The sequence below is a fragment of the Streptomyces sp. NPDC031340 genome (assembly GCF_055569945.1).
Map to the genome: position 1 here is coordinate 7,387 of NZ_JBVIIE010000032.1, position 56,409 is coordinate 63,795.

Here is a 56,409-nt window from a genome sequence, read left to right on the forward strand (position 1 = left end):
ACGGCGGGCGCCGCGGCTCCGCCCGCCGCAGCGCCCGCACCCGACCGGGCGGACTTCGGTCCACACCCGACCGGGCGAGCCTCCGCCCGCACCCGACACCGCACTCCGGCCCGGCACCCGACTCGGGTGCCGGCCGGAGGTCTGCGCCCCGCCGGATCACGGCGGGCGCCGCGGCTCCGCCCGCCGCAGCGCCCGCACCCGACCGGGCGGACTTCGGTCCACACCCGACCGGGCGAGCCTCCGCCCGCACCCGACGGGGCGCCCCCTTGCGCCGTCCGGGGGGCACCCCGTCGGGTGGTTTTCGGCGGTCCGCTGACCCGGGCTCCACGCTCCGGACCGGCCGCCGGGCAACGGTGGAGCGGAAACGCACCGCCGAGCCAGCCTGGAGCCGCCGCCGTGTCCACGACCGCATTCCGGCCGACACCCCGAGCGACCGCCTCCCCGGGCTCCCCGCCCCCACCGTCGGCGCCGCCGTCCGCTCCGCGCGCCGCGCTGCACCGGGCGGCCCCGGCCCTGCTCGGGTACCTCGCCGTGCGGCTGACCGGGCTGGCCGTGCTGGCCGTGTGGGCCCACCGCCGACACCACGGCGTCTGGCCGGTCCTGGCGCTGCACTGGGACGCCGACTGGTACCTCGGCATCGCCGATCACGGCTACGCCCATCAGCTCGGCACCGCGTACAACGCCAACAACCTGGCGTTCTTCCCGCTGTACCCGTACCTGGTGAAGGCGGTCGCGGTGCTCACCCCCGGCAGCCGCGCCTCCACCGGCCTGGGCATCGCCGTCCTCGCGTCACTGGCCGCCGCCTGGGGCGTGTTCGCGGTCGGCGACCGGCTGCACGGCCACCGGACCGGCGTACTGCTCACCTTCCTGTGGGCGGCCCTCCCGGTCGGCCTGGTGCAGTGGATGGGCTACACCGAGTCCCTGTTCACGGCGTTCGCCGCATGGGCGCTGTACGCGGTGCTCACCGGGCGTCCGCTCACCGCGGCCTGCCTGGCGAGCCTGGCGGGCCTGACCCGGCCGACCGGTGTCGCGGTGGCGGCCGCGGTCGCCGTCTGGGCGCTGCTCGCCGTGCGCCGCCGCCGCCCGTTCGACGTCCGCCTGCTCGCGGCCGCCGCCCTGGCGCCGCTGGGCTGGTGCGGGTACGTCGGCTGGGTGGGCCTGCGGGTGGGCCGCTGGGACGGCTACTTCGCCGTACAGCGGCTGTGGCGCAACGAGCTGGACGGCGGCCGGGAGACGGTGCGCCGGATGCGGGAGATGCTGGCCTCGGACCCGCGGCCGCACCTGTTCCTGGTGCTGGTGACGGGCACGCTGATCGCGTCGACGGTGCTGTTCGCCCTGTCGGTGGGGGACCGCCAGCCGCTGCCCCTGCTGGTGTTCACGGGCGTGCTGCTGGTGATCGTGCTGGGCAGCGGCGGGGTCTACTTCCCGCGCGCCCGCTTCCTGCTGCCGGGCTTCCCGCTGCTGCTGCCGCTGGCCCTGCACCTGGCCCGCGCCTCCCGCAGGTACCGCGCGCTGTTCCTGACGGCGGCGCTGCTGGGCTCGGCGTACTGGGGAGCCCACATGGCCCTGCTGTGGCCGGGCGCCCCCTGAGCGACCCTGCGGCAGCAGCCCGTCAGCCGGGTCAGCCGACGACCGGACCGCCCGCCGGACCTGGTCAGCCCGCCAGAGCTGGTCAGCCCGCCGGCCCTGGTCAGCCGGTCGCCAGCAGCACCGCCAGCAGCACCGCCCCGGCCAGCGTCGGTCCCGCGATCTCGTACGCCCAGCGCACGGTCACCTCGCCCTGGGCCGTCTCCGCCCGGCCCCGGGCCTCCAGCAGCTCGCGCAGGTCGTCCATGACCTTGTCGGTCTCGGCGCGCACGGACCCCTGCGGAACCGCCGCGCGCCCGGGCCCGCCGAACCCCTGCCCGGCTCCGAACACCCCGCCGCGGCCGGCGCGGCCGCCGCGGCCCGTCCTCTCCCCGGCCTGCTCCGCCGCCGCGCGGTCCGCCCGGCGGGCCGCCCTCTTGCGCGCCCGCAGCGAGACCGGGACGGCCCACAGCTGGTACTTGGCGCCGGACTCGGCGACGACCTCGTTGGAGTAGCCGGAGCGCAGCGAGGCGACCTGGCCCCAGGGCAGCACGACGACGCGGAACGGGTTGCGGATGCGCAGCCGGTCCTCGTCGGCGTGGACGGCGGGACGCAGGGTGAAGGCGACGACCGGCGGCACGATCAGGATCAGCGAGGCCAGCGCCAGCCACGGGGTGCGCCCGTGACCGGCGACGATCGCGTCGATGCCGAGCCAGACGACGATGGCGAGCAGCACGACACCGCCCGCGATGCCCGAGGGTGACCGGTAGACGCGGTCCCTGGACCGGGCTGCCGGGGGCTGCGGTGCTGGTGACTGGGGCTCGGGGGTCGTCATGCTGCCGATTGTGCCGCACGCCGGTACGGTCCGACCGGCCGCCCGCCCATTGGCCTGTTCCCCCGGGGTGTACAGCCGCTACGCGCGTAGATATGCTCGTCTGGTGACCATGCCCATCAACGCACCCTCAGCCACTGCCGAACGCGTGGGAGGCACCCCCGGAACCCCCGGCGTCCCCGGCGCCCACGCCCTCGCGGACGTCACCGCGTCCGACGGCGCGCTGCGCCGCTTCCTGCACGGGCTGCCCGGCGTCGACGCGGTCGGCCTCGAGGCGCGAGCCGCCTCGCTCGGCACCCGTTCCATCAAGACGACCGCGAAGGCCTACGCCATCGAACTCGCCATCTCGATGGTCGACCTGACGACCCTGGAAGGCGCGGACACCCCGGGCAAGGTCCGGGCGCTCGGCGCCAAGGCGGTCCACCCCGACCCGACGGACCCCGCCACGCCCGCGACGGCGGCGGTGTGCGTCTACCCCGACATGGTGGCCGTCGCCAAGGAGGCCGTCGCCGGCTCCTCGGTGAAGGTCGCGTCGGTCGCCACCGCCTTCCCGGCGGGCCGCGCCGCGCTGTCCGTGAAGCTGGCGGACGTGCGCGAGGCCGTGACCGCGGGCGCCGACGAGATCGACATGGTCATCGACCGGGGCGCGTTCCTCGCGGGGCACTATTTGAAGGTGTACGACGAGATCGTCGCGGTGAAGGAAGCCTGTGGTACGAGCGCCCGCCTGAAGGTCATCTTCGAGACCGGCGAGCTGTCGACGTACGACAACATCCGCCGCGCCTCCTGGCTCGGCATGCTGGCGGGCGCGGACTTCATCAAGACGTCCACCGGCAAGGTGGCGGTGAACGCCACGCCCGCGAACACGCTCCTGATGCTGGAGGCGGTCCGCGACTTCCGCGCGCAGACCGGCGTCCAGGTCGGGGTGAAGCCGGCCGGCGGCATCCGTACCAGCAAGGACGCGATCAAGTTCCTGGTGCTGGTCAACGAGACCGCCGGCGGGGACTGGCTGGACAACCACTGGTTCCGCTTCGGCGCCTCCTCGCTGCTGAACGATCTGCTGATGCAGCGTCAGAAGCTGGCCACCGGACGCTACTCCGGCCCCGACTACGTGACGGTGGACTGAGACACCATGGACATGGAATTGCAGACGTCGGCATTCGCATACGCACCGGCTCCCGAGTCCCGCGCGATCGTGGACATCGCGCCCTCCTACGGCCTGTTCATCGACGGCGAGTTCGCCGAGGCGGCGGACGGCAGGGTCTTCAAGACCGTCTCCCCCAGCACGGAGGAAGTGCTGTCGGAGGTCGCGCAGGCCGGTGAGGCGGACGTCGACCGCGCGGTGAAGGCCGCCCGCAGGGCGTTCGAGAAGTGGTCGGCGCTGCCCGGCTCGGAGCGCGCCAAGTACCTGTTCCGCATCGCCCGGATCATCCAGGAGCGCAGCCGCGAGCTGGCGGTGCTGGAGACGCTGGACAACGGCAAGCCGATCAGGGAGACCCGCGACGCCGATCTGCCCCTGGTCGCGGCGCACTTCTTCTACCACGCGGGCTGGGCCGACAAGCTGGAGCACGCCGGTTTCGGTCCGTCCCCGAAGCCGCTGGGCGTGGCCGGCCAGGTCATCCCCTGGAACTTCCCGCTGCTGATGCTGGCGTGGAAGGTCGCCCCGGCGCTGGCGACCGGCAACACGGTCGTGCTGAAGCCCGCGGAGACCACGCCGCTGAGCGCCCTGTTCTTCGCGGACGTCTGCCGCCAGGCGGGCCTGCCGAAGGGCGTCGTCAACATCCTTCCCGGGTACGGCGACACGGGCGCCGCGCTGGTCGCCCACCCGGACGTGGACAAGGTCGCCTTCACCGGCTCCACGCCGGTCGGCAAGGAGATCGCGCGGGCCGTCGCCGGCACCCGCAAGAAGCTCACCCTGGAACTGGGCGGCAAGGGCGCCAACATCGTCTTCGACGACGCCCCGATCGACCAGGCCGTCGAGGGCATCGTCACCGGCATCTTCTTCAACCAGGGCCAGGTGTGCTGCGCGGGCTCGCGGCTGCTGGTCCAGGAGTCGGTCCGGGACGAGCTGCTGGACTCCCTCAAGCGCCGTCTGTCGACGTTGCGCCTGGGCGACCCGCTCGACAAGAACACGGACATCGGCGCGATCAACTCGGCCGAGCAGCTGGCGCGGATCACCTCGCTCGTCGAGCGGGGCGAGGCGGAGGGCGCCGAGCGCTGGTCGCCCGCCTGCGAACTGCCGTCGTCCGGTTACTGGTTCGCCCCGACGCTGTTCACCGACGTCACCCAGGCGCACACCGTCGCCCGTGAGGAGATCTTCGGCCCGGTGCTCTCGGTGCTGACCTTCCGCACGCCCGACGAGGCCGTCGCCAAGGCCAACAACACCCAGTACGGCCTGTCGGCGGGCATCTGGTCGGAGAAGGGCTCGCGGGTGCTCGCGGTGGCGCGAAAGCTGCGCGCGGGCGTGATCTGGTCCAACACGTTCAACAAGTTCGACCCGGCCGCGCCGTTCGGCGGCTACAAGGAGTCGGGCTTCGGCCGCGAGGGCGGCCGCCACGGCCTGGAGGCGTACCTCGATGTCTGACAAGTCCGAGACGGCCGGGCGGCTGTCCGTCTTCAAGACCTACAAGCTGTACGTGGGCGGCAAGTTCCCGCGTTCCGAGAGCGGCCGGGTGTACGAGGTGACCGACGCAAAGGGCAACTGGCTGGCCAACGCGCCGCAGTCCTCCCGCAAGGACGCCCGGGACGCGGTGGTCGCCGCGCGCAAGGCGTTCGGCGGCTGGTCCGGCGCGACGGCGTACAACCGCGGCCAGGTGCTCTACCGGATCGCGGAGATGCTGGAGGGGCGCCGGGACCAGTTCGCGCGCGAGGTCGCCGACGCCGAGGGCCTGTCGAAGTCCAAGGCGGCCGCCCAGGTGGACGCGGCGATCGACCGCTGGGTCTGGTACGCCGGGTGGACCGACAAGATCGCGCAGGTGACCGGCGCGGCCAACCCGGTCGCGGGCCCGTTCTTCAACATCTCCTCCCCCGAGCCGACCGGCGTGGTCGCCGTCCTGGCGCCGCAGGAGTCATCGTTCCTGGGCCTGGTGTCGGTGGTCGCCCCGGTGATCGCGACCGGCAACACGGCGGTCGTGATCGCCTCCGAGCGGGCGCCGCTCCCGGCGCTCTCCCTGGGTGAGGTGCTGGCCACCTCCGACCTGCCCGGCGGCGTCGTCAACATCCTCTCCGGCCGCACGGCCGAGATCGCGGCGCCGCTCGCGGCCCACATGGACGTCAACGCGATCGACCTCGCGGGCGCGGACGACGTCCTCGCGAAGGAGCTGGAGATCGCGGCGGCGGACAACCTCAAGCGCGCCCTCCGTCCACAACCTGTGGACAACTGGACGGCGACGCCGGGCACCGAGCGCATGACGGCGTTCCTGGAGACCAAGACGGTCTGGCACCCGACCGGTTCCCTGGGCGCCTCGGGCTCGTCGTACTGACCGACCAGCCCCGGCCCCGGCATTGAAGATCGCACGCCGTATCCAGGTTCTTCCGTTTCGTTCTGTCGCAAGTCGAAACGTACCTGCGGTACGGCGTGTTGTTTGCATCACCCCTGGTCAGCGACCCACGGACGCGACAGGGGAGCCGAAATAGAAGCCGCGCCCAAGGGCAGAACATTCAGGGGCGCGGTCGGCATCCCGACAGGCCCCGCAAACCTCACAGGTCAGCGCCGAAGGGCCTCCACCGGCTGGATGCGCGAGGCCCGCCAGGCCGGATAGAGGCCGGCCAGCACGCCGGTGACCAGCCCGACCAGCGGGGCGGCGGCGACGGTTGCGGGGTGCACGACCGGGGTCCAGTCCCGGGCCACAGCGACGGCGACCACCGTCACGGTGCCCAGGCTGGTGCCCACCAGGCCGCCAAGGGCGCCGAGGGCACCGGACTCGGCCAGGAACTGGGCGGTGATGTGCCGGGCGCGGGCGCCCAAGGCGCGGCGCAGCCCGATCTCGCCGGTCCGCTCCAGCACCGCGACCAGAGTGGTGTTGGCGATGCCGACCGCGCCGATGATCAGGCAGATCCCGGCCAGCAGCAGAAAGAGCTGATTCAGGTCGGAGTTCACGGTCGAGCGCAGGGCCTTGGGGTCCGGGGGCGGGATGGCCTTGAAGTACTCGGGGTGGTCGGGGCGCAGCGCGGTGGCCGCTTCGGTGGCGACCTGCTGGGCGGCGCCCAGTTCGGTGGCGATCAGCATGCCGGACTCGGTGGGGTCGGGGGTGCCCCAGATCTGCTCGGCGGTGGTGCGCGGGACGACGACGGAGAGCAGCAGGTCGGCCTTGCGCTTCACATCGTCGACGATACCGACGACGGTGAACGACTCCTCGCCGATGAACAGCGCGGGATGGGTCTCCAGGGTGGTGATGCCCAGTCGGCTCGCGGTTCCCGCGCCGATCACGGCGACCCGGCCGGCCTTGGCCATCCGCTCGTCGTACAGCCGCCCCTCGGCCAGGGTCGGCTCGGCGGCCTTCAGGACGCCGGGCGAGGCTGCGACGACATCGATCCGCTCGCCTCCGGCACTGTCGCCGATGGGCGCGGAGCGGACGCTGCCCGCCCGGTCGTCCCGTACGGTCCAGTAAACCCCCGCGGCCTTGACCCCGTTCACCCTGTGCATCCGGGCGTCGGCGTCCTCGGGGAAGGCGGGCCCGGTGAGCTGGTCGGGGTCGTCCACCGTCTCCTCGATCGTCACCTCGGTGGCGGTCAGGGCGTTGAACCGGGCGTCGATCTGGGACGAGGTGGTCGCGGTCAGTCCGAGGATCGCCACGAACGTGCCGACGCCGAGCACCGTGCCAAGCGCGGTCAGCGCGGAGCGGGCGGGCCGCTGCAGCATCCCGGCCGTGGCCTCGGCGAGCAGGTCGCGCGGGGTGAAGACGGAGGGTATGACGCCGGTGGCGGCGCGTGCACCCCGGATGCGCAGCTTCACGCGGCCACCTGCTGCTCACGAAGGACACCGTCGCGGATGGCTACAGTGCGGGCACCGCGGGCGGCCACCTCCGGATCGTGCGTGATCAGCAAGATGGTCATCCCGTCGGTGTGCAGTTCGTCCAGCAGCTCCAGGACCGCCCCGGCGTTGGCAGTGTCGAGATTGCCGGTGGGCTCATCGCACAGCAGCAGGGAGGGGCCGGCGGCCAGTGCCCGGGCGATGGCGACGCGTTGGCGCTCACCGCCCGAGAGCCGGGTGGGCAGCGAGTCGATGCGGTGGCCGAGGCCCACGCGGACCAGGGCGTCGCGGGCGCGCGGGGCCCGCTCGGCGTGGGGGACGCCGTTGTAGACCATGGCCAGGGTGACGTTCTCCAACGCCGAGCGGTGCGGCAGCAGATGAAAGGCCTGGAAGACGAAGCCGATGCGACGACCGCGCAGCGCGGTTCGATCGGCGTCACACAGCGCGCCGGTGTCGTAGCCGTCGAGGAGGTACGTGCCATGGGTGGGGGCGTCAAGCAGCCCGGCTATGTTGAGGAAGGTGGACTTGCCCGAGCCCGAAGGCCCGACGACGGTAACGAAATCCCCCGGCTCGACGAGCAGTTCACATGGCTTGAGGGCAGGCACGGGCGGCGGCCCCGGGTAGGTGAGGCCGACCTGGCGGAACTCGATGACCGGCGTCACTGCCCGGCCACCCCCTTCTTCACACCCACGATGACCTGCTCGCCCTTGGCCAGCCGGGCAGCCCCCACCGGCTCCACGGCGACGAAGCCGTCGCCCGCGGTGCCCGTGCGCACCTCCACCCGACGCCGCTCGTTGTCCGGCTGGAGCACCGTGACCGTGGTCCGGCCGTCGGCGCCCGCGGTGAGCGCGGTGATCGGCACGACCAGCGCCTTGCCGTCGGTACGGGCCGCTTCGATGGTCAGCCGCACATCCTGCCCGGCCAACCGGGCATCCAACGCCTTGTCCGGATCGACCCGCAGCAGATAGCCGCTCTGTCCCGGCGCCGCCGACGCCCCGCCGTCCGGCTCGCCCTCGCCGCCGCCACCCCCGCTGCCGCTGTCCGGCGCAGTCAGCGAATCGGCCAGCGAACCCACCTTCGCCTGCGCCTTGATGCCGGTCAGCTCCGAGTAGATCTGCACCCGCTGCCCCTTGCGCACCAGGCCCTTCTGGTGCTCCTGCAGATAGGCCTGTACCGCGAGCTTCCCGCCGGACACCGTCAGCATCGTCCCGTCCACGGGCGCACCCACGTGTCCCGGCACCGCGTCCACCCGGGCGGGAAAGCCCTGCAGGAAGACCACTTCGCCGGCCGGCAGCCGAGGACCCGACGCGGCCTGCGCGGCAGCCAGCTCATCCCGGGCCTCATCCAGATCATCCTGCGCGTACTGCACCGCATGCGCCGACCCCTTGCCGTCGGCGTCCTTGGCCTCCTGCAGCGCCCGCTCAGCCGCCGTTACCGCCCTCTCGGCCGACTTCAGCCCTTTCCCGTTGTCGTCCACAGCCGGCAGCGGGTCGTAACCTATCGCGGCGTAGTAGGCGTTGAGGGCGGCCTTGGTACCTGCTCCGAAGGTCCCGGCGGTATCGCCGCCCGTGCTGTGTCCCAGGGCCTGCAGCGCCTCCTGCAGCTGCTTCACGTCGTCGCCTTCCGCGCCGGGCTTGAGATCGCGGTAGACGGGTATCCGCCCGGGCAGGGCGAACACCGGCCGCCCCGAGACCTCGAGCAAGACCTGCCCGGCCTTCAGCCGATCGCCCTGCTTGACCGGCAACTTGGTCACGACGGGTGCGGCACCGTCCTCCCCGCCGGCCACCTGCGGCGCCACATCCACACTCTGTCCGGCGACGACCTGCCCGCGCACGATCACCGACGACGTCAACACCCGGTATTCCACCGTTGACGTCAGCACCGACCGCTCCGGCGGCCTCGCCTCCGCCGCCGCCTGCGAAGGCGACTTGATCAACGTGGAGGCCACCACTCCGGCCCCCGCGAGCAACACCGCCCCACCCGCGACAGCGGCGATCCAACGGCGCCTACGCGCAAGCCCGCCGGCCGGACCTCCGCCTGCGGCGGCGGTCTCCCCGGCCTCCTGCGTCGTCTTTACAACGGGCTCGTCCCCAGCATCCGGTTGTGCGGTCACTTCGTCACATTTCCTCGTCGCAACCTGCAGACCTCCGTCACCGTGTCCTGCCGGGGTCGGTCAGCCGCCGACGACGGCGTCGTCGTCCGGGCCAGGGCTGCACTTCTTCAGGGCCGCTTTGAGGGCGTCGTTGTCGCTGTTCTTGGCCCTGTTGTACGTGGTGAAGCCCTCGGCCTTCATGCACGCGACGAAGGCCGGGTCTGCCTTCGCTGTCTCCCCGTCGTCCTCGGAGGTGTCCGGCGCCGGCAGGAGAGCCGCACACTTGCTCTCGGCCTTGGTCAGCACCGCCCCGTCCCCGCCGGCCTTGACCACACGGAGTTCACCGTCGGGGGTGGTCTCGATCTTGACCCCGTTCTTCTCCAGGCACCCGTAGTAGTCACGCTCCGAGTCGCTCGCCGCCGAGGGCTCCCCACTCGCCGCGGGCCTCGTGCCGGAATCGCTCCCGCTTCCCGCGTTGTCCCCCTCGGCACCGCCACATCCGGCCAGGACAGCGGCTGCGAGCAGTGCTGCGCACAGTGATTGCGTGACGCGGGTGGGGGAGGGCATGAGTAACTCCGTTTTGCTGAAGGGAGGGGGGCGGCGTAGCCGCTCCGCGGCACGTCACGCCCAGTCGTCTTCCCCCGGGATCGTCCGCCGCAGGACGGCTCCAACCGCGTTTGACCCCACCACGTGGCGAGAGCCGCCGTCTACTGGCCCAGGGGACAGTAGACGGCGATTGCCTGTTGATCTGTAATGACTCGGCACGTTTCGAACAACTGCACGGGCAAGAGCACCTCTCTGACAAGGAGTCCGCTTTGACCCACCTCACCCGCCGCGTGGCCACAGTCGCGCTGGCCATCTCCGCCCTCGGCGGCTTCGGTCTGGCTACCGCCGGCACCGCGGCAGCAACTCAGGTCGCCTACGACGGCTATCTGGACGCTGAGGAGATCGGCTTCTTCTACAACTCGGACCAAGCCGGCTGCGTCTTCGACCTGTATGACAAGGACCTCAACTTCAACAACGACTATTTCAAGGCCTACCCGACCTCCGCCTCGTGCAACGGCAAGGGGCAGGTCGTCGGCAACAACACGGCCTCCTACTGGAACCGCAGTGCGGACGAATGGTGGGTCCACACCGGCCCCAACGCCGGAGGTACGTACGAGGGCTCGATTCCCGCCTATTACATAGGTAACGCAAGCGCCAACTTCAAGAACAACATCGAGTCGGCCTGCTGGGTGGTCCCGGACTGCGGAACCTACTGATCGCGCCGGGCGGCACCTGCCCGAGCTCTCTCAGCCCGCTGTCCCACCTGCCGTTATCAGGCGGGACAACGGTTCCCCCACGCTACCCGCACGACGACCGCGAGGATCCCCGCATGGCTCTCCCAAGCCGATTCCTGGCCGCCACCTGTCTGGTGAGCGCTGCCGCCCTGACCCTCAGCGGCTGCGCAGGCAAGGAGACCGCAGCCGGCGCTGCGGGAAAGGAGCCGGCCATCGGCAGTATCGAGAAATTGAGCAGCACCGAAGGCCTGGAATTCCCCATCGCGGCATACGAGGCCACCCCCGATCAGCAGTTGCAGCTGAAAAAGGCCCAGAATCGCCTGATCGAGCAATGCATGAAGCGCTTCGGCTTCGATTACGTCCTTCCCGCCCCGACACCTCCGAGCGAGGATGACTCGAACTCACGGGTCTTCGGGCTGGCCAACGCGGAGGACGCCGCCCAGTTCGGCTACGCGAGCCCTGGCCGGGCAACAGACCCGGCACCCGTCAAGAGACAGTCGCAGGCCGCTCTCAGCAGAACCGGCCAGACGGTGCTCAACGGGGTGGACCCCGTTGCCGAGGCTGCGGCGAAGGCAAAGGGCAAGGCAGCTGCCCCCACCAACCAACCCATGTCGCAGGCCGAGGCGGAGAAGGCGCCGGGCACCGGCATCATCGTCAACGGCAAGGAAGTGCCCGTCGGCGGCTGCGGTCGCGAGTCGGCTCTGAAGCTGTACTCCCCGACTCCGGGATCCCTCGACATCCTCTACGTCTTCAATCTGGGCGGCGAGGCCGAGTCCAGGGCGCTGGAGGACTCCCGGGTGAGGAAGGTCACGACCAAGTGGTCGCAGTGCATGGCTGATTCGGGCTTCAACACCTCCAGTCCCGACAACGTCCAGTCGGACCTGGGCCTGGAGGGGGGCAAGCTCTCCAGCCCCGAGGCCATCACGATCGCCAAAGCGGACGTCGCCTGCAAGACGAAGGTCAACTACATCGGCATCCGCTACGCCGTGCAGACCGCGTACGAGAAGTCTCTGGTGGAAGAGCACGCCGAGACCCTCGCCCTGTTCAAGCAACAGACCCAGGACCGGCTCCGCCTCGCAGCACAACTCAACAGCTGAACGGGTCAGTTACGATCCAGGCACGTCAGGATTGCGCGGGCGCCGGCCGCCCGTGCGGCTATTGGGTCCGGGGGGATTCATGTGTGTTGTTGACCGGGTGGGAGGGGACTGCTTACCGGACGGGGACGGTGATGGCTCGGCAGCCGGGGACTTACTCCGCCGCGCGCTCGCCCTCGATCCACCTCTCACCGGGACCGAGGAGAAGGTCCTTGACCTGCTGCGGGGTGGGCCGACCAATGCGGAGATCGCCACCCACCTGGATATCACGATCCGTACAGTGAAGTTCCATGTGTCAAACCTGCGTATGAAGCACTGCGGGCTCTCCCGCCTCCAGCTCTGCCTGCTGGCCACGTTGCGCCGACTGGACCCTGTGGTGGCCGCGACCGCCGTGGGACCAGCCGATCAGAGTGAAGCTTCCCCTCGATGTTGGACACCTGGAGACTGGGACGTGAGGTGCCAGAGCAAGTAGTGCCAGGTGGGAAGTAAGAGCGACCGCAGCAGGCGGTACTCGGAGGAGTTCAAGCGGGACGCGGTCGCGCTGGTCCGCTCGTCCGGGAGGACCGTCACCGAGGTGGCCCGGGAGATCGGGGTCGGCGCCGAGGGGCTGCGGAACTGCGCTGCGGTCAGCCGCCCAGCAGGCCGGTCGCCTGGCCCAGTACCGGGATCGAGCCGATGGAGTCCGCCTCGGCGACCGGGCGGGTCAGCGCCTGGGAGGACAGCGGGCGGAAGTCGTCGAGCCGGGTGGCGACGCCGTTGTCGAGCGGGTCGACGCCGGTGCCGGCGAGGGGGTTGGGCTTCAGGCCGGCGACCGGGCCGGTGACGTGGCCGACGGTGCCGGTCAGCGCCTGGGTCCCGGCCTGCGGGTCGGTCTCACCGAGGGAGGCGGGCAGCGTGTGCGGCACGTCTACCACCGGCCGGGCGTCCGCCGACGCCGTCGCCGCGCCCGCGCCGAGCGCCGCCCCCGTCGTCGCGAGGGCGAGCAGGGCGCGCCGGACGGCCGGGCGGGAGGGGGACGCGTGTCGTGCCATGTCTGGGGTCACCTTCTGAAGCTCTACGTGATCGGGACGTGATCCGGAACGTGACCGGACAGACACGAAGGGTAGTTGAGGTGTGACGCGCACTCCAAAGACGACCCGCGGGGTCGGCAAGGCGTACGGAATACGTCAAACTGGTGTCCCGTGAGCATCCAACTCCCCTCCTCCGCCCGTGTCGTGCTGCTCTGCGGCCCCTCGGGTTCGGGCAAGTCCCTCGTCGCCGCCCGCTCCGGCCTGCCCGTGCTGCGCCTGGACGACTTCTACAAGGAGGGCGACGACCCGACGCTGCCGCTGGTGGCGGGGAGCTCCGACATCGACTGGGACCACCCGGACTCGTGGGACGCCGACACGGCCGTCGCGGCGATCGCCGAACTGTGCGGCACCGGCCGGACGAACGTCCCCGTCTACGACATCGCGCTCAGCGCCCGCACCGGCGAGGACACCGTCGGCATCGGGCGGACCCCGCTGTTCATAGCGGAGGGCATCTTCGCGGCCGAGATCATCGCCCGCTGCCGGGAGGCCGGACTGCTGGCCGACGCGCTGTGCCTGAGCCGTGGCCCGGTGCGCACCTTCCGCCGGCGCTTCCTGCGGGATCTGCAGGAGGGCCGCAAGTCGGTGCCGTTCCTGCTGCGCCGCGGCTGGCGGCTGATGCGGCGGGAGCGCTCGATCATCGCCCGCCAGACCGCGTTGGGCGCGCACCCCTGCGACAAGGACGAGGCCCTGGGCCGCCTCGCCGCGGCCGCCGTCGCGGACCGCCGGCCGGCGGCGCCCGCTCCGGACGCGCAGGTGCGCTGAGCGCACACGAGAGCGGGACTGGACGGACCCCCCGGCCCTCCAGCCCCGCTTCCCCCGTCACCCCGGCTTCCCCCGTGGGGTGTCCCCGTTGTGCTCCCCCGTGTCCCCCGTGGGCCCCCTCGTGCTGTTCCCCCCGGGTCCCCCTTGTCCCCGCATTGCCCTGTATCCCCGTGTCCCCCGTGGATACAGGGGTGTTGCTCCCCCGTGACACGCATCCCCCGTGGCCCGTGTCCCCCGTGGCCACGGGCCGGTGCGTCCCCCGTTCCCCCCGTTCCCCCCGTTTCCCCCGAATTTCCCCCGTTTCCCCCCCGTCCCTCAGGCGACGAGCTCGCCGAAGGCGTCCTCCTCGTCACGGCCGAGGCTGAGCGCCTCGTCATCGCGCAGCCGGCGCAGCGAGCGCCAGATGCTGGACTTGACCGTGCCGACACTGATGCCGAGGATCTCCGCGATCTCCGGGTCGGTGCGGCCCTCGTAGTAGCGCAGGACCAGCATCGTCCGCTGGAGTTCGGGCAGCCGGGCCAGCGCCTGCCACAGGACCGCGCGCAGTTCGGTGCCGCGCATCGCGTCCGTGTCCCCGGGCGTCTCCGGCAGTTCCTCGGTCGGGTACTCGTTCAGCTTGCGGCGGCGCCACGCGCTGATGTGCAGGTTCGTCATGGTGCGGCGGAGGTATCCGCCGACCGCCGCCTTGTCGCTGATCCGGTCCCACGCCCGGTACGTCGAGAACAGCGCGCTCTGCAGCAGGTCCTCGGCCTCGAACCGGTCACCGGTCAGGTGGTAGGCGGTTGCGTACAGGGAGGCGCGGCGCTCCTGGACGTAGGCGGTGAACTCCGCCTCCGACAGCGAACGACGCTCCCCCGATTCCTCCCCGTACGCGGCTCCCCCGTGCTTCTCCCCCGTGTGTGCGTCACACACCGCCATGTAGGGCTGAAGCCCCTGCTGCGCATGAGCGGTGTGCTGACGCCCGGTGCCGCCGCGAGCGCACCCCCGCCCGCTCACGGCGGCACCGGACTTCTCGGAACCCCGGGTCACGTCGTGCAGGCGCGTGACCACTGCGCTGGTGCTGGTGCTGTGCAGCGTGTTCATCTCGCGCCCCCCGTCGTGGACTTCCGGTGTTTCGTCTTGCTCAGGCGGTGGTTCCTGCCTGTGCCCAAAAGCTTGCCGCCGCACCTTCATCGCCGTGTCCGCCGACTGTCACAGACCTGTCACAGGGCCCGGCATCGGCGGGGACACAGGACGGTCACAGAGAAAAGCGGTAAAGGCCCGTTACCTGTACAGGTGTCGAAACACCGACCGTGCATGGGCCAGAATGAGCCTCGTGCCTTCCCTGTTGCTGATCGAGGACGACGACGCCATCCGGACGGCCCTGGAGCTCTCACTGACGCGCCAGGGACACCGGGTCGCCACTGCTGCCACCGGTGAGGACGGCCTGAAACTGCTGCGCGAGCAGCGGCCGGACCTGATCGTGCTGGACGTGATGCTGCCCGGCATCGACGGCTTCGAGGTGTGCCGGCGCATCCGGCGCACCGACCAGTTGCCGATCATCCTGCTGACCGCGCGCAGCGACGACATCGACGTGGTGGTCGGGCTGGAGTCCGGCGCCGACGACTACGTCGTCAAGCCCGTGCAGGGGCGGGTGCTCGACGCCCGGATCCGGGCCGTGCTGCGGCGCGGGGAGCGGGAGGCGAACGACGCGGCGGCCTTCGGCAGCCTCGTCATCGACCGCGCCGCGATGACGGTGACGAAGAACGGCGAGGACCTGCAGCTCACCCCGACCGAGCTCAGGCTGCTGCTGGAACTGAGCCGGCGGCCCGGGCAGGCGCTGTCGCGGCAGCAGCTGCTGCGGCTGGTGTGGGAGCACGACTACCTCGGCGACTCGCGGCTGGTGGACGCCTGTGTCCAGCGGCTGCGCGCCAAGGTGGAGGACATCCCGTCGTCGCCGACGCTGATCCGTACCGTCCGTGGTGTCGGCTACCGGCTGGACGCACCTCAGTGACGCGACCGAACGGGGGGTTCCGCGGCTGGTCCGCGGCGCGCAAGGGAGTGTGGTCACGGCTGCGCTTCACCAGCCTGCGGCTGCGGCTGGTGGTCGTGTTCGGGCTGGTGGCGCTGACCGCCGCGGTGTCGGCGTCCGGGATCGCGTACTGGCTCAACCGGGAGGCCGTCCTCACCCGCGCCCAGGACGCGGTGCTGCGCGACTTCCAACAGGAGATGCAGAACCACGCGGGCGCGCTTCCCGGGCAGCCCTCGCAGGACCAACTGCAGCGCACCGCAGGCCAGATGGCGGACAGCAGCCAGCGCTTCAGCGTGCTGCTGGTGGCGAAGGACACCGACGGCACGACCGTCTACGGCACCTCGGGCGCCCTCAACGGCTTCTCCCTGCGGGACGTGCCCGAGTCGCTGCGCGCGGCGGTGGACAAGCGGCACACGGCCGGCTCCGGCGACAAGTACGCCTACCACCTGTACTGGCAGCGCGTCGTCGAGCACGGCACGCCGTACCTGGTGGCCGGCGCGAAGGTGATCGACGGCGGCACGACCGGTTACATGCGCAAGTCGCTGGAGCCGGAGGCTAAGGACCTCAACTCGCTGGCCTGGTCGCTCGGCATCGCCACCGGGCTCGCGCTGATCGGCTCCGCGCTGCTCGCGCAGGCCGCCGCGACGACCGTGCTGAAGCCGGTGCACCGGCTCGGCGTGGCCGCCCGGCGCCTCGGCGAGGGCAGGCTGGACACCCGGCTGCGCGTGTCCGGCACCGACGAACTCGCCGACCTGTCGCGGACCTTCAACAACGCGGCGGAGGCGCTGGAGAAACGGGTCGCCGACATGGCCGCGCGCGACGAGGCGTCCCGCCGGTTCGTCGCGGACATGAGCCACGAGCTGCGGACGCCCCTCACCGCCATCACCGCCGTGACGGAGGTGCTGGAGGAGGAACTGGAGTCCGAGGGCGGCGGCATCGACCCGATGGTCGAGCCCGCCGTGCGCCTGGTCGTCAGCGAGACCCGGCGGCTGAACGACCTGGTCGAGAACCTCATGGAGGTCACCCGGTTCGACGCGGGCACCGCCCGGCTGGTCCTGGACGACGTCGACCTCGCCGACCAGATCACCGCCTGCATAGACGCGCGGGCCTGGCTGGACGCCGTGGACCTGGACGCCGCGCGCGGCCTGCACGCCCGGCTCGACCCGCGCCGCCTCGACGTGATCCTCGCCAACCTCATCGGCAACGCCCTCAAGCACGGCGGCTCCCCGGTGCGGGTGTCCGTCCGTGAGGCGGCCGACGAGATCGTCATCGAGGTGCGGGACCACGGCCCCGGCATCCCCGAGGACGTCCTGCCGCACGTCTTCGACCGCTTCTACAAGGCGAGCGCCTCCCGGCCGCGGTCCGAGGGCAGCGGCCTGGGCCTGTCCATCGCCCTGGAGAACGCCCACATCCACGGCGGCGAGATCACCGCCGCCAACTCTCCCGACGGCGGCGCGGTGTTCACGCTGCGGCTGCCGCGGGACGCCTCCTCGCTGACGGAGGAGACCGCCGAGGGCGCGGGCAAGAAGGGGGGATCCTGATGACCGTACGGCGCCTGCTGGCGCTTCCCGTGCTGGCCGTGCTGCTGTCCGGGTGCGGCATACGGGCCACCGAGGTGCCGACGGACTTCGGGGCGGCGCCCTCCCGGGCGCAGTGCTCGTCGGCCGGGCCGGACGTCTCCGCGCAGCCGCCGGGCGGGCTGGACGTCCGGGTGTTCCTGCTGTGCGGCTCGTCGCTGGTCGCCGTCGACCGGTCGGTGCGCGTGCCGGACGGCACGGCGGACTCCCGGCGGCGCGTGCTGGTGGCACAGGGACTGCTCGACGAGCTCGCCGCGACGCCGTCGTCCGCCGAGCAGGCGGCCGGATACCTCACGGACGTGCGCGGCGGCCTGACCGCGGGCGGGCCGCGGGCCGGCGACCCGGAGGACACCCTGCGCCTGAGCGTCGCGCCCGGCGACCTGACCTCGGCCGCCCTCGCCCAGGTCGTGTGCACGTTCTCCGACTCGGCGGCCGCCGAGAGCGACGGCTCGGTGGTTCTCGGCGGCCCGGGCTCCGCCCCGCCGCGCCGCTACGAGTGCACCGACGCGGTCCGCTCCCGCCCGGGCACGGAGCAGCCGCCCTCCAGCGCGGTGACGAAGGGCTGACCAGCGCGGTGACGAGGGGCTGACTGCCGCGCCCACCGGGCGGGCCGACGGCTGTTCCGCCTCGCACGGCCCGCCAGGCGCCCCGCCCGACGGACGGAGGAGTCGGTCGCCCCGGTGAACCGGCGGGTGACGGGCGTGGTGACGAGGGGCTTCGTCAGGGTGTGGCGCACGCCTCGTACAGGTACCTGGGGTAACGCGGAACCGATCCTGCCGGGGGCCGCGTCTTGGGGGGCGTGCAGCGTCAAGGCTCCATCGGCGGCAGCGCCGTGATCCGCATGCGGGCGACAGGGGGTGTCCTCCTCGTCGCACACCTCGCGTTCGTCGCCTGGCTCACGCTGCGTCCGCTGGACGTCCCGTGGGTGATGCCCGCGAACCTTCGTCCGTTCGCCGGCATCCGTGCCGACCTGGCGCTCGGCGGGATGGAGGCCGCCCGGCGCATCGGCGAGGGGCTCGCCCTGCTCGCCCCGCTCGGTGTCCTGCTCCCGGCCGCCCACGGCAGACTGGACGCCTCCCCGCTCGGCTCCCTGCTGCGCACGGTCGCCGCCGGCGCCCTGGTCTCCCTCGGCATCACGCTCCTGCAGACCGGCGTACCCGGCCGCGTCCCGGACGTGGACGCGCTGCTGCTGAACACCGTGGGCGTGGCGGTGGCGCACCTGGCGATCGTCCCCGCGGCACGGGCCCGGCTGCGCCGCAGGTCCGACCGCCGGGACCGGACGACCGTCCGGCAGGAGGAGCCGGCTCAGGGTCGGACCCCGACGATTCCCAGGGTCGGAATGGCCCCTTAGAGTGACGCTTTGTCCGGTTGCGGGCCGTAGCGTTGAGGGCAGATGGGCAGCGAACCGGCCCACACCCACCAGACAAAGGGGAGCGCTTACGATGACCGCCCTTGCCCGCCCCACGAACGACCGGATGATCGGCGGAGTGTGCGCTGCGCTGGCGCGGCGCTTCGGCACCTCCTCGACGACGATGCGGGTGATCTTCCTGCTGTCGTGCCTGCTGCCGGGCCCGCAGTTCCTGCTCTACATAGCGCTGTGGATCCTGCTGCCCTCGGAGGACAAGGCCCGCACCGCCTGGTGAGCCGGAGCCGCGCACGCGCGAACCGCCGGTGGGGCGCATCCCTTGTCCACGGGGTGCGCCCCACCGGCGCGTTCGACGGCGGGCGGTCAGCCGACCGGCAGACCGCTTCAGCCGATCGGCAGGCCGTTCACCGGCAGACCGTTGACCGGCAGACCGTTGACCGGCAGGCCCTGCAGCGGCAGGCCCTGCAGCGGCAGACCGCCGAGGAGCCCGGAGACCGGCGCGGCGGGACCCTGCGCGAGCGCGTTCCCGACGGCCGGCTGAGCGGCGGCCAGGCCGTCGCGGGCCGCGGGCTGGGCCTGGGCCAGCGCCTGGCCGGCCGTCGGCACCGCCTTGCCCACGTTCTCCACGGGGAGCGTGCTGGTGACGCCGCCCAGCGCCTGCCCGGAGTCCGGGAGGGCCGGGGCGGCGTTCGCGGCACCCGCACCGGCGGCGGCGAAAGCGGCACCGAGGGCGGCGACGCCGAGGGTCTTGGCGGCAGACTGCTTCATGGTGAATGCGTCCTTGAATGGGATGACGGGGATGCGAGCGGTCCACGACCGTAAACACGGCCGGCCGCCCACCGCAAACACCGAAATGCGGACGGGCGATGAATACGTGTCCGCATTCCGTGTCGGCGGCGATTCCCCGTTCAGTCCTGCTGCGGGGCGGAACCGCTGGTGGAGGCGGTTTCCCGGAACAGCCATTCGGATTTCAGCGCCGCGTATCCGGGCTTGATGACGTCATTGATCATCGCCAGTCGTTCATCGAAAGGAATGAATGCTGATTTCATCGCATTGACGGTGAACCACTGGATGTCGTCGAGCGTGTATCCGAACGCCTCGACAAGGTGCTCGAATTCCCGGCTCATGCTGGTTCCGGACATCAGCCGGTTGTCGGTGTTCACCGTCGCCCGGAAGTGCAGCCGCCGCAGCAGCCCGATGGGGTGCTCGGCGTAGGAGGACGCCGCCCCGGTCTGCAGGTTGGAGCTGGGGCACAGTTCGAGCGGGATGCGCTTGTCGCGCACGTAGGCGGCGAGCCGGCCGAGCCCGACCGAGCCGTCGTCCCGGACCTCGATGTCGTCGATGATGCGCACGCCGTGCCCGAGCCGGTCCGCGCCGCACCACTGCAGGGCCTGCCAGATGGACGGCAGCCCGAACGCCTCGCCGGCGTGGATGGTGAAGTGGTTGTTCTCGCGCTTGAGGTATTCGAAGGCGTCGAGGTGCCGGGTGGGCGGGTAGCCGGCCTCGGCGCCCGCGATGTCGAAGCCGACGACGCCCAGGTCGCGGTAGCGGTTGGCCAGTTCGGCGATCTCCAGGGCGCGGGCGGCGTGCCGCATCGCGGTGAGCAGGGCGCCGACGCGGATGCGGTGGCCGTTCTCGCGGGCGAGCCGTTCCCCCTCCCGGAAGCCCTCGTTGACGGCCTCGACGACCTCTTCGAGGCTGAGCCCGCCCTCCAGGTGCTGCTCGGGGGCGTAGCGCACCTCGGCGTAGACGACGCCGTCCTCGGCGAGGTCCTCGGCGCACTCGCGGGCCACCCGCACCAGCGCGTCCCGCGTCTGCATCACCCCGACGGTGTGCGAGAAGGTCTCCAGGTACCGCTCCAGCGAACCGGAGTCGGCGGCCTCACGGAACCAGACGCCGAGCTTGTCGGGGTCGGTCTCGGGAAGCTGGGTGTACCCGTGCTCGCGGGCGAGGTCCGCGACGGTGCCGGGGCGGAGGCCGCCGTCGAGGTGGTCGTGCAGCAGAACCTTGGGTGCCCGGCGGATCTGGTCGGAGCTCGGGGTGTTCCCACTCTGGACAGTCTGGCTCGTCATTGACGCACTCTAACTCCTACGCGCGTAGATCACATGGTGTACATCTGCGCCGATACGTAACGGTGACCGCACCGAAGGGTGGCGTACACCAGGCCTTCTGACACTGTTCTGTCATGGCACACCAAGCGACGCCGGTGCGGCGGGCCCGGCTGGGGAGAGCGCTCGGCCCGGAGCCCACGGCCGTGAGCGGGGCGGTACTGCTGCTCCCCAGCGGCGATGAGGCATCCGACCGCAGGCCCTCCCCCATGTGGGCGGCCGCGTCCATGCGGGCGCTCGGCCGCAGGCTGGCGCGGGCCGGCCGGGACGAGGGCCTGGCCACGCATGTCGTGCACTACCGCTACCGCGGCTGGAACGGCAGCGAGGCCCATCTGGCCCAGGACGCGTCCTGGGCCGCCGACGAGATCGTCCGACGCTACGGGGACGTCCCCGTCTGCCTCGTCGGCGTCGGCATGGGCGGCCGGGCCGCGCTGCGGGCGGCCGGGCGCGAGGCCGTCAGCTCCGTCCTGGCGATCGCCCCCTGGCTGCCGGAGGAGGACGTGGCGGCGTCACCGGAGCCGGTGAAGCAGCTCGCGGGACGGCGCGTGCTGATCGTGCACGGCACGAACGACGAGCGGACCGATCCGGAGCTGTCGTTCCGCCTGGCGGCCCGCGCGAAGAAGGCGAACCGGGACGTGTGCCGGTTCGAAGTGCACTCCGACGGGCACGGGTTGCACCAGTACCGCAGTGAAGTGCACGCGCTGGCCGAGGACTTCGTGATGGGGGCGCTGTTCGGGCGGACGTTCTCCCGGCCGGTGGTGGACGCGTTCGCGGCACCGCCGCCACTGGGCCTGCGGATGCCGCTGGCCGCGGGCTTCGGCAAGTCCCTGCGCCGCTGAGACGCTGCCGCCGAGCCGGCCCGGCGGCAGCCTGGACAGGCCCGGGGTCAGCGCGGTCGGGTGATCTCGGTGAAGTCGGACTTGCGGATCTTTCCGTGGATGCCCTTCACGCCGTCGACGACCTGGGAGACGGCGAAGTCGCCCGCGGCGCTGAGGTAGGCCATCGCCAGGTGGCGGTCGATGCCGTAGTCGGTCATGAGCAGGTCCAGCGCGCAGCGGACGCAGTCGCGCATCGCCTCGTCGAGGTCCTCGTGCAGGCCGATCGGCACGAGGTAGTCGTCGGTCTCGGCGAACGGCGCCGTGCGGCCGCGGCCGGGGCGCTGAGCGGCGCCGCCGGGTATGACCTCCAGCTTCACGGTGGCCCGCAACGACGCCTCGAACGCGGTGAGGGCGATCTCGCCGTCGCCCTGGGCGAAGTGCGGGTCCCCGAAGCAGACCAGCGCGTCGTCGACCTGGACGGGGAGGAAGAGGGTGGCGCCCTCGCCGAGGAGGGCGACGTCGATGTTGCCGCCGTGCCGCCCCGGGGGCACCGAGTGGGGACGCTCGTCGCCGGGCACCGCCACGCCCATCACGCCGAGGAACGGCCGCAGCGGGAAGCGCAGGGAGCCGCGGGAGGGGTCCGCCGGGTCCACCGCCATCCGGCCCCGGGCGCCGTCGCGGTCCGCGTGCGCGGTCGCGAAGGTCATCACGGGGCCCGGCAGCGCCGGCATCTCGCCGGGGAGCGCGCCGAAGCCGTGCCGGGCGGAGACCAGGCCGTACGGGACCCGCGGGGTCAGGCCGAGGACGGTCACGGCGAGCAGGTCGCCGGGACGGGCGCCGGCCACCGCGATCGGGCCGGTGACGAGGTGCGGTCCGTCGTCGTCGAAGTCGTGCGGCATGCCGGAGTCCGCGATCTGCTGGACGTCGTCGAGCACATGGGCGCCGCCGACGCCGTAACGGGCGAAGAACTCACGCGGGTTGCGGCCCTGGTCCTCCAGCACTCCCTCGTGGCTGAGCGTGTCGACCGTGACGACGGAGCCCGGCCGCACGACCGCGCACGGTGCGTCCGCCTCGCACGGGAGGCGGCCCCACAGGGTGTTGCCGGGCGTGGCCGGGACGTAGGCGGTCGACGGGATCGCTCCGTGGCCGGGCTGGAGGATCGGGAAGCCGGTCGCGGCAACGTCGAGGAGGGGCGAGTCGGTCGCTGTCATGGCCCACCTTTCGTGGAAGGGATGGGCCGACGCTATGAACGTCCCTTTGCCATGGCGTTTCGGGTGCGGGTCCGCGCCGTAACCGTGTCACGCGATGCGATACGGCGTCTCGCATGAGGTGGGCCGCGGCGGGGTCGGGGTGCGCGTGCGCGCAGGCCGCAGCGCGGTCCGGCGGGGGGGCGTGACGACAGTCCTGGTGCCGGACCGCGCTGCGGCGGGGTGACGGTGGGTCGGGGGGCGGGCGGTGCTCAGAGGTCGAGTACGAGCCGGTCGCCCCGGCAGCGGCCGACGCAGATCATCATCGTGCGCCCGGCGTCGCGTTCCTCGTCGCTGAGCACTGAGTCGCGGTGCTCGGGCGTGCCGGCGAGGACGCGGGTCTCGCAGGCGCCGCAGTATCCCTTCTCGCAGTCGTAGGACAAGCCGCTGACGGCGTCGCGCAGGACCTCGATGAGGCGGCGGTCGGCCGGCACGGTGAGCGTGCCGCCGGTCCGTGCGAGCCGGACCTCGAAGGGGCGGTTCGCCGTGGTGTCGAACGCCGTTTCGAGGTCGTCGCCGGCGGCGAAGCGTTCCAGGTGCAGCCGGTCGGTGAGTCCCAGGCGGGCGGACTCGTGCTCGACCGCCGCGAGCATGGGGGCGGGTCCGCAGGCGTACACCGCGGTGTCCGCGTCCAGTCCGCCCAGCAGCCGGGGGAGGTCCGGCAGCCCGGCCTCGTCCTGCGGGAGGAGGGTCAGCGCGTCACCGGCGACGGCGGCGAGTTCGCCGGCGAACGCCATCGTCGCCCGGGTGCGCCCGCCGTATACGACGGAGTAGGGCGTGCCGCGTCCGGCGGCCTCGCGGACCATGGCCAGGATCGGTGTGACGCCGATACCGCCGGCGAGGAAGAGGTAGGACGGCGCGTCCACGAGCGGGAAGTGGTTGCGCGGCCCGCGCACCGTGAACGTGGCTCCCAGGCGGGCGAGTTCGTGGAGCTCGGCCGACCCGCCCCTCCCCCGGGGCTCGCGCAGGACACCGATCCGCCACGTCGTGGTGTCGGCGGGGTCCCCGCACAGCGAATACTGGCGCAGCCTGCCCGAGGGCAACCGCAGTTCTATGTGCGCGCCGGGCCGCCACGCGGGCAGTTCGCCCCCGTCCGGCAGGCCGAGGCCGACGGCCACGACGCCCTCGGCCGCCGCGCGCACCGACGTCACCCGCAACGGGGTGGGCGTGGTCAGCGCGCGGGCCGCGCCGGTCGTCCCGGTCGCCCGGGCGCCGGGGGTGAAGACCACCGGGATCGCGTCCCAGCCGGACTGGTTGCCGCGGGTCGGGTAGGGCACCAGCCCTTCCTCGATCACCCGGTAGTCGGGCAGCCGGGTCAGGACCTGCGTCATCATCGCGCGGAACATGGCACGGGCCAGGTGGGCGCCCGCGCACCGGTGCGATCCGATGCCGAAGCTGAGGTGCCGGCTGGCGTCGCGGTCCAGCCGTACCCGCTCGGGGTCGGGGAAGACCGCCGGGTCGTGGTTCGCGGCGACCCACGGAATCAGCACCCGGTCGCCCGCACGCATCGGACAGCCGCCGACCTCGGTGTCCCGGGTGACGGTGCGCGCCATCGACTGCGACGGGGCGAACGCGCGGAGGAATTCCTCGGTCGCGGTGTCCAGCAGGTCGGGGGAGTCGGTCAGCCGGCGGCGCTGCTCGGGGTGGCGGGCCAGGTGCACCAGGGTCGACCCGGTCAGGGAGGTGGTGGTGTCGACGCCGCCCGCGATGAGCAGGCCGATCACCGACACCAGCTCGTCCTCGCCGAACTCGGCGCCGTCGGCGGTCCGCCCGGCCACCAGCGCGCTGACCGCGTCGGCCCGGGGCGCCGTGCGGCGGTCGGCGATCAGCTCGCGGATGCGACGGTCCATGTAGGCCAGTCCGGCGGCGCCGCGTGCGGCGCGCTCGCTGTCGGCCGGCGCGGCGAAGATGTCGTGCACCGGGCCGGCCAGCTTCGCCCAGTCGTCCTCGGGGAAACCGAGCCAGTCCAGGGTGACCGCGGCCGGCAGCGGGTTGGTGAGGTCGCGGACGAAGTCGCAGGAGCCGTGCTCGATGAACTCGTCCACGACGCGGGCGGCGTGGCGCTCGATCATGGGCACCAGCCGCTCGACCGCCTCCGGGGTCAGCAGCGGGTTGATCAGCTTCCGGTACTCGGCCGACCGGGGCGGGTCGAGCTCGATCGGGTACTGCTCGAGTCCCGGGCCCTTGGGGATGACGATGCCGACCCCCTGGCCGCCGTGGTCGCTGCGGGCGGAGGAGAAGGTCGCGTCGTCGCGGGCGATGCGGGCCACGTCGGCGTACCGCGTCGTGTAGTGGAAGCCGCCGTGGGCGGCCGAGCGGCCCACCGGGCAGCTCTCCCGGAAACGCGCGTAGTAGGAGACCGGGTCGGCGTTGGCGTCGTCGGAGTGGTGGTCGAAATCGCCGGGCCGGTCGGGTTCCATGCGCTGGTCGAATGCGAGGTCGATGTCGGCGGACATGGTGGGCACGCTCCACGTGCTCGGGCCTGTGCGCGGTGTTGTCCGGCCGCGCCACCGGATGTCTGCTGCCTCATCGGCGGTCCGGTCACCTTAAGATGCCGCCGCCCGTGTGACAACGCCTGGCGGGACACCGTCTCGCGGAAACACCGTCCCGGCGCCTCGACGACGGCGCCCGGCAGGTCGGAGCGACACGTGCCCCGGCGACCAGGGGGTCAGAAGGTCAGCACGGCCTTGCCGACCGATCCGGAACGGACGGCCGCGACGGCCTCGTTGATCTGCTCGAAGGGGAAGTAGGTGATCATCCGCTCGACGGGGAACCGGCCCTTGGCGTTGAGGTCGAGCAGCCGCGGCAGGAACAGCTGCGGCAGGCTGGAGCCCGCGATGATGCCGGTCACGGTGCGGCCGTTGAGGATGCTGCGCCACTCGAAGCTCATCGACTCGCTGGGGCCGATGCCGATGACACCGGCGCGGCCGAGCGGCCCGAGGGCCTCCACCGCGACGCGCAGGACGTCCTCGCGTCCGGTGGTGTCGATCACGAAGTCGAACCCCTCCGGGACGAGCGCGGCCAGCTGCTCGGCGGCGCCCCCCGCCGAGGAGTCGACGGTGTGCGTGGCGCCGAAGCCGCGCGCCGCCTCCAGCTTGGCCGGGTTCACGTCCACAGCGGCGACGACCTCGCAGCCGCTCAGCGAGGCGGCGATGAGGGCGGCCACGCCGACGGCTCCGGCGCCGAACACCGCGATCGACGAGCCGGGGCGCGGCTGCAGCACGTTGAGCACGCCGCCGGCGCCGGTCTGGAAGCCGCAGCCGAAGGGCCCGGCCCGCAGCAGGTCCAGTGACGGGTCGATCCTGACGACCGCCCGCTCCGGGGCGACCACATGGCTGGCGAACGACGACTGGCCGAGGAAGTGGGCGTTGACCTCGCGCCCCTCGTGGGTCACCGCGGTGGAGCCGTCGGGCCGGCGGCCGGAGAAGTTCACCGCGTCGAAGCTCCGGCAGTAGGCGGGCGAGCCGGTGCGGCACAGCGCGCAGGTGCCGCACGACGTGAAGGACATGGCGACGTGGTCACCCGGGCGCACCGAGGTGACGTGCGCCCCGACCTTCTCGACGACGCCCGACCCTTCGTGCCCGAGCAGCGCGGGCGTGGGGAAGAAGGTGGCGAACTCGAGGTCGGTACCGCAGATGCCGACGCCGGCGACGCGGACGAGCACCTCGTCGGGGCGGGGCTCTTCCAGGTCCACCTCGGTCAGGACGAACGGCTGCCCGGGTTGTTCCAGCAGAGCGGCGGTGGCGCGCACAAGGCCTCCTCGGTGACTAGCACTGTCTCGCACTGACTCGCACTGGCCGCGGTGACCGGCGCTGTCTCGCACTGGTCCGCGATGACCGGCGCTGTTCCGCAGCGCCTCACGGTGCCTCGCAATGCGAGATCGCATATTGACATGCGCGATATGACCGGTCAAGGTTCCCCCTATGGCGGCTGTTGACTTCCCTTCTTCCCAGCACTTCATCGACGGCGAGTGGGTCGCGGCCCGCAACGGCGGCACGCTGGACGTCCTCGATCCGGCCACTCAGCAGGTGATCACGCGGACGGCCCGGGCGGGCGGCGCCGACGTCGACGACGCGGTCGCCGCGGCGCGCCGCGCCTTCCCCGCCTGGGCGGCGACCAGCCCGAGCGAACGCGGGGCACTGCTCCGGCGCTGGGCCGACCTGATCATGACCGAGGTCGAGGCGCTCGCGGCCGTGGAGGCGCGGGACGTGGGCAAGCCGTTGTCCGGGGGCCGGACGAACGTCTACATCGCCCACGGCATCATCGACTACTTCGCCGGCGCGGCCGACAAGCTCACCGGAGTGACGCTGCCGACCCGCAGCCCCGACTACCTCGGCTACACCGTTCCCGAGCCGTACGGCGTGTGCGCCGTCGTCATCCCGTGGAACGTGCCCGCCGTGCTGACCGCGGCGAACGTCGCACCGGCGCTCGCCGCGGGCAACACGGTCGTCCTCAAGCCGTCCGAGATCGCGCCGCTGGCCCCGTTCGCCCTCGTCGAACTCGCCCGCCGCGCCGGTTTCCCGCCGGGCGTGATCAACGTCGTCACGGGACTCGGCCCCGAGGCCGGCGTGGCGCTCACCTCGCACCCGGACGTCGGCCACATCAGCTTCGTCGGCTCCACCGCGACCGGGCGGGCGATCATGGCGGCCGCGGCGCGGAATCTCGTCCCGGTGAAACTGGAACTCGGCGGCAAGTCACCGAACGTGCTCTTCGCCGACGCGGACCTGGACACGGCGATCCCGGCGATCGTCGCCTCGATCACCGAGAACGCCGGCCAGAACTGCTACGCCGGCTCCCGGCTGCTCGTGGAGGCCTCGGTGCACGACGAGGTCGTGGAACGGATCGCCGCCGCCATGACCGCGGTCAGGACCGGGCCCTGGGAGGCCGACCTGGACATGGGTCCGCTGGTCAGCGCCGCGCAGTTCGACCGGGTCAGCGGCTTCCTCGCGAACGCCCCCCGGGAGGGGGCGCGGCTGGTCACCGGCGGCGCGCCCACCGGTGACGGGTGGTTCGTCCGGCCTACGGTGTACGACCGGGTGGACGCGGGCATGCGCGTCGCTCGCGAGGAGGTCTTCGGCCCGGTGCTCGCCGTCCAGTCCTTCCGCGGCGCCGCCGAGGCGACCGAGCTGATGAACGCCACCGACTTCGGCCTGCTGGCCTGCATCTGGACCAACGACATCTCCCGGGCCCTGCGGCTGGCGAAGGACGTCCGCTCCGGGCAGGTCGCGGTCAACCAGTTCCACGACGCGGGAGTGATCGGCTTCCCGTTCAACATGCAGAAGGACAGCGGCTTCAGCCGGGGCGGCGGGTACGCCGCGCTGCGCGAGTACACGCAGGAGAAGGGCGTGGCCGTCCGGCTGCTGGACCGCTGAGAGCGAGGGCGCATGGGTATCACCACCGTCGGAGCGTGGTCCGGAGCGGCCCGGGGAGGGCCGGGACCGGACGCCGAACCCGCCGCCCTGGAGCGGGAACTGACCGAGGCCGTGCTCGCCGGCGCCGCGCGCTCGGACGTGCTCCGCGCGCTGTGCGGGGCGACCGGGCGGCACGCGCGCCTGCTGTCCGCGCGGGGCGTGCCGCTGGCGGCCACCGACGGCGGCGCCGGCCTGCCGGCCGCGGTGGCGCACGGCGTGCTCGCCGGCACGGCCGGACCGGCGGTCGAGACACTCGACGGGCTGCGGGCGACGGCGCTGCCGGTGCGGGCCGGGGCGACCGTGGCCGGGGTGCTGCTGAGCCTGGGTCCCGTCGATCCCCGGGTACGGGCGCTGGCGGGCGCCGCCGTCACCGCGCTGCTCATCGACGCCGTGCGCGCGGGCGAGGAGTACGCCGAGTCTCCTCCGCGGCACACACCGGCCGACGTCGTCGCGGCGCTGCGGTCCGGCACGGTGAGCCCGTCGCAGCGGGCGGCGGCCGCGTCGCTGGGGATCGACCCGCAGCGGCCGCCTGCCGGTGCCGTACTGCACTACGGCGGCTCCCGGCTGCGCGCCTGGTCCACCGCGCTCGCCTGGCTGGAGCACCCGGTACAGCAGGAGGGGCGTGCGGCGTGGACGGTGGTGCCGGGTGAGGCCGTGCTCGCCCGGCTGCGCGACCGGCTGCGGCTGATGACCGGCGACGAGTCGGCGGACCGGGTCGTCGCGGCGAGCGGCTCCCGTCCCGACTCGCCCGAGGACCTGGCACGGTCCTTCACCGAAGCCGAACGGCTGCTCGGTCTGGCCCGGGCCCGGCACGTCCCGCTGCTCACCTACGACGACTGCGGGGTCGTCCAGATGCTGCTGCCGCTCCCCCGCGCCCGGCTGGAGGCGTACGCCGAGGCGCACCTCGGGCCGGTCCTGCGGCGCCCCGAGCTGATGGCCACCCTGCGCGCCTGGCTGGCCGAGCGGGGCAGCCGGCAGAGCGTCTCCGAACAGCTCCACCTGCACCGCAACTCGGTGGGCTACCGGGTGCGGCAGATCAAGACCCTCCTCGGCACCGACCCCCTGCTGCCCGCAGCCGCGGCGGAACTCCATCTGGCGCTCGCGGCCCTGGACCTGCTCGCCGCCGACGACCGGCGCCTGCGCGGCGACGACGACGATGCGGCACCGGCCGTCCGCTGACCCCGCGGCCACCGCGCCGCACTGCGGCCCCCGCCAGGCCGCCACCCCCGCGGGTGCCACGCCATCCCCTGTTCGCTGCCCCCGCGCGCGACGCGCGCACGCGTGACCTCCGGCGCCCAGCCGCCGAACTCGCACCCCCGGACCCACGCGTGACCCCCCACGCCCGGCCGCCGACCCGCGCCATCGCCCGACTGCCGCCTCCGCGCACGACACGCCGCCGCCCGCCCCCGGACCCGCGCGTGACCTGCGCGCGCGAGGCGCGCCGTCGGGCGGGTGCCGCCCGCTGCGCGATGCGTGCCGGGCGGCTCGTCGCGGGGTGGGTGCCGGGCACCCGGCGCCGGGGCGCCGGCGGGTCGGCCGCGCCCGTGTTCACGCGGCAGCGTGCCCGTTTCCCACCCGCTCCGGCCTGCGCCGTGAGCGGTGCGGAGCCGAGCGCTCACACGAAAAACCTACGAAACGAAGATGTTCCACAGGAGCGTTGACACGGCCGTTCGGCGGGGGCAGAGTACCTCGCAATACGTTCCACCGACTCGCAATGCGAGACGGATGAGGGAGGAGGGCAGCCGGTGCGAGCCATGGTGCAGACCGATTTCGGAGGGCCCGAGGCCGTGTCCCCGCGGGAAGTCCCGGAACCGGTGTGCGGCCCCCGCGACGTCGTCGTCGAGGTCGAGTACTGCGGGCTGAACCGCCTGGACCTCCTTCAGCTCCGGGGGCCGGGCCTGCTCCCCGGCTTCCGCCTCCCCCATGTACCCGGCATGGACCTCGCCGGAACGGTGGTGGCGACCGGGACCGAGGTCGCCACGGTCGTTCCCGGTGACCGGGTCATCGCCGACCCCACCCAGGGCTGCGGCGGCTGCCCGCGCTGCGCGGTGGGCGACCGGGCCTACTGCGTCAGACCGCGCGTCCTCGGCGGCAACGCCCCGGGCGCGCTGGCCGAGTACGTACGGGCGTCCGCGGAATCGATCGTCCAGGTCCCCGACTCCGTGCCGCTCGCCGCGGCCGTCACCCTGCCCACCGCCTACGCGACGGCGTGGCACGCGGTCCACACCCTCGGCCGGCTCGCCGCCGGTGAGACCCTCGTCGTCCACGCGGGCGCCAGCGCCGTCAGCCTGGCGGCCATCGGGCTCGCCAGACGGGCCGGCGCCGGTGTCGTCGCCTTCGCCGGCAGCGACGCCAAGCGAGCCGCCGCCCGCGCGGCCGGCGCCGACCTGGTGCTGCCCAACGACGACCCCGACGCCATGAAGACGGTGTGGGACTTCGCCGACGGCGCCGGGGCGGACCTGGTCCTGGACCACGTCGGCACCGACACCTGGCGCACCTCGCTGGACTGCCTCGGCGTCCGCGGACGTCTGGTGATGATGGGCAACACCAGCGGCGACGAGGTGTCGTTCTCGCTCCGGGAGGTCTTCCACCGCGGCCTGAGACTGCTGGGCGCCGGCGGCTACACCTCGGCCGACTTCGTCGCCGCCGCCTCGGCCTGCTTCGCCGACGGACTGCACCTGCCCACCGCCGCCCGGTTCCCGCTCGGGGACCTGGCCGAGGCCTGGGACGTGCTCGCCGCCCGCGGCACCATCGGCAAGGTGGTGATCGAGCCGTGACCGATCTGCTGATCACCGGCGGCGACGTCGTCACGATGGACCCCGCCCGGCGCGTCCTCGCGGGTACGACGGTCGCCGTGTCCGGGGACAGCATCGCCGCGCTCGGCACCGCCGGGGAACTGCGGGCCCGCTTCCCGGGGGCGCGGGAGATCGACGCGTCGGGCTGCGTGGTGATCCCGGGCCTGGTCAATGCCCACCAGCACACCACCGTCGACCCGCTGGTGCGCAGCATGATCCCGGACGACATCGGCTCGCAGGAGTCGATCTTCGACTGGATCGTCCCGCTGCACGCCGCCGCCGACGGCGACGACGACGAACTGGCCGCGACGATCACCGCCGTGGAGTGCCTGTCCCGGGGCATCACCACGGTGCTGGAACCGGGCACGGTGGCCTTCCCGGAACGCGCCGCCGCGGGCCTCGGCGCCGCGGGCGTCCGCGCGCGGGTCGGCGGCTGGGGCTGGGACGCCGAGGGCGTGCCGCTCGGCGCGCCCGCCGGCGAGGTGCTCGCCCGGCAGGAGGACATCGTGCGCTCGCTGCCGGCCACCGGTCCGGTCACCGGCTGGGTGACGCTGGTCGGCCACGACCTGGTGAGCGACGAACTCCTCACCGGGGCGGCGGACCTGGCCGAACGGCTCGGCACCGGACTGACCTGGCACATCTCGCCGGGCCCGGCCGACGTCGACGCGTACGCGCTGCGCTGCGCGCGCCGTCCGGTGGTCCACTTCCGCGAACTCGGGGTGCTCGGGCCGCGCCTGCTGCTGGGCCACGCCGTGTGGCTCGACGACGCCGAGGTCGACGCGATCCTGGAGACCGGTACCGCGGTCGCCGCCTGCCCGGGCGCCTACCTGCGGCTCGCCCAGGGGTACACGCGCGGGTCGCGCCACGCCGAACTGGTACGCCGGGGCGGCCGGGTGGCCCTGGGCTGCGACGCGCACAACGCGGGCGACGCCCCGGACGTCCTGCTGGCCGCCTACCTGTTCGCCGCCCTGGAACGCGACCGTGACCTGCCCGACCCGGTCCGTGCCGAGCAGGCCTTCGCCCTCGCCACCGTCGACGGCGCCGAGGCGATCGGGCTCGGCGACCGGATCGGCTCCCTCGAAGTGGGCAAGGCCGCCGACATCGTCGTACTGGACACCGCCGATCCCGCCTGGATGCCCAGGGGTGACCTGGCCCGCCAGCTGGTCTGGGGCCATGTCTCCCGCACCGTCCGGGACGTGCTCGTCGACGGCCGTGTCGTCGTCCGCGACCGGCGGCCGACCGGCGTCGACCTCGCGGCCGTCGCCGAGGCCGCCGCCGAGCGGTCCGCCGCCCTGCTGCGGCGGGCCGGCCTCACCCCCCGCCCGGCCTGGCCGCAACCGGTGGCCACCCGGTAAGCCCGGCCCGGCCCGGAGAACCGGCGGCCACCCAGGGAGGGAGACCAACCGTTGAACGTCATGGACAGGTCCGGCCGACGATCACCCCACCGGCGTCCCGACGTACCCGACGTACCCGTCGCGGCCGTCGGCACCACCGCTGACGACCCGTCCGTCTCTCCCCCCTCCCCCTCCCCCGCACGGGGCCCTGCCGACCGATCACCCCACCCGGCGCCGTCACCGCCCCGCCGGGACGGCACCACCGAGCCACCCCCGAACCACACCCCGAGCGACTCCCCAGAACCACACCTCGAACCACACCTCGAACCACACCCCGAGCGACTCCACTGAGCTACACCCCCGAGCGAATGGAACGACGCACATGACCACGAGAAGCACCCTCCGCCGTCCCCGAGCCGCGGTCGGCCTCGCCCTCGCGGGAGCCCTCGCGCTCGCCGGCTGCGCCAGCAACGACGCGACCGCGGCCAAGACCGACACCTCGGCGAGCGACAGCAGCGGCTCCGGCCTCAAGCAGCCCGACCTCAACGGCGACGGCAAGGTCGTCATCGGCGTCCTCAGCCCCGGCGACATCAACGACCACGGCTACTACCAGAGCTTCGTCGACGGGGCGGACGCCTTCGCCAAGGAGAAGGGCTGGAAGGTCATCAAGCGCGGCAGCGTCCCCGTCAACGACGCGCTCAACGCGGCCCGCGCGCTGTGCCAGCAGAAGGTCGACCTGGTCGCGCTCGGCGCCAGCGAGCTGAAGAACGCCATCCCCGCCTCCGAGGAGCCGGTCTGCGCCAAGACCGCCTGGTACGTGCCCTCGTCGGCGAACATCGACCAGACCCCCAAGATCATGCTGTCCGCCGACGACCCGAACCAGTCCATGCTGGTCGCCGGCTACGCCGCGGGACTGAAGATGAAGACGGCCGGCGACACCAAGGCCGGGTTCATCACCGGCGCCAAGGCCGACTTCAGCGTCGCCGCCGCCAAGGCGTTCCTGGCCGGCATCCGCGAGGTCGTCCCGAAGGCCAAGTTGACCACCACCTACACCGGCGACTTCAACGACTCGGCCAAGGCCAAGGAGGCCACGCAGGCCCAGATCAGCCAGGGCGCCAAGGTCATCTACCCCTACCTCGGCGGCGCGACCGACGCCTCGGCCCAGCTGGCGAACGCCAACAAGGCGCTGACCCTCACGCCGGGCACCGACCGCTGCGACTCGACCAGCCCGAAGTTCGACATCTCCGTCATCTTCAGCCCCGGTGACTACTTCCGGGCCGCGCTGGAGGAGTTCGCCAAGAACAACCTCAAGATGGGCACCACACGGGTGTGGCAGCTCGGCGTCGACCCCTACCCGACCGTCAAGATCTGCGACGGCCAGGGCGACGAGGACCAGCGGCTCGCGCAGTTCATCAAGGACATCGGCAGCAAGAAGATCGACCCGGCCGCCGAGGTCAAGCGTCTTGGCTGACCTGCCGACACCGACGAGGAAGATGCAGCGATGACACCGACGGCCTCAGCGGTTCCCCTTCTCGAGCTGCACGGCATCACGAAGTCCTACGGACCGGTCACGGCCTGCGACGCGGTGGACCTCAGGGTCGACGCCGGGGAGATCCACGGACTCCTCGGCGAGAACGGGGCGGGCAAGTCCACCCTGATGAAGGTCCTGCTCGGGCTGGTCCGCCGGGACGCCGGCAGAGTCCTGGTGCGCGGTGAGGAGGTCGCGCTCGACAGCCCGCAGGAAGCGGCCGAGCTGGGCATCGGCATGGTGCACCAGCACTTCAGCCTCATCGACGCGCTGGCCGTGTGGGAGAACGTGGCACTCGGCGACAGCGGCAGGGTGGACAAGCAGGCCGTCTGCGCGGAGATCGCCGAGGTCTCCGCGCGGTACGGGCTGCCGATCGACCCCGCGGCACGCGTCGGAACCCTGTCGGCCGGCGAGCGGCAGCGGGTCGAGGTGGTGAAGTGCCTGCGGCGCGATCCCCAGATCCTGATCCTCGACGAGCCCACCTCGGTGCTCACCCAGGCCGAGTCGGAGGAACTGTTCGCGGTGCTCGGCCGGGTGGTGCAGGAGGAGGGGCGCGCCGTCATCCTCATCAGCCACAAGCTCGCCGAGATCGCCCGGGCCACGGACCGGGTGACGGTCCTGCGCAAGGGCCGGGTCGCCTTCCGGGCGGTCACCGCCGAGACCACCCCGCAGCTGCTGGCCCAGCAGATGGTGGGCCGTGAGGTGTCGCTGGGCGAGGAGGGCGCCGCCCTCGGCCTGCTGCCGGTGCGCAACACGCGCACCGCGCGGGACGGCGCCGACGGCGGCGGTGGGCACCAAAGCGGCGGGCACGTGCTGCGCCTCGCCGGGCTCACCGTGGAGCACGGCGGGGTCAGGGTGCTCGACGGCGTCGAGCTGACCGTCGGCGCGGGCGAGATCGTCGCCCTGTACGGCGTCGAGGGCAACGGCCAGGCCATGCTCGGCGACGTCCTGTCCGGGCTCGTCGTGCCGACCGCCGGCACCATCGAGGTCGCCGGGCAGGAGATCGACGTGACCCGGCCCGGCGCGCTGTCGAAGGCCGGCCTCGGCATCGTCCCGGAGGACCGGCACCAGAGCGGCGTCGTCCTCGACATGAGCGTCGCCGAGAACCTGACGATGAAGTCGCTCGACAAGGTCAGCGGCAGGTTCCTGGTGCGGCGGCGGGCGATGCTGGCCGAGGCCCGCCGCCTCGCCGACGAGTTCAACATCGTCACACCGTCGCTGGACGCGCCCGTGCGCAGCCTCTCCGGCGGCAACCAGCAACGGGTCGTGCTCGCGCGGGAGTTGTCGGGCCACACCCGGGTCCTGGTGGCCGCGCAGCCCACCCACGGGCTGGACGTCGGCGCCATCGAGGACATGTACGCCCGGCTGCGCGCGGCGGCCGACGGCGGCGTAGGAGTGCTGCTCATCTCCACCGAACTGGAGGAAGTCATGGCCCTTGCCAGCTGGATCGCGGTGATCTCCTCCGGGCGGATCACCGGCGCGCTTCCCGTCTCCGAGGCGACTCCCGAGCGGCTCGGCATGCTGGTCGGCGGTGAGGCCGCATGAGCACCGCCTCCCTGCCGGCCCCCGACGAGGTCGCCCGGCGCCTGCTCGCCCGGCTCCGTCCCGGGCGCGACGGCTGGCTGACGGCGGGCGTCACCGTCGTCCTCGTCGCCGTCGCGCTCGGCGCGTCCGCCGTGCTGCTCATGCTGACCGGCGCCTCGCCCGGCGCCTCGGTGGCCGCGATCTGGACCGGCAGCCTGGCCAACGCCACCGGCTGGACGATGACGCTGCTCAACGCGGCGCCGCTGCTGCTGGTCGCGGTCGGCGCGTGCGTCTGCGCGGCGGCCGGCACGTTCAACATCGGCCAGGAGGGCCAGGTGCTCATCGGCGGCCTGGCCGGAGCCTGGGTCGGACTGCGGCTGGCCATGCCCGGCCCGATGCTGGTCGTCGTGGTGATGGCCGCCGCGGCCGTCGGCGGCGGCGCCTGGGCCGCGCTCAGCGCGCTGATGTACCGCTACCGCGGCGTCAACGTCACGGTGAGCACCATGCTGATGACGTTCCTCGCCCTCCAGCTCGTCACCTTCGCGGTCAGCACCCCGTGGTTCCTCCAGGAGAGCGCGCAGGGCTCCTCCGGCATCGCCGACGCCCAGTCCAACCCGCTGCCCGCGGGGGCCCGGCTCGCGGACTTCGGGAAGTACCCGTCGCTGCAGCTCAACACGGGCCTGTTCATCGCGCTCGCCGCCGCGGCCGGCGTCGCCCTGGTGCTGGCCCGCAGCCGGTGGGGCTTCCGGGTGCGCATGGTCGGGCTGAACCGGCGCACGGCCCAGCACGCCGGGGTCCGGGTGGCCGCGCTCGGCGGTCTCACCCTCACGCTGTCCGGCGCCTTCGCCGGTCTCGCGGGCGGACTGCTGCTGGCCAGCCCGGTCAGCACCAACCGGCTGCAGGGCGGGCTCGCCGACAACGTCGGCTGGGACGGCCTGCTCGTCGCGCTGGTCGCCCGCAACCGCCCCCTGGTCTCGGTCCCGGTGGCGTTCGTGTTCGCGGTGCTGCGTTCGGGCGGCGACTTCCTGTCGGCCACCGGTGTGCCGTACTACCTCGTCGACGTCGTCAAGGCGCTGCTGGTCCTCGCGTTCGTCATACCGCCGCTGCTCGTCGACGTCCTCGGCCGACGGCGCGGAGCCAGGGCGTCGGCCGCGCCCGCCGTACCCGTCGTCCCGGCCAAAGTGAAGGTGGTCGCGTGAGCGCTCTGGACAGTACCTCCACCATTCTCGCCAGCGGCGTCCGGCTGACCGTGCCGCTCGCCCTCGCCGCCTGCGGCGAGTACGTGGCCGAGCGCGCCGGCACGATGAACATCTCCGTCGAGGCCATGATGCTCGGCTCCGCGTTCACCTCCGTCGCCGCCGCGAGCGCGACCGGCAGCGCCGCCACCGGCCTCCTCGTCGGCGTCCTGACCGGCCTCGTCATCGGCCTGGTGCACGGCAACCTCTCGCACCGGGCGCAGATCAACACCTTCGTCGTCGGCCTCGTGCTGAACGCGCTGGTGCTCGGTCTGACCAGCTACCTGATCACGACGCAGCAGTTCTCCTCGCACCAGGTCGGGGTCCTGTCCATCCCGCTCCTCGAGGACATCCCGGTCATCGGCAAGCCCCTGTTCGCCGTGCGCTGGCCCGCCTACCTCCTGATCCCGCTGATCGCGCTGACCTGGTGGCTGGTGGAGCGCGGCCGCTGGGGCCTGGAACTGCGGGCGGTGGGAGAGAACCCGCAGGCCGCCGACGTCACCGGCATCAAGGTCAACCTGCGGCGCCGCCAGGCACTGCTGTGGTGCGGCGCGATGGCCGGTCTCGGCGGCGCCTACCTGGCGGTCGGCGAGGTCGGCTCGTTCAACCAGAACATGACCGCCGGGCGCGGGTACATCGTCATCGCCGCGGTCATCTTCGGGGCGTGGCGGCTCGGCCGGACCCTGCTCGGCTGCCTGGTGTTCGGCCTCTCCGACGCGCTGCGCATGGCGCTGCCGCCGCTCGGGGTCACCCTCAACGCCCAGCTGCTCGTCGCGGCCCCGTACCTGCTGGCGCTGCTGGCCATGCTGCTGTTCACCACACAGCACCGGGAACCGGCCGCGCTGGGACGGCCCTTCGAGCGGGGGTCGGCCTGACGGACGGATCCGGCGCGAACACAGGCCGGCCCCGCGCGCTCGCGGGGCCGGCCTCCACTGTGGGCGCTGCCGGGCAGGTCTCCGCCGCGCGGTGGAGACCGGCCCGGCTCAACGGCGGCGCAGCGCCGCGTTCTCCAGCGCGGGCGGGGTGTGGCCGGTGTCGCGCGGGTTGAGCACGCTGCCCGGCGCGACGAGCCCGTCGATCCGGTCCAGCGCCTCGGCGGACAGCGGCCGGTCCACCGCCGTCAGTTGCGTCAGGAGCTGGTCGTGGGTGCGCGGCCCCATGACGGCCGAGGTGACGCCCGGATGGGCGAGCACGAACCGCAGGGCCAGTTCCACCAGCGTGCAGCCCTCGTCGGCGGCGAGGCGCACGAGTTCCTCCACGACCGCCAGCTTGCGCTCGCGCACCCGCTCGTCGGCGTAGTCGAAGTGGTCGCCGTTGGTCCGCGCGCGCGAGTCTCCCGCCGGTTCGGCGCCGGCCCGGTACTTGCCGGTCAGCCAGCCGCCGTTCAGCGGGCTCCAGACCATGACGCCCATCCGGTGCCGCTGCGCGGTGGGCAGCGCGGCGGCTTCCGCGTGCCGGGCCAGGACCGAGTACGACAGCTGCTCCACGGTGAACCGCTCACGGCCGGTGCGCCGTGCCGCCCACTGCGCCTCGACGATCTCCTCGGCGGGGAAGCTGGAGGTGCCGATCGCCCGTACCTTGCCCGCCCGCACCAGGTCACCGAGCGCGCCGAGGGTCTCCTCGACGTCGGTGCGGGGGTCGGGACGGTGGACGAGGTACACGTCGAGGTGGTCCGTGCCCAGCCGGCGCAGGCTGCCCTCCACGGCGCGGGTGATCCACAGCCGGGAGTTGCCGCGCCGGTTGCGGTCGAGCGGGTCGCCGGGCATCTCGTTGTGGAACTTCGACACCAGGACCACGTCGTCGCGCCGCCCCTTCAGGGCCCGGCCGAGGATCTCCTCCGATTCGCCGAAGGCGTACACGTCGGCGGTGTCGACGAAGTTGACCCCGGCGTCCAGCGCCGTCGCGACCATGCGGCGGCACTCCGCCTCGTCCGTGTTGCCCCAGGCCCCGAACATCATCGTGCCGAGGCACAGTGCGCTCACCTCGATGCCCGTCCCGCCCAGAATCCGGTACTGCACGCTTCGCCCTCGTCTTCCGTGTCGGCGCCCCCGCTGTCCCGCGCAGGCTCCCACGGGGGCAGGCCCGCGGCCGATGTCGCGGGGGGTCAGCGTTCCCGGCCCGCGTGTTGTGTCCGCAGCACATCGACCCGCGGCCGCGCGGGTGTCTAACCTCGAGGAAATTCGCACCTCTCACGATGGAGGCACTGTGGCCACCGGTCTCACCTCGGCCCGCTGGACTCACGTCGCGCTGCCCACCGGGGACCTCGACAAGGCGATCGAGTTCTACACCTCGCTGACCCCGCTGGTCGTGGTCGAGCGGTTCAAGGACGCCGACGGCGAGAGCGTCTGGCTCTCCAACGACATGCAGGTGGAGACGCCGTTCGTGCTCGTCCTGGTCTGCTTCGACAAGGACAGGGGCAACCAGCTGGGCCTGCTGCACCCGTTCGCGCACATCGGCATCGAGGTGCCGGCCCGCGAGGACGTCGACGCCATGGCGGACCGGGCCCGTGAACTGGGCTGCCTGCACTGGGAGCCCCGGCAGATGCCCGACCCGGTGGGCTACATCTGCGCCCTGAAGGACCCCGACGGCAACGTCGTCGAGATCTCGCACGACCAGCGGGTGTTCGACACCGTCCGGAAGAAGTGGGGTTCGGACTGACCGCCGACGACACAGGCAGAGCCTCGGAAGGAGACGCCGGGACCGGCACGGGCGCGGCCACCCGTGCCGCCGTCGAGGCGTACCTCGCGGCGCTGAACGCGCATGACGCCGACGCCGTGGCGGCCCGCGTGGCCGAGGACTTCGTCAACGACCACACGTCGTCGCTGGGACACAGCCGCCGGGGCCGCGCCGAGTACCGCGCGGCGCTGACCGGGTTCCTGGAGGAGTTCGGGGACCTGCGCTACGTGCCCGAGCGCGTCCTCGTCGACGGCGACTCGGCCGCGGTGCCGTACGTCATGACGTTCCGGATGCGCTCGGCGGGCGACCGCCCGGTGCGCGTCCGCGGGGTCTTCCTGTTCACCGTCGCCGACGGGCTCATCACCCGCCGCACCGACTACTGGGACAGCGGCGAGGTGCACCGCCAGCTCGCTTGACAGCACGCCAGGGGTGCACCCAACTGCCGTGCCCATCAACGGAGATGAGCCCTTCGACACCCCGTCCGCCGACCGCGCGGACGGGGTGTCGGCGCGTCCCGAACCAGGGCTTCCGTATCGCTTGACATGATGGCGTCTCGCAATAAAAGATGCTCGCCATGCGAGTAGTCACGACGCAGGCTGGCCTGGGCCGGATCGAGAACGGGGCTGTCGCCCTGTTGGCCACCGCTTTTCCGCACGTCGGCGCGGTCCTCGAACAAGAGGGCTCGCTGCACACCCTGGCGACCTGCGCGGTACGCCGGCGCATCCCCCTCGACGAGGCCGTCCTCACGGCGCCGCTGGGCCGTCCCGGCGCGGTGTGGGGCGTCGGGCTCAACTACGTGTCGAAGGCGGAGCTGACCGGCAGGGGGCTGCCCGAGCAGCCGATCCTGTACCTGGCCGCGTCGTCGGGCGTGCTGCCGCCCGGCGCGCGGGCGGTGATCCCGCCGGGCGCGGCCGAACCCGACTACGAGGGCGAGATCGCGGTGGTCGTCGGGCGCCGGCTGTACCAGGCGGCCGCCTCGGAGGTCTGGCCCGCCGTCGCCGGCGTCACCGCCGCCAACGACATGACGGCCCGGGATGTCATGCGCACCACCGGCACCCCCGCGCTCGCCAAGAGCTACCCGGGGTTCACCCCGCTCGGCGCGTCCGTCCGCACGGCCGACGAGCTCGCCGACGGCGAGCCGATCGCCGTACGGACCCGGGTCAACGGGCAGCTCGTCCAGGACGACACCAGCGCCGGAATGATCTTCCCGGTCGCCGATCTGCTCAGCAGGCTGTCCTGGTACGCCGCGCTCGAACCCGGCGACGTCGTCCTCACCGGAACCCCGGCCGGCACCGGCCAGGACCGCGCGTGCTTCCTCGCCGACGGCGACGAGGTGAGCGTCGAGGTGGACGGCGTACTGCCCCTCGTCACCCGCATCGTGCGTCCCGCGGACGCCGCACCGCGCGAGAAGCGGCTGGCCGAACCGGTCAGCTGACCGTCCCCTCACCCTGGAGCCCAGCGATGTCCCACTCCTCCAAGCCGTCCTACGACCTCGTCCTGGCCGGGGGCACCGTCATCGACCCGGCGTCGGGCACCAACTCCCGGCTCGACGTGGCGGTCACCGGTGACCGCATCGCCGCGATCGGGGAGGGCCTGGCGCCGGACGCGGCCCGCACGATCGACGTCACCGGCTCCACCGTGCTGCCGGGCCTCGTCGAGGGCCACACCCACATCTTCCAGTACGTCTCCGCCGTCGGCGCCCCCGCCGAGGAGGCCCATCTGCGGCGCGGCGTGGTCGCCGCGGCGGACGCCGGCACGGCCGGCGCCTCGACCTTCCCGGCCTTCCGCAAGCTGGTCGTCGAGGCCAACCCGATGCGCATCGTCAACTTCCTCAACGTCTCGGTGCTCGGCCTGATCGACTTCAGGTTCGGCGAGCTGCTGAACCCCGGCACCCTGGTCGCCGAGGACGCGCTCGCCACCGCCGAGGCCCACCCCGACATCGTGCGCGGTTTCAAGATCCGCCTCTCCGAGGACGTCGTCGGGGAGAACTGGGAGTCGCTGCTGAAGAAGTCCGTGGCGCTGGCCGAACAGGCCGGTCTCCCGCTGATGCTGCACATCGGCGAGACCGCCGAGCCGCTGCCCGTGGTCCTCGACCACCTGCGCCCCGGCGACATCGTGGCGCACTGCTACACCGGCAAGCCGCACGGCATCCTGGACGGCGACCACGTGCAGCCGGCCGTCGCCGCCGCCCGGGAGCGCGGTGTCCTGTTCGACTCCGCGCACGGCAAGAGCAACCTCAGCTTCGAGGTGGCCCGCCGGGCCATCGCCGACGGGTTCCTGCCCGACGTCCTCAGCTCCGACACCAGTGCCCGCAACTGGCGCGGCCCGGTGTTCGACCTGCTCACCAGCGTCTCCAAGCTGGTCGCGCTCGGCGCGCCGCTCGAGGAGTGCGTGCGCCGGGCCACCGTCGCACCGGCCCGGCTGCTCGGCCTCGACACCGAGGGCTACGGACGCCTGGAGGTCGGCGGGCGGGCCGACGTCACCGTCGTCACCGAGACCGACGAGGTCACTCTGCCCGACGCCGCGGGCAACACGATCGTCGCGCCGCGCCTGGAGCCGACGGTGGTGCTGCACGAGGGCGCCGAGGTCGACATCGTGCCGTGGCGCGGACTGCCGTCGGCCTGACACCCCGGTGCCGGCCTGACCCGTCGGTGCCGGCCGGTGCCGGCACACCCTCGCGACCCCCGTACGTCCTGTGGAGGATCCGATGACCGCCGGTGATGTCCGTCCGCTGCGGCGCCGGCTGCGCGCGGCCCTGACGGCGGAGTCACCCGCCGTCGGCACCTTCGTGAAGCTGGCGACGCCCGACGTGGTGGAGCTGGCCGCGGCGGCCGGGTTCGCGTTCGTGGTCGTCGACCTGGAACACGCCACCCTCACCGAGCGGGACGCCGTGGACCTGGTGCGCCACGCGGCCGTCTGCGGCCTGCCCGCCCTGGTCCGGGTGCCCGAGGTGGACGCCGCCGCCGTCAACCGGCTGCTGGAGGCCGGGGCGGCGGGCATCCAGCTGTCCATGCTCACCCGCGTCGCCCAGGCCGAGGCGCTGGTGGCGGCCACCCGGTTCGCCCCGGCGGGGCGCAGGTCGGTGAGCCTGGCCAACCGGGCCGCCGGGTTCGGCGCGCTTCCGCTGGCCGGCTTCCTGCGCGCCGAGCGGGACGACCCGCCGGTGCTGGTGGGCCAGATCGAGACGGCGCGCACCGACCCGTTGCCGGAGCTGGTCGCCGCGCTCGACGTGTGCTTCGTCGGCAGCACCGACCTGGCCGTCGACCTGGGCCTGCCCGCGGACCCGGCGGTGCTGCGGGCGGCCGTGGACCGGGTGCGGGCCGCCGCCCGGGCCGCCGGGGTGGCGTTCGGCGGCTGGGCGCCGGCCCGGGACCGCGCGGCGGACCTGGGCCTCGGCGCCGCCGACTACCTGATCGTCGGCTCGGACCTGCAGATGTTGGCGGCCGGCCTGCGGGCGGCCGCCGGAGAGGAGAAGCAGTGAGCACACGCAACGCGGCGCTCTTCGGCACCGTCGTCAACTGGGACGAGCTGCCGGTCACCCAGGTGCGGCCGGGCGTCCGGCGGCGCGTCTACGCCACGGACGAGGTGATGATCTGTCACCACGAGCTGGAGATCGGCATGGCGCTCAATCCGCACCGGCACGAGGATTTCGACCAGCTGGTCCACATCGCCGAGGGGCGCGCGAACTACCACGTGGACGGCGTCGCGCACGACATGCGCGCGGGCTCGTTCCTGCTGGTCCCGCGCGGCAGCGAGCACTACGTGGAGCCGACGGAGGCGCCTTGCGTGAACATCGACTTCTTCGTCCCGCCCCGGGCCGACCTGCTGCCCTGACGACGCACGGCGATGGCCCACCGCGGGAGCGGTGGGCCATCGCCGTGTTCCGTGCCGTGCGCGGGTCAGCCGCCGCCGGCCGCGTCCTCCGAGGTGCCCAGCCGCTGCGACAGCGCCCGGGCGGTCTCCACCAGCGCCTGGGCCATCGGCGACGAGACGTCGTCGGGAACCGTCGCCGTGGTCCCGACGATCGCGAGCGTCCCGCTGATCTTGTCGCCCTCGAAGATCGGCGCCGCGATGGTGCGGACCCCGTTGACGGTCGGGGAGTTGACCGACAGTCCGTGCTTGCGGATGGCGTCGAGCTCCTCGGTGAACTCCGGCGACCTGCGGACCGCGCGCGGCAGCGCCGGCACCTGCTCCGGGGACAGGAAGGCGAGGAAGACCCGGCCCTGCGCCGAGGACGTCAGGTTCAGGCGCGAGCCGACCCGGACGCTGATGCGCACCATGTGGTCGGTGTTGTCCACCGAGCGCACCACGGTCGCCGACTCGCCGTCCCAGACCGACAGCACGATCGTCTCGTCGATGCGCCGGACCAGTTCCTCCATGTACGGCTCGGCGGCGGCGACGATCGGCAGGCCGGCCCGCGCGGCCGCAGCGAGGGTGAGCACCTGGGGGCCGAGGGAGTAGAGCGAGGTGCGCTCGTCGTACCGCAGCAGGTTCGCCGCCCGCAGCGCCTTGGTGTAGCGGTGCGCGGTCGCCTTGCTGGCCCCGAGCCGCGCGGTGATCTCGTTCAGGCTCATGTGCGGCTTGCCGACCGTGAACGAGCCGAGGATCAGCGCGGCGCGCTCGACCGTCTGGATGGTCGGTGCGGTCCGGTCGGGACCGTCCTTCTCGTCGGTGCCGCGCTGCACCTTCGTGGCCATGGTCTTATCGCTCCTGTCCGAGCTCGGTTCGAGGGATGGGGACGCTGCATGGGACGCCGTATCGCATGAAGTGGTCCGGCCGTCCGCAGCTGTGCGTGCAGCGTACTCACGTTCTCCCCCTCGGGGGGCCACGTCGGTGCACGGAGGTTGTGCGGGACCCGTGGCCGGCGCGCCGGGAACGCTCGCCCGGCGCGCCTCCCGAGCGGCGTCGTCAGCCATCGGAGGAGTGCCCGGGCGCGACCGACCGGGCCGGGTCCAGCAGGGCGGCCACATGGTTGACGGCGAGGGCGGCCTCGCCGAACCCGATCGAGATGAGGCTGACCTTCCCGTCGTGGTCGGCGATGTCACCGGCCGCGAAGACACGCTCCCGGCTGGTGCGCATGGTGCGGTCGACGAGGATGCGCCGGCGGCGCAGTTCCAGCCCCCACCGCTCGATCGGGCCGAGGTCGGCGATGAAGCCGAGCGCGGCCACCACGGCCTGCGCGGGCAGGGTGATCCGGTCGCCTCCGGCGCTCGCGACCACCACTTCCGACACCGCCCCGTCGGCCCCGTCGCCGCAGACCTTCTCGACCTCGTACGGCGTCAGCACCCGCACCGAGGAGTCCTGGAGCTGCTCGACGGTGCGTTCGTGGGCCCGGAACCGGGCGCGCCGGTGCACCAGCGTCACCGACGAGGCCAGCGGCTCCAGGGACAGCGCCCAGTCCAGCGCGGAGTCCCCGCCGCCGACCACCACGACGTCCTGGCCGGCGAGCTCGTCCAGCCGCGGCACGAAGTAGCGCAGCCCGCGGCCCAGGAACTCGGAGCCCACCGGCAGCTCACGGGGGACGAAGTTGCCGATCCCGCCGCAGACCAGCACCGCGCCCGCGCTGATCCGCGCGCCCGCGTCGGTGGTGGCGACGATGCCGTGATCCGTGTCGTCGAGGTCGGTCACTCCGTGTCCGAGCAGGTAGACCGGGTTCCACCGCCCGGCCTGCTCGGCCAGCCGGTCCACCAGCTCCTGGCCGCGGACGGCGGGGAAGCCGGCCACGTCGAAGATCAGCTTCTCCGGATAGAGCGCGGCGATCTGGCCGCCCACCTCGGGCAGCGCGTCGGCGACCGCGACGCTCATGCCGCGGAAGCCGGCGTAGTACGCGGCGTACAGCCCCGTCGGTCCGGCGCCGATGACGAGCAGGTCGACGGAGACCTCGGCGCCGGCGCCCGCCGCCGCGGGCCCGGTCACGCGACCGCCTCCGGGTGGTCGTGGCCGACCCGGCCGACCTTGCGCGCCCCGCCGGGCGAGCCGAGCGGCTCGGCGCCGAGTCCGAGGGTGAAGAACTCGGCGTTGATCCGCTCGAACTTCCTGCTCTCCTCCGGCAGGTCCTCGTGGTGGAAGATCGAGATCTGCGGGCACACCGGTTCACAGCGCCCGCACTCGACACATTCGTCGGGCTGGATGTAGAGCATCCGGTCGCCCTCGTAGATGCAGTCGGCCGGGCACTCCTCCATGCACGACTTGTCCATGACGTCGACGCAGGCCTGAGTGATGACATACGGCACGAGCTTTTTGCCCTTCACACGGTCGCACGGAATGCGAGACGGTGTCTTTCAATGTGAAATTGGATGATGACGACACCGGCCTGGCCTGTCAACCGCCCGTTGAATGCTTGACAGCCCGGGTGTGCTAGGGGACGCTACTGCGACATACGAGATGGCGTCTCACAGCACGCCACTCGGGTCGGGACTTGTGAGAGGCAAACTCCCCATGGTCAGCAATCCCCGGACCGTCCCAGCGCCGATGATCGTCGAGGACTGGGACCAGCTCACCTTCCGGGTCAACCGCGAGGCCTACCGCAGCGCGGAGATCTTCGCCCGGGAACGCGGCTGGGTGTGGATGCACACCTGGCTCTACCTCGGGCACGAGACCGAGATCCCCAACCCCAACGACTTCAAGGTCCGCACCCTCGGCGGACGGCCGCTGATCTTCTGCCGGGACAGCGCCGGCGAGGTGCACGCGTTCCTGAACTCCTGCCCCCACCGCGGCACGGTGCTGTGCCGCGAGAGGGAGGGCTCGACCAAGCTCTTCCAGTGCTTCTACCACGCGTGGACGTTCCGCAACAACGGCGAGGTCGCCGCGATCCCCGACGCCGGCGCGTACGAGTCGAGCGACGAGTTCCGCGCGTCGATGGGACTGCGCGCCGTACCGCGCCTGGAGATCCACGAGGGGTACGTCTTCGTCTCCTTCGACCCCGACGTCCCGCCCCTGCTCGACCACCTCGGCGACGCGGCCGACTACATGACGATGATCGAGCAGCAGCACACCGGCGGCATGACCACCCTGCCCGGCACCCAGCTCTACAGCGTCCGGGGCAACTGGAAACTCGCCGTCGAGAACGCGATGGACGGCTACCACTTCGCGCCGACCCACAACACGTTCGTGGGCTACCTGCGCGAGAGCGGCTACGCCGTCACCGACGACGACCAGTACGCGTACGACCTCGGCAACGGCCACGGCCTGCTGGTCCTGACCGGCCACGGCGGACGGATCAGCATGGTCTGGGAACCGCGCTTCGGCGAGGACGAGCGCGTCCGCACCGAGCGGCACCGGGCCGAGATGACCGAGCGGCTGGGCGAGAAGCGGGCGCACCACGTGGCCGACGAGAGCCACATCCTGTTCGTGTTCCCGAACCTGCTGCTGTTCGACATCGAGGGCCTGTCGATCCGGCAGCTGGAGCCGGTGGCGCCCGACCAGACCGATGTCCGGGCCTGGCAGCTGGTCCCGCGGAACGAGGACCCCGCCACCCGCGCCCTGCGCATGAAGACCGTGGTCAGCTTCGTCGGCCCGGGCGGCCTCGCCACCCCGGACGACATCGAGGCGTACGAAGCGGTGCAGCGCGGCATCCAGGCCACGGCGGGCGCCGCCGCGCCCGAGCTGGACTACAGCGACATGTCGCGCGGCATGGCCGACGAGGTCAAGGGCGTACAGGGCAGGTCGGTCGACGAGGGCGCGATGCGCGGCTTCTGGCGGCATTGGATCGACGCCATGGGCATCGACGACGGGCTGGAAGTGCACGGCGAGCGGCCGGCGTCCTTCCTGTCGGGAAGGGACGTGCGATGACGGCCATCGGCAACCCCGGCTCTCACCAGGTGCGGTGCGCGGGACGCACCGTCACCCGGCCCGAGGTGGAGGACTTCCTCTACGCCGAGGCCGACATCCTCGACCACTGGGACTACGACGGCTGGCTCGCCCTCTTCGAGCCCGGCGCCCGCTACGAGATCCCCACCACCGACCACCGGCCCGGCTGGTCGCCGCACGAGACGGGATCCTTCGTCGACGACGACTGGGACCTGCTGCGCGCCCGGGTCAAGCGGCTGAAGTCCCGCAAGGCGCACGCCGAGAACCCGCACTCGCGCACCCACCGCATGGTGTCCAACGTACGGCTGTCCGAACACACCGAGGACTCCTTCCGGGTGTCCGCGTCGTTCATCGTGCACCGCGCCCGCGACGGCCACTTCGACGGCTACGTCGGCCGGTACGAGCACCTGCTGGTGCCCACCGACGACGGATTCCGCTTCCGGCTGCGGCGCTCGCTGCTCGGCCACGAGTCGCTCGCCGCCGGCGCCCGGCTCAGCTTCATCCTCTGACCGGCGACGGAAGGGACCCCATGATCCGCCACACCCTGTCCTTCCGTTTCGCCGACGGGACCGACCAGGCCGTCCGGGAGTCCGTCCTGGCCGAGCTGCGGACCTTCCCGGACCGCTACCCGGTCATGCGCGGCTTCCTCCTCGGCGAGAACATCAGCACCCGCGACCGGACCTTCACCCACACGATGGCCGTCGACTTCGACAGCCAGGACGACCTGCTCGCCTACCTCGGCAGCGAGTTCCACGAGACCTTCGTGCGCACCCGCTGGCGGCCGGTCATCGGCGCCCAGGCCATCACCTCGTTCGAGTTCGCCGAGCGTCCGTCGCTCGCCGCAGGAAGGACACCGCCGGTGAGCACCCGCCCGCACGGCCCGTACGGCATGGAGTACGCCCGCATCGAGGTCCCCGACATGCAGGCCGCGATCGACTTCCTCGAGTACCACGTCGGACTCCAACTGGAGCAGCGCACCGACGAATACGCCTATCTGCGCGCCGACATCGAGCACCACGCGATCGAGCTGATCCACGCTCCCGAGCGCACCGAGGGCTGGACGACCGCCGTCGGCTACAGCGTGGAGAGCGAGGAGGTCCTGGAACAGCTCCACAAGAGCGTCCTGGACGCCGGCCTGGAGGTCCTCGAACTCCAGGAACGCCAGCGGGCGCTGTGCGACAACGGCTTCGCGGTGAAGGACCCCAACGGGCTCGTCGTCGAGCTGTTCACCGAGTTCCAGGAGTACGCCGAGCCGCCGCACATCGAGATCCGGCCGCTCGACCTCGTCCACCCCTTCATCGCCACCGCCAAGTACGAGGAGACGCTGGACTTCTACCAGAACGTCCTGAAGTTCCTGCCCTCCGACTACGTCGTCGGCTCCACCACGTTCTTCCGCTGCGAGGACCGCTACCACCACAGCCTCGCCGTGCAGAACAACACCGAGCACTACGTCGCGCACCTGTGCTTCGCGATGAAGAGCCTCGACCACGTCATGCGGATGCGCGCCCGCGCCCTGTACAAGGGGGCACCGATCGCCTCCGACATCGTCAACCACTCGGCGTCGACGTCGATCGCGTTCTACATGCACGACACGCGCTTCGGCCCCCGGTTCGAACTGTGCGACGCGCACCGGGTGTTCACGCCGGAGGAGCACGAGACGCACCGGCCCCGCAGGATGCCGGCCGACCCGCGCAACATCGACGTGTGGCGTCCGGCCGCCGACGACTGGGGACGTTTTTGAGGCAGCGGCTGCTCGACGTCCTGCGGCTGCTCGACACCACGCCCGCCCCGCGCGGCCGGGAGCGGACGGCGGCGCACCGGCTGCGCGCCTGGTGCGCGGACCGGTGGCCGCACATCGACTGGCAGGTGCTGGAGCACGGCCCCGCGGGCGGCAGCCTGTTCGCCGCCCACGGGGCCGGGCCCCTGCTCTGCTCCCACCTCGACACCTCGCTGGACGACGGCGCCGCCGGCGTCAACCGGCTCGTCACCGGCAGTGCCGCGCCGGTAGGACCGCTCGCCGTGGACGGCGACACCGCGACCGGCTTCGGTCTCGGGGTCGCCCGCGGACCGGCCGCCGCCGCGCTGGTCGCCTTCGCCGGGGCGGAGCGGGGACGGCTGCTGCTCGCCGGCTCCGGCACGCACCGCCGCGGCGGCGGGATCACCGGCCTGGAGGCCTACGCCGACGCCCACCCGCTGCCGGGCTCGGCGGTCGTGGCGAAATGCGGCCCGCCGACGCTGCTGTGGCACGAGCCGGGCGCGTTCTACCTGACGGTGACGGTGACCGGCCGCTCCGGGGCGGCGATGCTGCCGGAGTCCGCCACACCGCCCGGCGGAGTCGTCGCCGAGGCGGGCGTCGTGCTGGACGAACTGGCCCGCTGGCGCGAGGCCTACCTGGCCGCCGACCCGAGGCAGGGGCAGACCGGCCGGGCGTGCGGCGTCGGCGCGATCGGCGGGGGGTGGCCGGAAAAGCCGGACCTGCTGCCCGCCCAACTACGGATCGACCTGTACGTGGTCGCCGGTGACCCGGTGGAACCGGCCGCGCTGGCCGGCGAGCTGGCCGGCCGGCTGCGGGCGCGGTGCGCGCGGTCGGCACTGCGGGACTGCGCGGTCGACGTCGAGGCCGAGCCGGTCGCGGCAGCCGCGGCCACTCCGGCCGACGCGCCCGTGGTGACCGCGGCCCGGGCCGCCTGGCACGACGAGTTCGGCGCACCGCCGCCGCCGATCAGCGGCTGGACCGGGTCCACCGACGGCGTGGAACTGCGCGCCCGCGGCGTCGACACCGTACGCCTCGGCCCGCAGGCGCGGCCGGCCGACGGTGATCCGCGCCGCGACGCGCTGTCGTTGGCGCGGCTGGAGGCGTACGCGCGGGTGTACCGGCGGCTGCTCGGCGAGCTGCCCGCGTAGCCGGGACGCCTCCGGTGCGTCCCGGGGGCGCCTTCGGCACGGCTCGGGGGCGCCTTCGGTGCGTCGCCGGTGCCTCTCGGGGGTGTCTCCGGTGCGTCGCCGGTGCGTCTCGGGGGCGCCTCTCGTGCGTCCCGGGGCGTTGCCGGGGCGTCTCGGGGGCGCCGCCGAGGAGTTCACCAGCGAACGATCTCAGTGGAACGATCTCATTCAAGGGCGCCGTGAGCGCCCCGAAGGAAGTGGGCGGACGGATGGACGGTATCCGGACCAGCGGCTCCACCATCGCCGTGCTCGGCAGCACGAACATGGACCTGGTCGCGTACGTCGCGAAGGCACCGGCGCGCGGGGAGACGGTGGCGGGACGGGAGTTCCGCACGGTGCCCGGCGGCAAGGGCGCCAACCAGGCGGTGGCGGCGGCCCGTGCCGGCGGCTCGGTGTCGATGATCGGCGCGGTGGGCGCCGACGCCTTCGGCGACCGCCTGCGGGCCGCGCTGGAGGAGTCGGGTGTGGACACCGGAGCGCTGCGCACGGTCGACGGCCCGTCCGGTACGGCGCACATCGTGGTCGACGACGAGGGCGGCAACGCGATCGTCGTCGTGCCCGGCGCCAACGCCGCCGTCACGGCCCTCACCCCGCGCGACGAGGCCGTCATCGCGGGGGCCGACGCGCTGCTGCTCCAGCTGGAGACCCCGCTGGAGGGCGTCCTGGCCGCCGCCGAGGCCGCCCGCGGGCACGGCGTGCGCACCGTCCTGACCCCCGCGCCCGCCCGGCCGCTGCCCGCCGCGCTGCTCGCCGCGACCGACCTCCTCGTCCCGAACGAGCACGAGGCCGCCGCGCTCACCGGCAGCACGAATCCGTACGACGCGGCCGACGCCCTGCTGGAGCAGGTCCCGGAAGTGGTGATCACACTGGGTTCGGCGGGCAGCCTCTACGCCTCCCGGACCGCCGGGCGGATCACGGTCCCCGCGCCGCAGGTGACGGCCGTCGACTCGACCGGGGCGGGCGACACGTTCGTGGGCGCCCTGTCCGTGGCGCTGGGCGAGGGCAGGCCGATGCCCGAGGCGCTCGCCTGGGCGTCGTGCGCGGCGGCGCTCTCCGTGCAGCGGTCCGGAGCGTCGACCGCCATGCCGTACCGGGCGGAGATCGACGGCCTGGCGGAGCGGAACATCTGAGTGACCGCCGTACGGCGGACAGCCGCCGCGGCCCGCTGAGGCAGGCTGCGGCGGCTGTCTGTCGTGTGCGTCTGCCGTGGCGGCGTCACGCCCCCCAGTCGTCGTTGACCGTGACGGCGTCGGCGATACGGAACCGGCCGCCGGGCAGCAGCGGCGTGCTGGGCTCACCGAGGACGACGACGTGCTTGCCGAACCTGGGGGCCAGCGGGCGGCCGACGTCACGCTTGAGCCACATGCGCAGCAGGTGGCGGCGGCGCTCCGGCTCCGGGTGGTCGACGTAGCTGGTGCGCGAGTGCAGGGCGGCGTAGTTGAGCAGCCACTGGACGTCCCCCGGCTGGAAGTCCATGTCGATCGGCAGGCCGGGTTCCTGCGAGATCTCGTCGAACAGGTTGATCGCCTCGATCTGCTCGGGCGTCAGCTGCGGGACCCCCGGATACCCCTGGGCGCTGAAGATCATCGTGCTGCCCGCGTAGGTGCTGAAGACGCCGTCGACGTAGCTGAGGATCGGCGAGGTGTAGGTCGGTTCCGGGGAGTCGGGGTCCTGGCGCCGCCAGTCCCAGTGGTAGGTGTCGAAGAGCCGCGGCGCGAGGTCCGGCCGGCGGCGCAGCATCTCGTTGTAGATGGTCGTCCCGCTGACCAGGCTGGACGCCCCGCCTTCCTTGGCGCCCTGGAGGCACATGAGGGCGACGACGTCGGAGCTGTCGGAGTGGAACGGCAGCCGGTCCCGTACCCGGGAGGGCAGCGCGCCCTCGTCGTCCAGCGTCTTGTTCGACGTGGCGATCACGTGGTCGAGCAGGTCGCCGCGCTGGTTCTGCCCGATCGGCCGGCCGAGGTGGAGGCTCATGACGAAGAAGATGGCCCCGGCCACGGTGTCGCCGTACTCCTCGGTGCGCAGGCCGCGTACCAGGATGAAGCCGCGGCCGGCGTCCATCTGGCGGGCGCACTCCTCGTTGAGGGCGCGGCAGGCGTCGAAGGGGTAGTCGGCGGCGGTGACGGTGCGCAGGTCCGGGTCGTCGGCGACGAAACGCCGTCCCAGTTCCTCCAGTTCGGCGCGCTCGGCGTCACTGAGGACGTAGATCCACTCGGTGGATTTCGACAGCTCGTCGCCGCGCCAGGCGGACGGCCCGGGGATCTGCTCGACGGGGGCGGTGGTGGTCACGGTGATGCACTCCTCGCGAAGGTGATGGCGGGGCTGGAACGGCCCTGTCCGTGTCGGCCATGGCACGCGGACGCCGAGGACGTCGGCGCGGCAGCGGGTGCGTCGCGCTGCGACGCGGGACCTCAGAAGGGGGTCTGAGGTACGCCGACAGCCGTGCCGGGGCGCAGTCCTTCCCGGGGCGGGGAGTACCTGAGCGGTTCGTCATAGGTCCGGCGGCCGGCACACGACACGAGCAAGGCGCCGATCAGGGCGACTGGCCTCATGCGGTCCCGTCCTTTCAAGAAGTGCCTTCACCCTAGGAGCGGCCACCAGGCGAGTCAATAGACGAGATGACATCTTGGAATGCAGTACGCCGACCGCCGAGACCACCTGCGTCGACGGCACGGGGAACCGCGCCCGTCCGGCGGGCCGCCGGTGTCGCGTCAGGCCCGCCCGGTCTCCTGGGCGGCCCTCGGTCGGCGGAGGAGGGGCAGCAGCAGGATCGCCACCGCCGCCGAGGCGAGGCCGAGGCTGCCGACGGCGGCGGCCAGGCCTCCGGTCCTGGACTCCAGGAAGGCGAGGACGAGCGGGCCGAGGAACTGCCCGAGGAAGAACGACGCGGTCCACAGACCGGTGCCCCGGCCCCGGTTGCGGTACTCAAGCCCGGACATCGCCCAGGTCAGCAGCGAGGGCAGCAGGAGACCGGTGCCCAGGCAGTTGAGGAAGGTGCCCAGGATCAGCACCGCGAAGTCGTGGGCCAGGCCGATGGCCACGAACCCGACCCCGCACAGCAGGAAGATCACCGGCAGTCTGCGCTCCGGCCGGCCGACCATCGAGGCGAAGATGACGCTTCCGGTGACGGAGGCGGCACTGGCGATCGCGGTGATGAGACCGATGATGCCGCTGGACTGCACGCCGAGGCCGTTCACCAGGTAGGCCGTCTCCGCGGGGACGGCGTAGAAGACGAGGCCGCCGAACACCGACAGCACGCAGATGCCCAGCAGCCGCCCCGTCGAGGACGGCCGCCGCCCGGCGGCGGGTTCCTCGTACCCGGCCGCCTCCTGCCCGCGCGCGGGCAGGAACACGGCCATCGCCGGGGCGAGCAGCAGCCCGACCGCGTAGAGCTGGAACGGGGAACGCCAGCCCGAGGCGCCCATGACGCCGCCGAGGATGAAGAAGGCGGTGGCGGAGACGGTGGCGCACACCGCTTGCAGGGCCAGGTACCGGTCGCGGACCCGGCCGGTCCAGTGGTCGCCGATCAGTGTGGTGCAGCAGGTGATGACGACGGCCTCGGCGACGCCGAGCAGGGCACGGCTGATCACGATGGCGCGCAGCGAGTCCAGCCACAGCGGCGCGGTGCCGAACACCGCGTACAGGACGGTCGCGACGACCAGCAGCGGTTTGCGTCCCAGCCGGTCGATCACGACACCCGCGAGCGGGGCCAGCAGGGCGACCGCGAGCGCGGGGACCGTCAGGATCAGCGGGACCAGCGTGCCCGCGCCGGGCACCGTGCCGAAACTGTCCTGGAGGTCCGGCAGTCCCGGGGCGAGCAGCACCGCGGCGAGGACCGGCAGGCTGCTGCCGGCCATCAGGAGCGCCACCCGCAGGCCGCCCCTGGTCTCGGGCACGGGCTCGGTGCCCCGGACGGCGAAACCGCCGGCGGGTGCGGGTGGGTAGGTGAATCCGGGCACGTGAGGCCTCCACGCGGGCAGGACGGGGTGCACGGCGGGCTGCCGCCGTGGCCGTGCCATATCGCGGAGTACCGGTGCGCCGAGGGGTACGCCCGCAGGGAAGAGGGGCGTCAGGACGTGCACACTCTGGGTCACATCGGTCCCGTTGCCTACCCCTCGCACCATTGGACTCACTGATCCCGCGTATCCAGCCGGTGGATGGTGACCGGCGCGGGTGCGGCGCCGGGTCAGGCCGGGAGCAGGCTGCCCCTCCTCGACAGCAGGAACTTCTTGAACGCCGCCACGGGCGGTGTGTCGGGGTGGCCGTCCAGCCAGGCCACCCCGATCTCCCGCGCCGCCCTCGGCGCGGTCACCGTCAGCTCGACGACTCCCGGACGGGGGACGGCCGGTGGCGGCAGCAGGGCGACGCCCAGTCCCGCCGCCACCAGCCCCCGCAGGGTCTCGGTCTCCTCCCCCTCGAAGGCGATACGGGGCTTGAAGCCCGCCTCCTGGCAGAGGTCGTCGGTGATGCGGCGCAGACCGTAGCCGGTCTCCAGGGTGACGAAGGCCTCCTCGGACGCCTCGGCGAGACGGACGCGCCGGCGGGTGGCCAGGCGGTGGTCGGCGGGGACGACCAGGCGCAGCTTCTGCTCGTCCAGGCGCCGGGCGACCAGGTCGGGGGCGTCCGGCACCGGGGAGGTCAGGCACAGGTCGAGTTCCCCGGCGCGCAGCTTCTCCAGCATCGCCTCGCCGTAGTTCTGCACCAGGCTGAAGCGGACCCGGGGATGGTCGGCGCGGAACGCGTGGATCAGACCCGGGACCGTCTCCGCGCCCATCGTGTGCAGGAAGCCGAAGGCGACCTTGCCGGTGGCGGGGTCGGCGTCGGCGCGGACCTCGTCGGCGGCGCGCCCGATCTCGGCGAGGGCGCGTTCCACGGAGCCGAGGAAGGTACGGCCGGCCGGGGTCAGGGCGACGGTGCGGCCGCGGCGGGCGAACAGTTCCACGCCCAGGTCCTGTTCCAGGCGGACCATCGCGCGCGACAGGGTGGACTGGGGGACCTGCATCTCCTGGGCGGCGCGGGTCACGTGCTCGGTGCGGGCCACGCCGGCGAAGTGGACGAGGCGCGGGGCGAGCAGCGCGACGATGTCTTCTGTGTCACCGGACGGTGACAGGCGCCTCGATGAGCTGTACTGATGCGGCATGGGAACGATTATGCCGATTCCATGCATTGGACGGATGAGCGGGAACCTCCGTACGTTCGAGGCATGTCTCCCGCCAGTACCGGGGCGTCCACCACCGTGGGCGCCGTCCCGTCCGCCACCGTCTCCGACTCCCGTCTGACCCCGGGCGCGCCCGGCTACCGCCGGATGAGCCTCGCGCTGTTCCTCGCCGGTGTGGCGACCTTCGCGCTGCTGTACTCCACGCAGGCCCTGCTGCCGCTGATCTCCGACGACCTCGGGGTGGCGGCGAGCGAGGCGAGCTGGACGGTGGCGGCGGCGACCGGTGGCCTCGCGCTGTTCGTGCTGCCGATGAGCGCCCTGTCGGAGCGGTTCGGACGGCGTACGGTCATGACGGCGTCGCTGGCGGTCGCGGTGACCGTCGGGCTGCTGGTCCCCTTCGCGCCCTCGCTGCCGGCGTTGGTCGCGCTGCGGGCGCTGCAGGGCGCGGCGCTGGCGGGCCTGCCGGCGTCCGCGACCGCGTACCTCGCGGAGGAGGTCCGCCCCCGGGCCCTGGTGACGGCGATCGGTCTGTTCGTGGCGGGCAACAGCGTCGGCGGGATGAGCGGCCGGGTCATCACCGGCTGGGTCGCGCAGGTGTGGGGCTGGCGGGTCGCGGTGGGCGTGATCGGCGTGGTCGCGGTCTTCTGCGCGGTGGCCTTCCGGCTGCTGCTGCCGGCGCCCCGGCACTTCACGGCGGGCTCGCTGCGGCCGCGGGTGCTGGCCGGCACGGTCCGCGAGCACCTGTCGAACCCGCTGCTGCGCCGGCTGTACGCCATCGGCGCCCTGTTCATGACGGTGTTCGGCGGCGTCTACACGGTGATCGGCTACCGCCTGACGGCAGAGCCGTTCGGGCTGCCGCAGGGCATCATCGGCTCGATCTTCCTGGTGTACCTGGTCGGCACGGTGTCCGCGTCCACGGCTGGCCGGCTGGTGGGCCGCCTGGGCCGCCGCGGCGCCCTGTACCTGGCGGGCGGCACGACGGCGGCGGGCCTGGTGGTGTCCCTGGCGCAGTCGGTTCCGCTGGTGCTGCTGGGGCTGGTGCTGATCACCTCCGGCTTCTTCGCGGGCCACGCGGTCGCCTCCTCGGCGGTCAGCAGGACGGCCACGACCGGCCGCGCCCAGGCGTCGGCGCTGTACCAGTCGGCGTACTACGTCGGCTCCAGCGCCGGCAGCACGGTCGGCGCGGTCGCCTTCCACTCGGCGG

At 72.7% G+C, this 56,409-nt stretch carries 53 protein-coding genes and 1 pseudogene (1 of these 54 only partly in view); 35 read left to right on the forward strand and 19 right to left on the reverse strand.

Features of this window, described 5'->3' with window-relative positions:
- Positions 1-396 precede the first annotated feature (396 nt).
- Positions 397-1,590, forward strand: coding sequence for a hypothetical protein (locus tag ACZ5GT_RS24165; RefSeq protein ID WP_469029526.1), 1,194 nt, complete (start codon positions 397-399; stop codon positions 1,588-1,590).
- A 100-nt stretch (positions 1,591-1,690) separates the two neighbouring features.
- On the opposite strand, the gene ACZ5GT_RS24170 is transcribed toward ACZ5GT_RS24165, so the two are convergent.
- The gene (locus ACZ5GT_RS24170) at positions 1,691-2,401 is read right to left on the reverse strand and encodes a PH domain-containing protein (RefSeq protein ID WP_469029529.1); all 711 of its coding nucleotides are present in this window, start codon (positions 2,399-2,401) and stop codon (positions 1,691-1,693) included.
- A gap of 109 nt (positions 2,402-2,510) precedes the next feature.
- On the opposite strand from ACZ5GT_RS24170, the gene deoC reads away from it, so the two are divergent.
- Genes deoC through ACZ5GT_RS24185 form a run of 3 tightly spaced genes read left to right on the forward strand, consistent with a single transcriptional unit; the run spans position 2,511 to position 5,877 of the window.
- Positions 2,511-3,521: a deoxyribose-phosphate aldolase gene (gene deoC / locus ACZ5GT_RS24175; RefSeq protein WP_469029842.1), complete on the forward strand. Its 1,011-nt coding sequence runs from the start codon at positions 2,511-2,513 to the stop codon at positions 3,519-3,521.
- 12 nt (positions 3,522-3,533) lie between these two features.
- Positions 3,534-4,979: an aldehyde dehydrogenase family protein gene (locus tag ACZ5GT_RS24180; RefSeq protein ID WP_469029535.1), complete on the forward strand. Its 1,446-nt coding sequence runs from the start codon at positions 3,534-3,536 to the stop codon at positions 4,977-4,979.
- The gene (locus ACZ5GT_RS24185) at positions 4,972-5,877 is read left to right on the forward strand and encodes an aldehyde dehydrogenase family protein (protein WP_469029538.1); all 906 of its coding nucleotides are present in this window, start codon (positions 4,972-4,974) and stop codon (positions 5,875-5,877) included. Before ACZ5GT_RS24180 ends, ACZ5GT_RS24185 begins: the two co-directional genes overlap by 8 nt.
- A 224-nt stretch (positions 5,878-6,101) precedes the next feature.
- Here ACZ5GT_RS24185 and ACZ5GT_RS24190 read toward each other — a convergent pair whose 3' ends face one another.
- From ACZ5GT_RS24190 to ACZ5GT_RS24205, 4 genes are all read right to left on the reverse strand, one after another.
- Positions 6,102-7,349, reverse strand: coding sequence for an ABC transporter permease (locus ACZ5GT_RS24190; protein WP_469029541.1), 1,248 nt, complete (start codon positions 7,347-7,349; stop codon positions 6,102-6,104).
- Positions 7,346-8,029, reverse strand: coding sequence for an ABC transporter ATP-binding protein (locus ACZ5GT_RS24195; protein ID WP_469029544.1), 684 nt, complete (start codon positions 8,027-8,029; stop codon positions 7,346-7,348). Before ACZ5GT_RS24195 ends, ACZ5GT_RS24190 begins: the two co-directional genes overlap by 4 nt.
- Complete coding sequence (locus ACZ5GT_RS24200; RefSeq protein WP_469029548.1) at positions 8,026-9,315, reverse strand: peptidoglycan-binding protein; 1,290 nt, start codon at positions 9,313-9,315, stop codon at positions 8,026-8,028. Before ACZ5GT_RS24200 ends, ACZ5GT_RS24195 begins: the two co-directional genes overlap by 4 nt.
- Before the next feature lie 225 nt (positions 9,316-9,540).
- The gene (locus ACZ5GT_RS24205; protein ID WP_469029553.1) at positions 9,541-10,026 is read right to left on the reverse strand and encodes a hypothetical protein; all 486 of its coding nucleotides are present in this window, start codon (positions 10,024-10,026) and stop codon (positions 9,541-9,543) included.
- 248 nt (positions 10,027-10,274) lie between these two features.
- Between ACZ5GT_RS24205 and ACZ5GT_RS24210 the strand changes: the two genes are divergently transcribed.
- The 4 genes and pseudogenes from ACZ5GT_RS24210 to ACZ5GT_RS24225 all read left to right on the forward strand — a co-directional run.
- A complete protein-coding gene (locus ACZ5GT_RS24210) occupies positions 10,275-10,721 on the forward strand; it encodes a hypothetical protein (protein ID WP_469029559.1) in 447 nt (148 codons plus the stop codon).
- Between the two features lie 113 nt (positions 10,722-10,834).
- Complete coding sequence (locus ACZ5GT_RS24215) at positions 10,835-11,836, forward strand: hypothetical protein (protein ID WP_469029562.1); 1,002 nt, start codon at positions 10,835-10,837, stop codon at positions 11,834-11,836.
- A 79-nt stretch (positions 11,837-11,915) separates the two neighbouring features.
- Positions 11,916-12,305: a helix-turn-helix domain-containing protein gene (locus ACZ5GT_RS24220; protein WP_469029565.1), complete on the forward strand. Its 390-nt coding sequence runs from the start codon at positions 11,916-11,918 to the stop codon at positions 12,303-12,305.
- Positions 12,306-12,311: 6 nt separating this feature from the next.
- Positions 12,312-12,437, forward strand: a pseudogene (locus tag ACZ5GT_RS24225) (transposase); the annotation flags it as partial.
- Between the two features lie 22 nt (positions 12,438-12,459).
- On the opposite strand, the gene ACZ5GT_RS24230 reads toward ACZ5GT_RS24225, so the two are convergent.
- Positions 12,460-12,864, reverse strand: a complete 405-nt coding sequence (locus tag ACZ5GT_RS24230) for a hypothetical protein (protein ID WP_469029569.1) — start codon at positions 12,862-12,864, stop codon at positions 12,460-12,462.
- Positions 12,865-13,014: 150 nt separating this feature from the next.
- Here ACZ5GT_RS24230 and ACZ5GT_RS24235 point away from each other — a divergent pair, with 150 nt between their 5' ends.
- The gene (locus ACZ5GT_RS24235; protein ID WP_469029572.1) at positions 13,015-13,665 is read left to right on the forward strand and encodes a uridine kinase family protein; all 651 of its coding nucleotides are present in this window, start codon (positions 13,015-13,017) and stop codon (positions 13,663-13,665) included.
- A 315-nt stretch (positions 13,666-13,980) separates the two neighbouring features.
- Here ACZ5GT_RS24235 and ACZ5GT_RS24240 read toward each other — a convergent pair whose 3' ends face one another.
- Positions 13,981-14,748, reverse strand: a complete 768-nt coding sequence (locus ACZ5GT_RS24240) for a SigE family RNA polymerase sigma factor (protein WP_469029575.1) — start codon at positions 14,746-14,748, stop codon at positions 13,981-13,983.
- Positions 14,749-14,980: 232 nt separating this feature from the next.
- Between ACZ5GT_RS24240 and afsQ1 the strand changes: the two genes are divergently transcribed.
- From afsQ1 to ACZ5GT_RS24265, 5 genes are all read left to right on the forward strand, one after another.
- On the forward strand, positions 14,981-15,658 hold the full coding sequence (gene afsQ1, locus ACZ5GT_RS24245; protein ID WP_469029578.1) for a two-component system response regulator AfsQ1: 678 nt from the start codon (positions 14,981-14,983) through the stop codon (positions 15,656-15,658).
- Positions 15,655-17,217 carry an ATP-binding protein gene (locus ACZ5GT_RS24250; RefSeq protein ID WP_469029580.1) on the forward strand — a complete coding sequence of 521 codons (1,563 nt, stop codon included), beginning with the start codon at positions 15,655-15,657 and terminating at the stop codon, positions 17,215-17,217. Before afsQ1 ends, ACZ5GT_RS24250 begins: the two co-directional genes overlap by 4 nt.
- Positions 17,217-17,819 carry a hypothetical protein gene (locus tag ACZ5GT_RS24255; RefSeq protein ID WP_469029585.1) on the forward strand — a complete coding sequence of 201 codons (603 nt, stop codon included), beginning with the start codon at positions 17,217-17,219 and terminating at the stop codon, positions 17,817-17,819. The genes ACZ5GT_RS24250 and ACZ5GT_RS24255 overlap by 1 nt, the downstream gene beginning before the upstream one ends.
- A gap of 233 nt (positions 17,820-18,052) precedes the next feature.
- On the forward strand, positions 18,053-18,604 hold the full coding sequence (locus tag ACZ5GT_RS24260) for a VanZ family protein (RefSeq protein ID WP_469029590.1): 552 nt from the start codon (positions 18,053-18,055) through the stop codon (positions 18,602-18,604).
- Between the two features lie 91 nt (positions 18,605-18,695).
- Positions 18,696-18,896, forward strand: coding sequence for a PspC domain-containing protein (locus tag ACZ5GT_RS24265; RefSeq protein ID WP_469029593.1), 201 nt, complete (start codon positions 18,696-18,698; stop codon positions 18,894-18,896).
- A gap of 107 nt (positions 18,897-19,003) precedes the next feature.
- Here ACZ5GT_RS24265 and ACZ5GT_RS24270 read toward each other — a convergent pair whose 3' ends face one another.
- On the reverse strand, positions 19,004-19,387 hold the full coding sequence (locus tag ACZ5GT_RS24270; RefSeq protein ID WP_469029596.1) for an ATP-binding protein: 384 nt from the start codon (positions 19,385-19,387) through the stop codon (positions 19,004-19,006).
- A 140-nt stretch (positions 19,388-19,527) separates the two neighbouring features.
- On the reverse strand, positions 19,528-20,691 hold the full coding sequence (locus ACZ5GT_RS24275; protein WP_469029599.1) for an adenosine deaminase: 1,164 nt from the start codon (positions 20,689-20,691) through the stop codon (positions 19,528-19,530).
- A 113-nt stretch (positions 20,692-20,804) separates the two neighbouring features.
- Here ACZ5GT_RS24275 and ACZ5GT_RS24280 point away from each other — a divergent pair, with 113 nt between their 5' ends.
- Entirely contained in the window at positions 20,805-21,566 is a 762-nt protein-coding gene (locus tag ACZ5GT_RS24280) for an alpha/beta hydrolase family protein (protein ID WP_469029602.1), read from the forward strand.
- A gap of 47 nt (positions 21,567-21,613) precedes the next feature.
- On the opposite strand, the gene ACZ5GT_RS24285 is transcribed toward ACZ5GT_RS24280, so the two are convergent.
- The 3 genes from ACZ5GT_RS24285 to ACZ5GT_RS24295 form a co-directional block, all read right to left on the reverse strand.
- A complete protein-coding gene (locus ACZ5GT_RS24285) occupies positions 21,614-22,756 on the reverse strand; it encodes an acetamidase/formamidase family protein (protein WP_469029604.1) in 1,143 nt (380 codons plus the stop codon).
- Positions 22,757-23,004: 248 nt separating this feature from the next.
- On the reverse strand, positions 23,005-25,248 hold the full coding sequence (locus tag ACZ5GT_RS24290) for a cytochrome P450/oxidoreductase (RefSeq protein WP_469029608.1): 2,244 nt from the start codon (positions 25,246-25,248) through the stop codon (positions 23,005-23,007).
- A gap of 212 nt (positions 25,249-25,460) precedes the next feature.
- Complete coding sequence (locus ACZ5GT_RS24295) at positions 25,461-26,543, reverse strand: NAD(P)-dependent alcohol dehydrogenase (protein ID WP_469029611.1); 1,083 nt, start codon at positions 26,541-26,543, stop codon at positions 25,461-25,463.
- 172 nt (positions 26,544-26,715) lie between these two features.
- On the opposite strand from ACZ5GT_RS24295, the gene ACZ5GT_RS24300 reads away from it, so the two are divergent.
- The 8 genes from ACZ5GT_RS24300 to ACZ5GT_RS24335 all read left to right on the forward strand — a co-directional run bounded on the left by ACZ5GT_RS24300 (position 26,716) and on the right by ACZ5GT_RS24335 (position 37,494).
- On the forward strand, positions 26,716-28,164 hold the full coding sequence (locus ACZ5GT_RS24300; protein ID WP_469029614.1) for an aldehyde dehydrogenase family protein: 1,449 nt from the start codon (positions 26,716-26,718) through the stop codon (positions 28,162-28,164).
- Positions 28,165-28,176: 12 nt separating this feature from the next.
- Complete coding sequence (locus ACZ5GT_RS24305; RefSeq protein ID WP_469029617.1) at positions 28,177-29,382, forward strand: PucR family transcriptional regulator; 1,206 nt, start codon at positions 28,177-28,179, stop codon at positions 29,380-29,382.
- Between the two features lie 575 nt (positions 29,383-29,957).
- On the forward strand, positions 29,958-30,980 hold the full coding sequence (locus ACZ5GT_RS24310) for an alcohol dehydrogenase catalytic domain-containing protein (protein ID WP_469029620.1): 1,023 nt from the start codon (positions 29,958-29,960) through the stop codon (positions 30,978-30,980).
- On the forward strand, positions 30,977-32,353 hold the full coding sequence (locus ACZ5GT_RS24315) for an amidohydrolase family protein (RefSeq protein WP_469029623.1): 1,377 nt from the start codon (positions 30,977-30,979) through the stop codon (positions 32,351-32,353). The genes ACZ5GT_RS24310 and ACZ5GT_RS24315 overlap by 4 nt, the downstream gene beginning before the upstream one ends.
- Before the next feature lie 361 nt (positions 32,354-32,714).
- Positions 32,715-33,803, forward strand: coding sequence for a BMP family ABC transporter substrate-binding protein (locus tag ACZ5GT_RS24320; RefSeq protein WP_469029626.1), 1,089 nt, complete (start codon positions 32,715-32,717; stop codon positions 33,801-33,803).
- A gap of 30 nt (positions 33,804-33,833) precedes the next feature.
- Positions 33,834-35,405, forward strand: coding sequence for an ABC transporter ATP-binding protein (locus ACZ5GT_RS24325; protein ID WP_469029629.1), 1,572 nt, complete (start codon positions 33,834-33,836; stop codon positions 35,403-35,405).
- Positions 35,402-36,583, forward strand: a complete 1,182-nt coding sequence (locus ACZ5GT_RS24330; RefSeq protein WP_469029632.1) for an ABC transporter permease — start codon at positions 35,402-35,404, stop codon at positions 36,581-36,583. Before ACZ5GT_RS24325 ends, ACZ5GT_RS24330 begins: the two co-directional genes overlap by 4 nt.
- A complete protein-coding gene (locus tag ACZ5GT_RS24335; protein ID WP_469029635.1) occupies positions 36,580-37,494 on the forward strand; it encodes an ABC transporter permease in 915 nt (304 codons plus the stop codon). Before ACZ5GT_RS24330 ends, ACZ5GT_RS24335 begins: the two co-directional genes overlap by 4 nt.
- A gap of 108 nt (positions 37,495-37,602) precedes the next feature.
- On the opposite strand, the gene ACZ5GT_RS24340 is transcribed toward ACZ5GT_RS24335, so the two are convergent.
- On the reverse strand, positions 37,603-38,637 hold the full coding sequence (locus tag ACZ5GT_RS24340; protein ID WP_469029638.1) for an aldo/keto reductase: 1,035 nt from the start codon (positions 38,635-38,637) through the stop codon (positions 37,603-37,605).
- A 187-nt stretch (positions 38,638-38,824) separates the two neighbouring features.
- Between ACZ5GT_RS24340 and ACZ5GT_RS24345 the strand changes: the two genes are divergently transcribed.
- The 6 genes from ACZ5GT_RS24345 to ACZ5GT_RS24370 all read left to right on the forward strand — a co-directional run bounded on the left by ACZ5GT_RS24345 (position 38,825) and on the right by ACZ5GT_RS24370 (position 43,129).
- Positions 38,825-39,277, forward strand: a complete 453-nt coding sequence (locus tag ACZ5GT_RS24345; protein WP_469029641.1) for a VOC family protein — start codon at positions 38,825-38,827, stop codon at positions 39,275-39,277.
- Positions 39,262-39,711 carry a nuclear transport factor 2 family protein gene (locus ACZ5GT_RS24350; RefSeq protein ID WP_469029645.1) on the forward strand — a complete coding sequence of 150 codons (450 nt, stop codon included), beginning with the start codon at positions 39,262-39,264 and terminating at the stop codon, positions 39,709-39,711. Before ACZ5GT_RS24345 ends, ACZ5GT_RS24350 begins: the two co-directional genes overlap by 16 nt.
- 158 nt (positions 39,712-39,869) lie before the next feature.
- Positions 39,870-40,730 (forward strand): fumarylacetoacetate hydrolase family protein, encoded by an 861-nt coding sequence (locus tag ACZ5GT_RS24355; protein ID WP_469029650.1) that lies wholly within the window; start codon positions 39,870-39,872, stop codon positions 40,728-40,730.
- A gap of 26 nt (positions 40,731-40,756) precedes the next feature.
- The gene (locus ACZ5GT_RS24360) at positions 40,757-41,920 is read left to right on the forward strand and encodes an amidohydrolase family protein (protein ID WP_469029653.1); all 1,164 of its coding nucleotides are present in this window, start codon (positions 40,757-40,759) and stop codon (positions 41,918-41,920) included.
- An 82-nt stretch (positions 41,921-42,002) separates the two neighbouring features.
- Positions 42,003-42,776, forward strand: a complete 774-nt coding sequence (locus ACZ5GT_RS24365; protein ID WP_469029655.1) for an aldolase/citrate lyase family protein — start codon at positions 42,003-42,005, stop codon at positions 42,774-42,776.
- A complete protein-coding gene (locus ACZ5GT_RS24370; protein WP_469029658.1) occupies positions 42,773-43,129 on the forward strand; it encodes a cupin domain-containing protein in 357 nt (118 codons plus the stop codon). Before ACZ5GT_RS24365 ends, ACZ5GT_RS24370 begins: the two co-directional genes overlap by 4 nt.
- A gap of 65 nt (positions 43,130-43,194) precedes the next feature.
- On the opposite strand, the gene ACZ5GT_RS24375 is transcribed toward ACZ5GT_RS24370, so the two are convergent.
- The 3 genes from ACZ5GT_RS24375 to fdxA form a co-directional block, all read right to left on the reverse strand.
- On the reverse strand, positions 43,195-43,992 hold the full coding sequence (locus ACZ5GT_RS24375; RefSeq protein ID WP_469029661.1) for an IclR family transcriptional regulator: 798 nt from the start codon (positions 43,990-43,992) through the stop codon (positions 43,195-43,197).
- Between the two features lie 211 nt (positions 43,993-44,203).
- On the reverse strand, positions 44,204-45,211 hold the full coding sequence (locus ACZ5GT_RS24380) for an NAD(P)/FAD-dependent oxidoreductase (protein WP_469029664.1): 1,008 nt from the start codon (positions 45,209-45,211) through the stop codon (positions 44,204-44,206).
- On the reverse strand, positions 45,208-45,546 hold the full coding sequence (fdxA, locus tag ACZ5GT_RS24385) for a ferredoxin (RefSeq protein WP_469029668.1): 339 nt from the start codon (positions 45,544-45,546) through the stop codon (positions 45,208-45,210). The genes ACZ5GT_RS24380 and fdxA overlap by 4 nt, the downstream gene beginning before the upstream one ends.
- 187 nt (positions 45,547-45,733) lie before the next feature.
- On the opposite strand from fdxA, the gene ACZ5GT_RS24390 reads away from it, so the two are divergent.
- The 5 genes from ACZ5GT_RS24390 to rbsK all read left to right on the forward strand — a co-directional run bounded on the left by ACZ5GT_RS24390 (position 45,734) and on the right by rbsK (position 51,177).
- Positions 45,734-47,086 carry an aromatic ring-hydroxylating oxygenase subunit alpha gene (locus ACZ5GT_RS24390; RefSeq protein WP_469029672.1) on the forward strand — a complete coding sequence of 451 codons (1,353 nt, stop codon included), beginning with the start codon at positions 45,734-45,736 and terminating at the stop codon, positions 47,084-47,086.
- Positions 47,083-47,613 (forward strand): aromatic-ring-hydroxylating dioxygenase subunit beta, encoded by a 531-nt coding sequence (locus ACZ5GT_RS24395; RefSeq protein WP_469029679.1) that lies wholly within the window; start codon positions 47,083-47,085, stop codon positions 47,611-47,613. Before ACZ5GT_RS24390 ends, ACZ5GT_RS24395 begins: the two co-directional genes overlap by 4 nt.
- Positions 47,614-47,633: 20 nt before the next feature.
- A complete protein-coding gene (locus ACZ5GT_RS24400; RefSeq protein WP_469029684.1) occupies positions 47,634-48,845 on the forward strand; it encodes a VOC family protein in 1,212 nt (403 codons plus the stop codon).
- Entirely contained in the window at positions 48,842-50,008 is a 1,167-nt protein-coding gene (locus ACZ5GT_RS24405) for a hypothetical protein (RefSeq protein ID WP_469029689.1), read from the forward strand. Before ACZ5GT_RS24400 ends, ACZ5GT_RS24405 begins: the two co-directional genes overlap by 4 nt.
- A 248-nt stretch (positions 50,009-50,256) precedes the next feature.
- Positions 50,257-51,177 (forward strand): ribokinase, encoded by a 921-nt coding sequence (gene rbsK / locus ACZ5GT_RS24410; protein WP_469029691.1) that lies wholly within the window; start codon positions 50,257-50,259, stop codon positions 51,175-51,177.
- An 85-nt stretch (positions 51,178-51,262) separates the two neighbouring features.
- Here the strand turns inward: rbsK and ACZ5GT_RS24415 are convergent, their stop codons facing one another.
- The 3 genes from ACZ5GT_RS24415 to ACZ5GT_RS24425 all read right to left on the reverse strand — a co-directional run bounded on the left by ACZ5GT_RS24415 (position 51,263) and on the right by ACZ5GT_RS24425 (position 55,187).
- Positions 51,263-52,336 (reverse strand): TauD/TfdA family dioxygenase, encoded by a 1,074-nt coding sequence (locus ACZ5GT_RS24415; RefSeq protein ID WP_469029695.1) that lies wholly within the window; start codon positions 52,334-52,336, stop codon positions 51,263-51,265.
- A gap of 422 nt (positions 52,337-52,758) precedes the next feature.
- On the reverse strand, positions 52,759-54,006 hold the full coding sequence (locus ACZ5GT_RS24420) for an MFS transporter (protein ID WP_469029700.1): 1,248 nt from the start codon (positions 54,004-54,006) through the stop codon (positions 52,759-52,761).
- Positions 54,007-54,233: 227 nt separating this feature from the next.
- Positions 54,234-55,187 carry a LysR family transcriptional regulator gene (locus ACZ5GT_RS24425; protein ID WP_469029703.1) on the reverse strand — a complete coding sequence of 318 codons (954 nt, stop codon included), beginning with the start codon at positions 55,185-55,187 and terminating at the stop codon, positions 54,234-54,236.
- Between the two features lie 63 nt (positions 55,188-55,250).
- Between ACZ5GT_RS24425 and ACZ5GT_RS24430 the strand changes: the two genes are divergently transcribed.
- A protein-coding gene (locus tag ACZ5GT_RS24430) for an MFS transporter (protein ID WP_469029707.1) crosses the window boundary here: on the forward strand, positions 55,251-56,409 show its 5' portion. The gene runs 110 nt beyond the window's last position; 1,159 of the gene's 1,269 nt are visible here — the first part of the coding sequence; the start codon lies at positions 55,251-55,253; the stop codon falls past the right edge of the window.

Coding starts and splice junctions, on each gene's coding strand:
- ACZ5GT_RS24280 (WP_469029602.1), top strand. CDS start 20,805: ATGGCACACCAAGCGACGCCGGTGCGGCGGGCCCGGCTGGGGAGAGCG.
- ACZ5GT_RS24300 (WP_469029614.1), top strand. CDS start 26,716: ATGGCGGCTGTTGACTTCCCTTCTTCCCAGCACTTCATCGACGGCGAG.
- ACZ5GT_RS24325 (WP_469029629.1), top strand. CDS start 33,834: ATGACACCGACGGCCTCAGCGGTTCCCCTTCTCGAGCTGCACGGCATC.
- ACZ5GT_RS24330 (WP_469029632.1), top strand. CDS start 35,402: ATGAGCACCGCCTCCCTGCCGGCCCCCGACGAGGTCGCCCGGCGCCTG.
- ACZ5GT_RS24425 (WP_469029703.1), bottom strand. CDS start 55,187: ATGCCGCATCAGTACAGCTCATCGAGGCGCCTGTCACCGTCCGGTGAC.
- ACZ5GT_RS24400 (WP_469029684.1), top strand. CDS start 47,634: ATGATCCGCCACACCCTGTCCTTCCGTTTCGCCGACGGGACCGACCAG.
- ACZ5GT_RS24205 (WP_469029553.1), bottom strand. CDS start 10,026: ATGCCCTCCCCCACCCGCGTCACGCAATCACTGTGCGCAGCACTGCTC.
- ACZ5GT_RS24265 (WP_469029593.1), top strand. CDS start 18,696: ATGACCGCCCTTGCCCGCCCCACGAACGACCGGATGATCGGCGGAGTG.
- ACZ5GT_RS24185 (WP_469029538.1), top strand. CDS start 4,972: ATGTCTGACAAGTCCGAGACGGCCGGGCGGCTGTCCGTCTTCAAGACC.
- ACZ5GT_RS24275 (WP_469029599.1), bottom strand. CDS start 20,691: ATGACGAGCCAGACTGTCCAGAGTGGGAACACCCCGAGCTCCGACCAG.
- ACZ5GT_RS24180 (WP_469029535.1), top strand. CDS start 3,534: ATGGAATTGCAGACGTCGGCATTCGCATACGCACCGGCTCCCGAGTCC.
- ACZ5GT_RS24310 (WP_469029620.1), top strand. CDS start 29,958: ATGGTGCAGACCGATTTCGGAGGGCCCGAGGCCGTGTCCCCGCGGGAA.
- ACZ5GT_RS24285 (WP_469029604.1), bottom strand. CDS start 22,756: ATGACAGCGACCGACTCGCCCCTCCTCGACGTTGCCGCGACCGGCTTC.
- ACZ5GT_RS24390 (WP_469029672.1), top strand. CDS start 45,734: ATGGTCAGCAATCCCCGGACCGTCCCAGCGCCGATGATCGTCGAGGAC.
- ACZ5GT_RS24230 (WP_469029569.1), bottom strand. CDS start 12,864: ATGGCACGACACGCGTCCCCCTCCCGCCCGGCCGTCCGGCGCGCCCTG.
- ACZ5GT_RS24220 (WP_469029565.1), top strand. CDS start 11,916: ATGTGTGTTGTTGACCGGGTGGGAGGGGACTGCTTACCGGACGGGGAC.
- ACZ5GT_RS24255 (WP_469029585.1), top strand. CDS start 17,217: ATGACCGTACGGCGCCTGCTGGCGCTTCCCGTGCTGGCCGTGCTGCTG.
- ACZ5GT_RS24360 (WP_469029653.1), top strand. CDS start 40,757: ATGTCCCACTCCTCCAAGCCGTCCTACGACCTCGTCCTGGCCGGGGGC.
- ACZ5GT_RS24375 (WP_469029661.1), bottom strand. CDS start 43,992: ATGGCCACGAAGGTGCAGCGCGGCACCGACGAGAAGGACGGTCCCGAC.
- deoC (WP_469029842.1), top strand. CDS start 2,511: ATGCCCATCAACGCACCCTCAGCCACTGCCGAACGCGTGGGAGGCACC.
- ACZ5GT_RS24240 (WP_469029575.1), bottom strand. CDS start 14,748: ATGAACACGCTGCACAGCACCAGCACCAGCGCAGTGGTCACGCGCCTG.
- ACZ5GT_RS24355 (WP_469029650.1), top strand. CDS start 39,870: ATGCGAGTAGTCACGACGCAGGCTGGCCTGGGCCGGATCGAGAACGGG.
- ACZ5GT_RS24320 (WP_469029626.1), top strand. CDS start 32,715: ATGACCACGAGAAGCACCCTCCGCCGTCCCCGAGCCGCGGTCGGCCTC.
- ACZ5GT_RS24170 (WP_469029529.1), bottom strand. CDS start 2,401: ATGACGACCCCCGAGCCCCAGTCACCAGCACCGCAGCCCCCGGCAGCC.
- ACZ5GT_RS24365 (WP_469029655.1), top strand. CDS start 42,003: ATGACCGCCGGTGATGTCCGTCCGCTGCGGCGCCGGCTGCGCGCGGCC.
- rbsK (WP_469029691.1), top strand. CDS start 50,257: ATGGACGGTATCCGGACCAGCGGCTCCACCATCGCCGTGCTCGGCAGC.
- ACZ5GT_RS24215 (WP_469029562.1), top strand. CDS start 10,835: ATGGCTCTCCCAAGCCGATTCCTGGCCGCCACCTGTCTGGTGAGCGCT.
- ACZ5GT_RS24270 (WP_469029596.1), bottom strand. CDS start 19,387: ATGAAGCAGTCTGCCGCCAAGACCCTCGGCGTCGCCGCCCTCGGTGCC.
- ACZ5GT_RS24395 (WP_469029679.1), top strand. CDS start 47,083: ATGACGGCCATCGGCAACCCCGGCTCTCACCAGGTGCGGTGCGCGGGA.
- ACZ5GT_RS24290 (WP_469029608.1), bottom strand. CDS start 25,248: ATGTCCGCCGACATCGACCTCGCATTCGACCAGCGCATGGAACCCGAC.
- ACZ5GT_RS24305 (WP_469029617.1), top strand. CDS start 28,177: ATGGGTATCACCACCGTCGGAGCGTGGTCCGGAGCGGCCCGGGGAGGG.